Annotated in this window: 61 protein-coding genes and 1 tRNA gene (1 of these 62 cut by a window edge); 30 read left to right on the plus strand and 32 right to left on the minus strand. The window is 72.1% G+C overall.

Translation table 11 applies throughout. The features are described 5' to 3' along the window. Window positions 1-75 precede the first annotated feature (75 nt). Window positions 76-471 (minus strand): hypothetical protein, encoded by a 396-nt coding sequence (locus BIU91_RS14170; RefSeq protein WP_071405987.1) that lies wholly within the window; start codon window positions 469-471, stop codon window positions 76-78. Window positions 472-748: 277 nt separating this feature from the next. On the opposite strand from BIU91_RS14170, the gene BIU91_RS14175 reads away from it, so the two are divergent. Further along, window positions 749-1,429, plus strand: a complete 681-nt coding sequence (locus BIU91_RS14175; protein WP_071405988.1) for a hypothetical protein — start codon at window positions 749-751, stop codon at window positions 1,427-1,429. A 123-nt stretch (window positions 1,430-1,552) separates the two neighbouring features. Further along, window positions 1,553-3,976 carry an excinuclease ABC subunit UvrA gene (locus tag BIU91_RS14180; protein WP_071405989.1) on the plus strand — a complete coding sequence of 808 codons (2,424 nt, stop codon included), beginning with the start codon at window positions 1,553-1,555 and terminating at the stop codon, window positions 3,974-3,976. A 54-nt stretch (window positions 3,977-4,030) separates the two neighbouring features. Here BIU91_RS14180 and BIU91_RS18985 read toward each other — a convergent pair whose 3' ends face one another. Then, window positions 4,031-4,186 (minus strand): hypothetical protein, encoded by a 156-nt coding sequence (locus tag BIU91_RS18985; RefSeq protein ID WP_155896774.1) that lies wholly within the window; start codon window positions 4,184-4,186, stop codon window positions 4,031-4,033. Window positions 4,187-4,371: 185 nt separating this feature from the next. Here BIU91_RS18985 and BIU91_RS14185 point away from each other — a divergent pair, with 185 nt between their 5' ends. Both BIU91_RS14185 and BIU91_RS14190 read left to right on the plus strand, forming a co-directional pair. Continuing rightward, window positions 4,372-5,250 (plus strand): serine hydrolase domain-containing protein, encoded by an 879-nt coding sequence (locus BIU91_RS14185; protein WP_084741292.1) that lies wholly within the window; start codon window positions 4,372-4,374, stop codon window positions 5,248-5,250. Then, window positions 5,247-5,552, plus strand: a complete 306-nt coding sequence (locus BIU91_RS14190; protein ID WP_139196528.1) for a hypothetical protein — start codon at window positions 5,247-5,249, stop codon at window positions 5,550-5,552. Before BIU91_RS14185 ends, BIU91_RS14190 begins: the two co-directional genes overlap by 4 nt. A gap of 18 nt (window positions 5,553-5,570) precedes the next feature. On the opposite strand, the gene mtnN is transcribed toward BIU91_RS14190, so the two are convergent. Both mtnN and BIU91_RS14200 read right to left on the minus strand, forming a co-directional pair. Then, window positions 5,571-6,278, minus strand: coding sequence for a 5'-methylthioadenosine/S-adenosylhomocysteine nucleosidase (gene mtnN / locus BIU91_RS14195; protein ID WP_084741295.1), 708 nt, complete (start codon window positions 6,276-6,278; stop codon window positions 5,571-5,573). Window positions 6,279-6,335: 57 nt separating this feature from the next. Next, window positions 6,336-7,298, minus strand: a complete 963-nt coding sequence (locus BIU91_RS14200; RefSeq protein WP_071405992.1) for a serine hydrolase domain-containing protein — start codon at window positions 7,296-7,298, stop codon at window positions 6,336-6,338. 66 nt (window positions 7,299-7,364) lie between these two features. On the opposite strand from BIU91_RS14200, the gene BIU91_RS14205 reads away from it, so the two are divergent. Beyond that, on the plus strand, window positions 7,365-7,697 hold the full coding sequence (locus BIU91_RS14205; RefSeq protein WP_139196527.1) for a hypothetical protein: 333 nt from the start codon (window positions 7,365-7,367) through the stop codon (window positions 7,695-7,697). A gap of 29 nt (window positions 7,698-7,726) precedes the next feature. Here BIU91_RS14205 and BIU91_RS14210 read toward each other — a convergent pair whose 3' ends face one another. Both BIU91_RS14210 and BIU91_RS14215 read right to left on the minus strand, forming a co-directional pair. After that, the gene (locus tag BIU91_RS14210) at window positions 7,727-8,020 is read right to left on the minus strand and encodes a hypothetical protein (protein WP_071405994.1); all 294 of its coding nucleotides are present in this window, start codon (window positions 8,018-8,020) and stop codon (window positions 7,727-7,729) included. Between the two features lie 155 nt (window positions 8,021-8,175). After that, window positions 8,176-8,778 carry a TetR/AcrR family transcriptional regulator gene (locus BIU91_RS14215; RefSeq protein WP_071405995.1) on the minus strand — a complete coding sequence of 201 codons (603 nt, stop codon included), beginning with the start codon at window positions 8,776-8,778 and terminating at the stop codon, window positions 8,176-8,178. Window positions 8,779-8,931: 153 nt separating this feature from the next. On the opposite strand from BIU91_RS14215, the gene BIU91_RS14220 reads away from it, so the two are divergent. From BIU91_RS14220 to BIU91_RS14235, 4 genes are all read left to right on the plus strand, one after another. Then, window positions 8,932-9,894, plus strand: coding sequence for a chlorophyllase (locus BIU91_RS14220; RefSeq protein WP_084741300.1), 963 nt, complete (start codon window positions 8,932-8,934; stop codon window positions 9,892-9,894). Next, on the plus strand, window positions 9,891-10,868 hold the full coding sequence (locus BIU91_RS14225) for an SDR family NAD(P)-dependent oxidoreductase (protein ID WP_071405997.1): 978 nt from the start codon (window positions 9,891-9,893) through the stop codon (window positions 10,866-10,868). Before BIU91_RS14220 ends, BIU91_RS14225 begins: the two co-directional genes overlap by 4 nt. A gap of 61 nt (window positions 10,869-10,929) precedes the next feature. Next, the gene (locus tag BIU91_RS14230) at window positions 10,930-11,385 is read left to right on the plus strand and encodes a GNAT family N-acetyltransferase (protein WP_111100045.1); all 456 of its coding nucleotides are present in this window, start codon (window positions 10,930-10,932) and stop codon (window positions 11,383-11,385) included. Window positions 11,386-11,415: 30 nt separating this feature from the next. Next, complete coding sequence (locus BIU91_RS14235; RefSeq protein WP_071405998.1) at window positions 11,416-12,882, plus strand: SDR family oxidoreductase; 1,467 nt, start codon at window positions 11,416-11,418, stop codon at window positions 12,880-12,882. Window positions 12,883-12,894: 12 nt separating this feature from the next. Here BIU91_RS14235 and BIU91_RS14240 read toward each other — a convergent pair whose 3' ends face one another. Both BIU91_RS14240 and BIU91_RS14245 read right to left on the minus strand, forming a co-directional pair. Beyond that, complete coding sequence (locus tag BIU91_RS14240) at window positions 12,895-13,170, minus strand: hypothetical protein (protein ID WP_139196867.1); 276 nt, start codon at window positions 13,168-13,170, stop codon at window positions 12,895-12,897. 84 nt (window positions 13,171-13,254) lie between these two features. Next, window positions 13,255-13,326: transfer RNA gene (locus tag BIU91_RS14245), tRNA-Gln, on the minus strand. Between the two features lie 79 nt (window positions 13,327-13,405). Here BIU91_RS14245 and BIU91_RS14250 point away from each other — a divergent pair. Both BIU91_RS14250 and BIU91_RS14255 read left to right on the plus strand, forming a co-directional pair. Continuing rightward, window positions 13,406-13,900, plus strand: coding sequence for a MarR family transcriptional regulator (locus tag BIU91_RS14250; RefSeq protein ID WP_071406000.1), 495 nt, complete (start codon window positions 13,406-13,408; stop codon window positions 13,898-13,900). 47 nt (window positions 13,901-13,947) lie between these two features. Beyond that, complete coding sequence (locus tag BIU91_RS14255) at window positions 13,948-14,424, plus strand: VOC family protein (RefSeq protein WP_071406001.1); 477 nt, start codon at window positions 13,948-13,950, stop codon at window positions 14,422-14,424. Window positions 14,425-14,430: 6 nt separating this feature from the next. On the opposite strand, the gene BIU91_RS14260 is transcribed toward BIU91_RS14255, so the two are convergent. The 7 genes from BIU91_RS14260 to glp all read right to left on the minus strand — a co-directional run bounded on the left by BIU91_RS14260 (window position 14,431) and on the right by glp (window position 20,213). Then, window positions 14,431-16,278 (minus strand): ABC-F family ATP-binding cassette domain-containing protein, encoded by a 1,848-nt coding sequence (locus BIU91_RS14260; RefSeq protein ID WP_071248222.1) that lies wholly within the window; start codon window positions 16,276-16,278, stop codon window positions 14,431-14,433. A 202-nt stretch (window positions 16,279-16,480) separates the two neighbouring features. Next, complete coding sequence (locus BIU91_RS14265) at window positions 16,481-16,879, minus strand: PLDc N-terminal domain-containing protein (RefSeq protein ID WP_071406002.1); 399 nt, start codon at window positions 16,877-16,879, stop codon at window positions 16,481-16,483. Further along, on the minus strand, window positions 16,876-17,517 hold the full coding sequence (locus tag BIU91_RS14270; protein WP_071406003.1) for a hypothetical protein: 642 nt from the start codon (window positions 17,515-17,517) through the stop codon (window positions 16,876-16,878). Before BIU91_RS14270 ends, BIU91_RS14265 begins: the two co-directional genes overlap by 4 nt. Window positions 17,518-17,549: 32 nt before the next feature. Continuing rightward, on the minus strand, window positions 17,550-17,990 hold the full coding sequence (locus tag BIU91_RS14275; protein WP_071406004.1) for a molybdenum cofactor biosynthesis protein MoaE: 441 nt from the start codon (window positions 17,988-17,990) through the stop codon (window positions 17,550-17,552). Then, on the minus strand, window positions 17,987-18,499 hold the full coding sequence (locus BIU91_RS14280) for a molybdopterin-binding protein (protein WP_071406005.1): 513 nt from the start codon (window positions 18,497-18,499) through the stop codon (window positions 17,987-17,989). Before BIU91_RS14280 ends, BIU91_RS14275 begins: the two co-directional genes overlap by 4 nt. After that, the gene (moaC, locus tag BIU91_RS14285; RefSeq protein WP_071406006.1) at window positions 18,496-18,984 is read right to left on the minus strand and encodes a cyclic pyranopterin monophosphate synthase MoaC; all 489 of its coding nucleotides are present in this window, start codon (window positions 18,982-18,984) and stop codon (window positions 18,496-18,498) included. The genes BIU91_RS14280 and moaC overlap by 4 nt, the downstream gene beginning before the upstream one ends. Continuing rightward, window positions 18,981-20,213, minus strand: a complete 1,233-nt coding sequence (glp, locus tag BIU91_RS14290; protein WP_071406007.1) for a gephyrin-like molybdotransferase Glp — start codon at window positions 20,211-20,213, stop codon at window positions 18,981-18,983. Before glp ends, moaC begins: the two co-directional genes overlap by 4 nt. A 107-nt stretch (window positions 20,214-20,320) precedes the next feature. On the opposite strand from glp, the gene BIU91_RS14295 reads away from it, so the two are divergent. From BIU91_RS14295 to BIU91_RS14330, 8 genes are all read left to right on the plus strand, one after another. After that, window positions 20,321-21,247 (plus strand): MTAP family purine nucleoside phosphorylase, encoded by a 927-nt coding sequence (locus BIU91_RS14295; RefSeq protein WP_071406008.1) that lies wholly within the window; start codon window positions 20,321-20,323, stop codon window positions 21,245-21,247. Then, entirely contained in the window at window positions 21,244-22,314 is a 1,071-nt protein-coding gene (locus BIU91_RS14300) for an NAD-dependent epimerase/dehydratase family protein (RefSeq protein ID WP_071406009.1), read from the plus strand. Before BIU91_RS14295 ends, BIU91_RS14300 begins: the two co-directional genes overlap by 4 nt. A gap of 384 nt (window positions 22,315-22,698) precedes the next feature. Continuing rightward, entirely contained in the window at window positions 22,699-23,448 is a 750-nt protein-coding gene (locus BIU91_RS14305) for a glycosyltransferase family 2 protein (RefSeq protein ID WP_071406010.1), read from the plus strand. Then, complete coding sequence (locus BIU91_RS14310; RefSeq protein WP_071406011.1) at window positions 23,445-24,110, plus strand: DUF2064 domain-containing protein; 666 nt, start codon at window positions 23,445-23,447, stop codon at window positions 24,108-24,110. Before BIU91_RS14305 ends, BIU91_RS14310 begins: the two co-directional genes overlap by 4 nt. Beyond that, the gene (locus tag BIU91_RS14315) at window positions 24,107-24,769 is read left to right on the plus strand and encodes a class I SAM-dependent methyltransferase (protein WP_071406012.1); all 663 of its coding nucleotides are present in this window, start codon (window positions 24,107-24,109) and stop codon (window positions 24,767-24,769) included. Before BIU91_RS14310 ends, BIU91_RS14315 begins: the two co-directional genes overlap by 4 nt. A gap of 125 nt (window positions 24,770-24,894) precedes the next feature. Further along, window positions 24,895-25,140, plus strand: a complete 246-nt coding sequence (locus tag BIU91_RS14320; RefSeq protein WP_071406013.1) for a hypothetical protein — start codon at window positions 24,895-24,897, stop codon at window positions 25,138-25,140. Window positions 25,141-25,285: 145 nt separating this feature from the next. Then, window positions 25,286-26,905 (plus strand): phosphoglucomutase (alpha-D-glucose-1,6-bisphosphate-dependent), encoded by a 1,620-nt coding sequence (gene pgm / locus BIU91_RS14325; protein WP_071406014.1) that lies wholly within the window; start codon window positions 25,286-25,288, stop codon window positions 26,903-26,905. A gap of 223 nt (window positions 26,906-27,128) precedes the next feature. Continuing rightward, entirely contained in the window at window positions 27,129-29,588 is a 2,460-nt protein-coding gene (locus BIU91_RS14330) for an MDR family MFS transporter (RefSeq protein WP_071406015.1), read from the plus strand. Between the two features lie 210 nt (window positions 29,589-29,798). On the opposite strand, the gene BIU91_RS14335 is transcribed toward BIU91_RS14330, so the two are convergent. Next, a complete protein-coding gene (locus BIU91_RS14335) occupies window positions 29,799-30,671 on the minus strand; it encodes a site-specific DNA-methyltransferase (protein WP_139196526.1) in 873 nt (290 codons plus the stop codon). Window positions 30,672-30,790: 119 nt separating this feature from the next. Between BIU91_RS14335 and BIU91_RS14340 the strand changes: the two genes are divergently transcribed. After that, the gene (locus BIU91_RS14340) at window positions 30,791-31,081 is read left to right on the plus strand and encodes a GNAT family N-acetyltransferase (RefSeq protein WP_027465074.1); all 291 of its coding nucleotides are present in this window, start codon (window positions 30,791-30,793) and stop codon (window positions 31,079-31,081) included. Between the two features lie 37 nt (window positions 31,082-31,118). Here BIU91_RS14340 and BIU91_RS14345 read toward each other — a convergent pair whose 3' ends face one another. The 3 genes from BIU91_RS14345 to BIU91_RS14355 form a co-directional block, all read right to left on the minus strand. After that, window positions 31,119-31,448 carry a hypothetical protein gene (locus tag BIU91_RS14345; RefSeq protein ID WP_071406016.1) on the minus strand — a complete coding sequence of 110 codons (330 nt, stop codon included), beginning with the start codon at window positions 31,446-31,448 and terminating at the stop codon, window positions 31,119-31,121. Between the two features lie 165 nt (window positions 31,449-31,613). Further along, window positions 31,614-32,663 (minus strand): biotin/lipoate A/B protein ligase family protein, encoded by a 1,050-nt coding sequence (locus BIU91_RS14350; RefSeq protein WP_027465073.1) that lies wholly within the window; start codon window positions 32,661-32,663, stop codon window positions 31,614-31,616. A 133-nt stretch (window positions 32,664-32,796) separates the two neighbouring features. Then, the gene (locus tag BIU91_RS14355; RefSeq protein ID WP_071406017.1) at window positions 32,797-33,666 is read right to left on the minus strand and encodes an alpha/beta hydrolase; all 870 of its coding nucleotides are present in this window, start codon (window positions 33,664-33,666) and stop codon (window positions 32,797-32,799) included. A gap of 87 nt (window positions 33,667-33,753) precedes the next feature. Between BIU91_RS14355 and BIU91_RS14360 the strand changes: the two genes are divergently transcribed. The 3 genes from BIU91_RS14360 (at window position 33,754) to BIU91_RS14370 (ending at window position 36,291) form a co-directional block, all read left to right on the plus strand. After that, window positions 33,754-34,911, plus strand: coding sequence for an inorganic phosphate transporter (locus BIU91_RS14360; RefSeq protein ID WP_071406018.1), 1,158 nt, complete (start codon window positions 33,754-33,756; stop codon window positions 34,909-34,911). A gap of 11 nt (window positions 34,912-34,922) precedes the next feature. Continuing rightward, complete coding sequence (locus BIU91_RS14365) at window positions 34,923-35,192, plus strand: hypothetical protein (RefSeq protein ID WP_071406019.1); 270 nt, start codon at window positions 34,923-34,925, stop codon at window positions 35,190-35,192. A gap of 157 nt (window positions 35,193-35,349) precedes the next feature. Further along, window positions 35,350-36,291 carry an acetamidase/formamidase family protein gene (locus BIU91_RS14370; RefSeq protein ID WP_071406020.1) on the plus strand — a complete coding sequence of 314 codons (942 nt, stop codon included), beginning with the start codon at window positions 35,350-35,352 and terminating at the stop codon, window positions 36,289-36,291. Between the two features lie 180 nt (window positions 36,292-36,471). Here BIU91_RS14370 and BIU91_RS14375 read toward each other — a convergent pair whose 3' ends face one another. Further along, entirely contained in the window at window positions 36,472-37,224 is a 753-nt protein-coding gene (locus tag BIU91_RS14375) for a glucose 1-dehydrogenase (protein ID WP_071406021.1), read from the minus strand. A gap of 95 nt (window positions 37,225-37,319) precedes the next feature. Between BIU91_RS14375 and BIU91_RS14380 the strand changes: the two genes are divergently transcribed. Continuing rightward, a complete protein-coding gene (locus tag BIU91_RS14380; protein WP_071406022.1) occupies window positions 37,320-37,730 on the plus strand; it encodes a MarR family transcriptional regulator in 411 nt (136 codons plus the stop codon). A gap of 5 nt (window positions 37,731-37,735) precedes the next feature. Continuing rightward, window positions 37,736-39,064 (plus strand): MFS transporter, encoded by a 1,329-nt coding sequence (locus tag BIU91_RS14385; RefSeq protein ID WP_071406040.1) that lies wholly within the window; start codon window positions 37,736-37,738, stop codon window positions 39,062-39,064. 175 nt (window positions 39,065-39,239) lie between these two features. Here BIU91_RS14385 and BIU91_RS14390 read toward each other — a convergent pair whose 3' ends face one another. After that, window positions 39,240-40,133, minus strand: a complete 894-nt coding sequence (locus BIU91_RS14390) for an alpha-E domain-containing protein (RefSeq protein ID WP_071406023.1) — start codon at window positions 40,131-40,133, stop codon at window positions 39,240-39,242. 131 nt (window positions 40,134-40,264) lie between these two features. Between BIU91_RS14390 and BIU91_RS14395 the strand changes: the two genes are divergently transcribed. Together BIU91_RS14395 and BIU91_RS14400 are read left to right on the plus strand one after the other, a co-directional pair. Further along, window positions 40,265-40,783, plus strand: coding sequence for a MarR family transcriptional regulator (locus tag BIU91_RS14395; protein ID WP_071406024.1), 519 nt, complete (start codon window positions 40,265-40,267; stop codon window positions 40,781-40,783). A gap of 10 nt (window positions 40,784-40,793) precedes the next feature. After that, window positions 40,794-40,997: a hypothetical protein gene (locus BIU91_RS14400; RefSeq protein WP_027465064.1), complete on the plus strand. Its 204-nt coding sequence runs from the start codon at window positions 40,794-40,796 to the stop codon at window positions 40,995-40,997. 50 nt (window positions 40,998-41,047) lie between these two features. Here BIU91_RS14400 and BIU91_RS14405 read toward each other — a convergent pair whose 3' ends face one another. The 6 genes from BIU91_RS14405 to BIU91_RS14430 all read right to left on the minus strand — a co-directional run bounded on the left by BIU91_RS14405 (window position 41,048) and on the right by BIU91_RS14430 (window position 47,238). Further along, window positions 41,048-41,896: an NAD(P)-dependent oxidoreductase gene (locus BIU91_RS14405; RefSeq protein ID WP_290439508.1), complete on the minus strand. Its 849-nt coding sequence runs from the start codon at window positions 41,894-41,896 to the stop codon at window positions 41,048-41,050. Between the two features lie 61 nt (window positions 41,897-41,957). After that, a complete protein-coding gene (locus BIU91_RS14410; protein WP_071406025.1) occupies window positions 41,958-42,668 on the minus strand; it encodes a M23 family metallopeptidase in 711 nt (236 codons plus the stop codon). Between the two features lie 229 nt (window positions 42,669-42,897). Beyond that, complete coding sequence (locus BIU91_RS14415) at window positions 42,898-43,242, minus strand: hypothetical protein (RefSeq protein ID WP_071406026.1); 345 nt, start codon at window positions 43,240-43,242, stop codon at window positions 42,898-42,900. A gap of 135 nt (window positions 43,243-43,377) precedes the next feature. Continuing rightward, window positions 43,378-44,124, minus strand: coding sequence for a lysophospholipid acyltransferase family protein (locus BIU91_RS14420; RefSeq protein ID WP_071406027.1), 747 nt, complete (start codon window positions 44,122-44,124; stop codon window positions 43,378-43,380). Window positions 44,125-44,211: 87 nt separating this feature from the next. Beyond that, on the minus strand, window positions 44,212-46,080 hold the full coding sequence (gene recQ / locus BIU91_RS14425; protein WP_071406028.1) for a DNA helicase RecQ: 1,869 nt from the start codon (window positions 46,078-46,080) through the stop codon (window positions 44,212-44,214). 9 nt (window positions 46,081-46,089) lie between these two features. Continuing rightward, window positions 46,090-47,238 carry a CPBP family intramembrane glutamic endopeptidase gene (locus BIU91_RS14430; protein ID WP_071406029.1) on the minus strand — a complete coding sequence of 383 codons (1,149 nt, stop codon included), beginning with the start codon at window positions 47,236-47,238 and terminating at the stop codon, window positions 46,090-46,092. Window positions 47,239-47,274: 36 nt separating this feature from the next. Here BIU91_RS14430 and BIU91_RS14435 point away from each other — a divergent pair, with 36 nt between their 5' ends. Continuing rightward, window positions 47,275-48,198, plus strand: coding sequence for an EamA family transporter (locus tag BIU91_RS14435; RefSeq protein WP_084741304.1), 924 nt, complete (start codon window positions 47,275-47,277; stop codon window positions 48,196-48,198). A gap of 135 nt (window positions 48,199-48,333) precedes the next feature. On the opposite strand, the gene BIU91_RS14440 is transcribed toward BIU91_RS14435, so the two are convergent. Further along, window positions 48,334-48,768 (minus strand): GNAT family acetyltransferase, encoded by a 435-nt coding sequence (locus BIU91_RS14440; RefSeq protein WP_071406031.1) that lies wholly within the window; start codon window positions 48,766-48,768, stop codon window positions 48,334-48,336. 94 nt (window positions 48,769-48,862) lie between these two features. Here BIU91_RS14440 and BIU91_RS14445 point away from each other — a divergent pair, with 94 nt between their 5' ends. Together BIU91_RS14445 and BIU91_RS18990 are read left to right on the plus strand one after the other, a co-directional pair. Beyond that, window positions 48,863-49,672, plus strand: coding sequence for a class E sortase (locus BIU91_RS14445; RefSeq protein ID WP_244993373.1), 810 nt, complete (start codon window positions 48,863-48,865; stop codon window positions 49,670-49,672). After that, window positions 49,669-49,845: a hypothetical protein gene (locus BIU91_RS18990; RefSeq protein ID WP_156463787.1), complete on the plus strand. Its 177-nt coding sequence runs from the start codon at window positions 49,669-49,671 to the stop codon at window positions 49,843-49,845. Before BIU91_RS14445 ends, BIU91_RS18990 begins: the two co-directional genes overlap by 4 nt. A 32-nt stretch (window positions 49,846-49,877) precedes the next feature. Here BIU91_RS18990 and BIU91_RS14450 read toward each other — a convergent pair whose 3' ends face one another. The 4 genes from BIU91_RS14450 to BIU91_RS14465 all read right to left on the minus strand — a co-directional run. Next, a complete protein-coding gene (locus tag BIU91_RS14450; RefSeq protein WP_071406032.1) occupies window positions 49,878-52,868 on the minus strand; it encodes an AAA family ATPase in 2,991 nt (996 codons plus the stop codon). Beyond that, window positions 52,868-54,031, minus strand: a complete 1,164-nt coding sequence (locus tag BIU91_RS14455; protein ID WP_071406033.1) for an exonuclease SbcCD subunit D — start codon at window positions 54,029-54,031, stop codon at window positions 52,868-52,870. Before BIU91_RS14455 ends, BIU91_RS14450 begins: the two co-directional genes overlap by 1 nt. A 62-nt stretch (window positions 54,032-54,093) precedes the next feature. Then, on the minus strand, window positions 54,094-55,290 hold the full coding sequence (locus BIU91_RS14460) for a S24/S26 family peptidase (RefSeq protein WP_071406034.1): 1,197 nt from the start codon (window positions 55,288-55,290) through the stop codon (window positions 54,094-54,096). 68 nt (window positions 55,291-55,358) lie between these two features. Then, a protein-coding gene (locus BIU91_RS14465; RefSeq protein ID WP_071406035.1) for a hypothetical protein crosses the window boundary here: on the minus strand, window positions 55,359-55,420 show its final stretch. Its footprint extends 538 nt past the window's final position; the window shows 62 of its 600 coding nt (coding positions 539-600); its start codon lies off the right edge, out of view — the gene reads right to left on this strand; the stop codon is at window positions 55,359-55,361.

Below are 55,420 nucleotides of genomic sequence, written 5' to 3' on the forward strand. Positions count from 1 at the left end.
GCCTCCCGTCCGTCGGGTGGTCGCGTTCAGCGACCGGTGTGCGTCACGCAAGAGCGCATCCGCACGCACGCCCGCTCAGTGGCGACGGAAGTACCCGTTCGCGCCGCCGACGTACATCAGGATCGTGGCGATGAGCACCGCGATGCCACCGATGAACCCGAAGGCGTTGCCACCCGAGGCCGCGCCGACGCCGACGCCGATGAGCTGCAGGACCGCGAGGACCGTCAGCACGATGCGGGCCCAGTTGCGGCCGTCGCGCATCTTGAAGACGATGATGAGCTCGATCACGGCGAGGATGAACGCGAAGATCGCGCCGCCGACGAGCGGGGCGGTGCCGACACTGTCAGCGACGTCGGCGGAGGAGCCCGACGTGAGGTTGATGATGCCCTGCAGGATGTTCGCCAGGACCACCACCAGCCAGATGACGAACGCGACGGTGACGGACGTGGGACGACTGGACGTCGATGCCATGGGGAGTGCCTTTCTCGATGGACCACGTTCAGCGGCCTCTCAGAGAACGTACTTGCGGGCGTGACCGCTGTCCGGATGTGCCCGAAGGTCACAGAGCGGTAACGACGGCAGATCGGTCCAAACCCTTCGCGGCAGGGTGCCGAATCACCTGCAACGACCGGGAAACACCCGGAGCGCTCACCAGCCGCACATCGCTGGTTCTCCACTCCACCAAGGGTGTGTTCGGCGCGCACACAGCAGCCGCGCCGAGCGCGACAACAGCAAAGGACTGATCACGATGCGTAAGAGCCTCAAGACCTCCATCACCCTCGCCACGACCGGCGCCCTCGTCCTCGGCGGTGCCGCGTTCGGGATCTCCTCCGCCCAGGCCGCGACCCCGAACGTGCACACGGTGTCCTCGTCGTCGTCGAAGATCCCCGCACCCGTCGCCTCGGTCCCCGAGGTCCTCGGTGGCTCCACCGCCGTGAAGCTCGACTCCGGCTTCACCGACGCCCTCACCGCCCTGAAGCTCACCCCCGGCGTCTCCGGCGATGCAACCCTTGCTGACGGGTCGGTGTCGTTCCCGATCACCGCCGGGTCGGTCACCTACTGGTCCCCGGATGGCAACTACCGCCCGTACGTGCAGGGCCTGCTGAACCACGACGACTCGGGGCTGACCCTGAAGGCCGGCGACACCACCGTCACGCTGGAGAACTTCGTCGTGAACCCGGGCTCGTCCAAGCTCTACGGCGACGTCCTCGTCAACGGCAAGGTCGCCGCGGCCAACGCGTTCCTGTTCGAGCTGCACGGCGGCTCCCTCAAGCCCCTCCAGCTCGAGGGCGACAACGCCATCCTCACCGGCACCACCGTCCACATCACCGAAGACGCCGCTGGCCTGCTGAACAAGACCTTCGGCACCGACGCCGTCAAGCGCGGCCTCCTCGTCGGCACCGCCACCATCACCGCACAGATCAAGTAACACCTGCCGCAACACCGCACGACGCGAAGAGTCGCTCCGCCGATCAGGGCGGAGCGGCTCTTCGTCGTTCGCGGTTCCGCACCGGTACTGCTTCTCCCAGTGGCCGAGCCTACGATCGAGCGAATGCCCGCTCCTCGCTCAACCCAGACCGACGACCGACCCGGGCCGGACGACTTCATCCGCGTCCGTGGTGCCCGCGAGAACAACCTGCGCGACGTCGACGTGGACATCCCCCGCGACCGGATCGTCGCGTTCACCGGCGTCTCCGGCTCCGGCAAGTCCTCGCTCGCCTTCGGCACCGTCTTCGCCGAGGCCCAGCGCCGGTTCCTCGAGTCCGTCGCCCCGTACGCGCGGCGGCTGATCGCGCAGGGTTCCACCCCGCACGTCGACTCGATCACCGGACTGCCGCCCGCCGTCGCCCTGCAGCAGCGTCGCGGCGCCCCGAGTTCCCGTTCCACCGTCGGCACCATGACCACGCTGTCGAACTCGATGCGCATGCTCTACTCGCGCGCCGGCACGTACCCGTCCGGTGCCGACCGGCTCGAGTCGGACTCCTTCTCGCCGAACACCGTCGCCGGCGCCTGCCCCCGGTGCCACGGCATCGGGACCGCGCACGAGGTCACCGAGACATCGGCCGTGCACGATCCGTCGCTGAGCATCCGCGACGGCGCGATCACCGCCTGGCCCGGTGCGTGGCAGGGCAAGAACCTGCGCGACGTCACCGCCGTGCTCGGCTACGACATCGACCGCCCGTGGCGTGAGCTGTCGCGCGAGGACCGTGACTGGCTGCTCTTCACCGAGGAACAGCCCGTCGTGCAGGTGCAGCCGAAGCGCGACCGCGTGGCCAAGCCCTACAAGGGCCGGTTCTGGAGCGCCCGCCAGTTCGTCCTGCACACCCTCGCCGACTCGCAGAGCGAGACCCAGCGCAAGAAGGTGCTGCAGTTCGTCGAGTCCGGCCCGTGCGGGCTCTGCGGAGGCACCGGCCTGACCCGAGCCGCCCTCGCCGTGACGATCGGCGGCCACTCGATCGCCGAGCTGAACGCGCTGCCGCTGACCGGCCTGGCCGACGTCCTGCGCCCGATCGCGGCGATCACGGATGCGGCAGCGGCGACGTCGCGGGCATCGTCCGGCGAGCACACCGAGGTCGCCGTGGCGATCTCCCGCGACCTGCTCACCCGTGTCGAGGTCCTGGTCGGCCTGGGTCTCGGGTACCTGGCGCTCGACCGCGCCACCCCGACGCTCTCCCCCGGCGAGAGCCAGCGGCTGCGGATCGCGACGCAGCTGCGCTCCGGCCTGTTCGGCGTCGTCTACGTGCTCGACGAACCGAGCGCCGGGCTGCACCCCGCCGATGCCGAGTCCCTCGTCGACGTCCTCGACGACCTGCGCGCCGGCGGCAACAGCGTCTTCGTCGTCGAACACGACATGAGCATCGTGCGCCGAGCCGACTGGATCGTCGACGTCGGCCCCCGCGCGGGCACCGGCGGCGGCACCGTCCTGTACAGCGGCCCCGTCGCCGGCCTGGCCGAGGTCGAGGCCTCGGTCACCCGGCGCTTCCTGGAGCCCCGGCAGCCGACCGCCGACCGTGCCGTCCGCGCCCCGATCGGCACGCTCGAGCTCCGCGACCTCACCCTGCACAACCTGCGGGGGCTCGACGTCGACCTGCCGCTCGGTGTCCTCACCGCGGTCACCGGGGTCAGCGGGTCCGGCAAGTCGTCGCTCGTCGGTGGCGTGCTGCCCGGCGTCGCGACGTCGCACCCGCTCATCGACCGCGTCGTGCAGGTCGACCAGAAGCCGATCGGCCGGACGCCCCGCTCGAACCTCGCCACCTACACCGGCCTGTTCGACGCGGTCCGGGCAGCCTTCGCCCAGACCGACGACGCCAAGGCCCGCGGTTGGACCGCCGGACGGTTCTCGTTCAACGTCGCCGGCGGCCGGTGCGAGGTCTGCCAGGGCGAGGGGTCGGTGTCCGTCGAACTCCTCTTCCTGCCGGGCAGCTGGGCACCGTGCCCCGAGTGCCACGGCTCCCGCTACACCGCCGAGACGCTCGAGGTCCGGTGGAACGGGGCGTCCATCGCCGACGTCCTCGGCATGACCGTCGACGAAGCGGCGCCGTTCCTGGCGTCCCTGCCCGCAGCCGGGCGAGGGCTCGAGACCCTCCGCGAGGTCGGTCTCGGCTACCTGCGGCTCGGCCAGCCCGCTCCGGAGCTGTCCGGCGGCGAGGCGCAGCGCATCAAGCTCGCCACGGAACTGCAGCGCGCGCGGACCGGTCACACCCTGTACCTGCTCGACGAGCCCACCACCGGCCTGCACCCGGCCGACGTCGAGCTGCTCACCGCCCAGCTCGCCCGACTGACCGACGCGGGCAACACCGTCGTCGTTGTCGAGCACGCCATGGACGTCGTCGCGAGCGCCGACCACGTCATCGACATGGGCCCGTCCGGCGGTGTCGAGGGTGGCCAGGTGGTCGCCTCCGGTACGCCCGTCGAGGTCGCCGCCTCGACGACCAGCCGGACCGCCCCGTACCTGCGGGACCAGCTCGGTCGCTGACGCAGAAGTGCCCGCCAGGATCGCTCCTGGCGGGCACTTCGTGGCTGCCGCTGGTTACCGCTGGACCGCTTCCGGCGCGTCGTCGCGGAAGAAGTCGCTGCCACTGTGCGTGTAGCCGACCTCACCCGTCCGACGCCACTGCTTGCGGACGCGCTTGAAGGTGGTGATGCGTGCAGGTTCGACGTTCTCGTCGCTCGTGTAGGCGCTCATGGCTGATCTCCCTGTGTGATTGGCCGTGGTTCCTTGACCCCCCGAAATGGAGGCTAGCGAGGGGCTCGGAGGCGAGTTCGCAATCCGTCCCGGAACGTCCGTGGAACGCAATTCCGGCCGTGCCGAAGGCCGGAACGCGCCCCTCCGGCACCTGGTGCTCGTCCACGCGGAACGAGGATCCCCGCATGACCGGCTGCGATCATGGTGGCTTCGACCAGATCAGGAGGACGAGCGTGGCCGCTGCGAACCGAGCCGTGATCATCGACGCAGGGGGCGACGTCACTGCCGACCTCGGCGATCGCTACGAAGCGGGCGCGCTGGTGGAGTGGGCGAGCGTCACGAAGACCGTGACCGCCGCCGCCGTGCTCGTTCTCCTCGCTGAACGGGACATCCCACGGGACACCCCCGCCCGGGACCTGTTGCCGGACGTCCCCGACGACGCCACCTACACGGTCGACGACTTGATCCGACACCGCTCGGGCCTGCCCCGTGTGCACCAGGGCGTGTCGGCCGGGATCGTCGGCGACCCGTACGCGGACGTGTCCGAGGCGGACGTCACCCGTGCGCTGCGCCAGACCCCGACGACACCGGGTGAGCGGGACTACTCCAACCTCGGCTACGCGGTGCTCGGTCGGCTGCTCGAGCACGTCGCGCAGGAGGCATGGTCCACGGTCGCCGAGCGGACGGTCCTGGCTCCGCTCGGCATCACCAGCGCCACCCTCGACCCGGCACCCGAACGACGAACCCTGCTCCGGTCGTGGCGGGGCCGTCCCCGTGAACCCTGGACCGTCGGATCAGGTCCCTACGCACCGGCCGCCGGGATCTGGTCGACCATGTCCGACCTCCTGCGCTTCGGCGTGGGGATCGGACGCATCGAGCCGGACTTCCTGGCGTGGGAGCACCGCGACGGGCTGATCTGGCACAGCGGGCAGACACGGGACGCCGGCGTCTGTCTGCTCCGTCACGGCGACGTCACGATCGCGTCGCACGCCCTCGGCGCAGCGCCCGGAGCTGCTGACCGGCTCGCCGTCCGACGCCTCCGTGCCGTGGGAGTCGTCGCGTGAGCGCCGGCACGCGGGCTGGAGATGTCCTGCAAGTGGCCCTGGAGGACTCCCGGCAGCGCTCGTTCAAGCGTCTGGCCCGGACGACGGCGGCATTGGCCCTGGCCGCGATGGGCGGTGCCGGTGAGGACTTCCTGCCGAGCTTCGACCTGGTCGTCCGCCGTCGTGACGACGGCGCGGAGGTCCTCCGGACGCGAGCCGGAGACGCGGATCAGGCCGAACGGCTCCTCGAGACCGTGGAACGAGACCTGGACGAGAAGGACGTCACGACGTTCGTCAGCGAGTGGCGCGTCATCGAGCGCTGAGGGAGCGCGCGGGCGGGCTCAGGAACGCAGGCCGAGCACCAGGTCGTGGACCACGCGCGCTGCGCGTGCCGCGGCGTCGTCCAGGTGCTCACGGAACTCGGCGCCGTCCGGCGCGCAGAGGTCGCTGATGCACCGGACCGACACGAACGGCATGTCGTGCACGTGGGCGAACTGCGCGATCGCGGCCGACTCCATGTCGACCGCGGCCACCTCGGGGAACGCGACCCGGAGCGCGCGGGCACGGCCCTCGGTCACGAAGACCTCACTCGAGCCGATGGTCGCCGACCGCAGCGGCCACGCGATCTCGGCGCCCATCGCGAGCTCGACGAGCCGGGCGTCCGGCGCGTAGCCGGTCGGCATGCCGGGGACCTGGCCCAGGGCGTAGCCGAACGCGGTGGCGTCGGCGTTGAGGTTGACGTACCGGTCGCCGACCACGACGTCACCGATGGCGACACCGTGCATGAGCCCGCCGGCGGTCCCGACGCTGATCACCGGGATGCCCGGGCCGAAGTCGTGGAAGCCGTGGGCGACCGCGGCCGTGGCGTTCGTGAAGCCGATGCCGCTGCGGCGCACGACGACCGTGGCGCCGCCGATGTCGAGCAGCTGGTGCGGGTCGTGGCCACCGACGGGGCCGTCGAGGACGGGGACGCCGCCGAAGAGGTCGGCGAAGGCCGAGACCTCTTCGCTCATGGCCGCGATGATGATCGCGACGGGTTGCTGCTGCACTGATCGATCGTCCCACGCCTGGCGCGCGCGGACGTGCAGGTCGGATGGTCGCGGTCGCTACCGGCGGGGGTCCTGGCGGGCCAGCTCGTCGGCGACGAAGGCGGCGAGCGCGTCGGCGCCGAAGTGGTCGTCGGCGGTGATGGTGACGACGGTGCCCGGGTCGTTGCTCGCCTCGGTCTCGTCGAACAGCAGCATCTGACCGTACGCACCGTGCAGCCGCCAGAGTCGGCCGGGACCACCCCATCCGGCCATCGCGTACCGCTCGTAGCCGGGCCCGGTCCCCTCGCGCTCGACCCAGTCGGTGTGCATCGCGTCGCACCACCGCGCGCTGACGATCCGCTGTCCGTCGACGACCCCGCGGTCGCGGATCAGGCGTCCGATGCGGGCGAGCTCCTCGGTGCGGAGCGACAGTCCCTCGCCCGCTGCGACGAACCCGTTCGGGCAGCGTTGCCACTCGACGTCCTGGATGCCCAGCGGCGCGAACAGTCGCTCGGTGACGAACGCGCCGACGTCGCCGACCCGGGTCTCGAGCACGCGCATCGCCGTGTAGGTGCTGGCGTTCGCGTACTGGAACACCCGGCCGCGGGACGGTCGCCGCAGGAACTCGGCCGCCAGGTCCGGCCAGTCCGTCAGCTCGGTCGCCGACCAGGGCATGTCGATCCCGCTCGTCATGGTGAGCAGATGTCGGAGGGTGACCCGGTCGACGCCGTCGCCGAGCGCGAGCCCGGTCTCCGTACCGAGGCCGGTGCCGGTGCCGACCAGGGAGGTCGCGATCGGTTCGTCGAGGTCGACCAGGCCGTCGTCGGCGGCGATGCCGGTGGCCAGGACGCAGACTCCCTTCGCGGCGGAGTGGATCTCGCGTTGGACGTCGGGGGTCCAGTGGTGCTCGGCGACGTCGTCGGCGGTGCTCTCGGCGCCCAGAGCCGCAGTCCGCGTGCGCACGTGGATGCCGTGTGCGGCGAACCCGGTGGTGTCGATGTGCCGGACGACGGCGTCGAGGATGGTCGCGGCGGTGTGCACAACCCCATCCTCTCGTGGCCGAGCAGCTGCGGGCACGGGCAGGGGCCGTCGCGTACCGTCCGGCTCGTGTCCGACGAACAGCCCCGCCGCCCCGATCCCACCCGCGTCGGCGACCAGCCCGCGCTCCGGACGGCGTCGGGCTCGAACTGGCTCGTGTGGGGAGCCGTCACGGCCGTGATCGTCGCCGCGGTGATGGTGCTCATGGCGCTCCGGGCGCCGGCGATCGGCTGGCCAGCGCTCGTGCTCGTCGTCGTGTTGTTCGTGACGATGGTCGTGGTGCGCGCCGCCGTCCGGCCGCAGCGCACCCGACTCGTCACCCTGGCCCTGCTCGACCTCGGCATCGTGGTCGTCGGGCTGGTGGCGACCCTGGCGGTCCTGTACTCGACGCCGGCAGGCTGACCGCCTGACCGCCTGACCGCTCCAGCACCTCAGCGGCGGACGAGCACCCCGGCGACGAGTCGGAGCAGCAGGGCGACCACGCCGACCACGGCGATGCCGACCGACACGACCGTCGCCATCAGCAGTCGAAGGCCGTCCGGCACGGCCGTCTCGTCGGACGTGGGGAGGAACGCCGTCGTGACGAACACGCAGCCCGCGGCGATCAGGAACAACACCCCGATGATCGTCACGGCCCGCAGCGCGGCCGGCACCGGTTCGTGGTCACCCGGTCGAGCCGGACGAGCCCTGGCCCCCTCGGTCTCCCAGTCCGCCAGTTCCGTCATGGTGGTCCCCCTTCGTCGGGACGATCGTAGGGCCCGGACCGGCCCCGACGGCGCTGGTGCGGCCCGAGACGGTCGCGACGCCGGACGGGAGGCCCGTGACGGGCCCGCACCGCGCCTCCAGTCCGGTGCCGGTCGCGACCAGTGCACGTGGCCGGCTACGCGCTGTCGGCCACCGTCGGCTGCGCCTGCCGCAGCCCGGTGACCAGGAGGGTCACGATCGTCCGGACGTCGTAGTCGGGGTCCTGGGGGCTCCACGCCACCAGGTCGCCGACGGCCCGGAGCAGCTGGTACGGCGGGGTCGGCGCGGCCACCTCGCCGGATGCCCGCGCGGCGTCGAGCAGCCGGCCGAGCACGGGCACGAGCTCGTCGACGAACAGGGTGTGCAGCGCCGTGAAGCCGTCGGCGTCGCCCTCCCAGACGCGCGCCAGACCGTGCTTGGTGCCGAGGAAGTCGACGAACTGGTGCACCCAGCGCAGCAGGGCGGCGAACGGCGTCGGCTCCGAGCCGAGCAGCGCCGGCCCCGCGTCGACCAGGGCCTCGATCTGGTGCCGGTAGACGGCGACGACCAGGTCCGAACGGGTCGGGAAGTGCCGGTAGAGCGTGCCGACCCCGACCCCCGCGGCGGTGGCGACCTCGCGCACCGGTGCGCCGACGCCCGAGGCGGCGAAGACCGCGGCAGCGGCGTCGAGGATCGTGCGCTCGTTGCGCTCGACGTCGCGACGGCGACGCGGCGCGGGGTCGGGCGACGGGGTGCTCATGCCTCGATCATCGCACGACACCGACGCGATGCGGAACAGTGCTCCGCTTCCTCTTGCAATCCGGATCGTTGTTCCGTATCGTTCCGGAACGTCGCTCCGTTTCGGACGACGATCGCTCCGACACGGGCGACACCGCATCCCGGAAAGGCCCACATGGCACCCACAGCACCTCGACCGCAGGTCATCAGCGTGCGCCCCGTCACGCTTCCCGCACCCTCGCGCGGTCAGGACCTCGAGGTCCGGATCACCGCACCGACGACCGGCACCGACCTGCCCGTCATCGTCTTCGCCCACGGCTTCGGCCAGTCCATGACCGGCGGCGACCCCCTGGTCGACCACTGGACCGCGAACGGCTTCGTCGTCGTCCAGCCGACGTTCCTCGACGCGAAGACCTACGGGCTGACGCTCGACGACCCGCGCTACCCGACCATCTGGCGGACGCGCGTCGACGACCTCGAGCGGGTGCTCGACGACCTCGACCAGATCATCGACGCGGTCCCCGGTCTGAGCGGGCGCGTCGACACCGCGCGCATCGCCGCGGTCGGACACTCGTGGGGCGGACAGTCCGTGGGGATGCTGCTCGGGGCCCGCGTCCTGGACGCCGACGGGCGGCCGGGCGAGGACCGCACCGACCACCGCGTGCGCGCGGGGGTCCTGCTGTCCACCACCGGGATCGCGCGCGGCGACCTCGTGCCGTTCGCGCAGGAGCACTTCGCGTTCATGAGCCCCGACTTCAGCCAGCTGCACACCCCGTCACTGGTCGTCGCCGGCGACCACGACCAGTCCCAGCTCTCGACGCGAGGCCCGGACTGGTTCACCGACGTCTACCACCTGAGCCCCGGCGCCCGGCACCTGGTGACCGTCCACGGCGGGGAGCACCTGCTCGGCGGGATCCAGGACTACGAGTCGACCGCCACCACGGACGAGAGCCCCGAGCGTGTGGACCTCGTCCGCCACACCACGACGGCGTTCCTCCGGACCGAGCTCGGCCTCGACCCCGACGCGTGGTCGGCGGTCGCCGACGCCGTCGGCCCTGCTGCCGCCGTCGGCCCTGCTGCCGCCGTCGGCCCTGCTGCCGCCGTCGGCCACATCGAATCGAAGGAATACCACTCGTGATCACCCACCAGCACCCCCTGCCCACTCCGTTCACCGCCGCGTCCACAGCCGCCGACGTCCTGGACGGCGTCGACCTGACCGGCCGGAACGTCGTCGTGACCGGCGGACACAGCCGCCTCGGCCGCGAGACCAGCCGCGCCCTCGCGGCGGCCGGCGCCGACGTCACGGTCGCCTCCCGCGACGTCGAACGGGCATCCGCAGCCGTCGCCGACATCCCGGGCATCCACGTCGAGGCCCTCGACCTCACCGACCCGTCGTCGGTCGACGCCTTCGCCGCGCGCTGGTCGGCCTCCGGCCGCCCGCTGCACATGCTCGTGAACAGTGCCGCGATGCTCTTCACCCCGGACCGTCGGCTCGACGGCCGCGGCAACGAACTGGCTTTCTCGACGACGCACCTGGGGCACTTCCAGCTCACGCGGGCGCTCCTCCCCGCCCTCCTGGAGGCCCGTGGTGCGCGGGTCCTGACCGTCACCTCCGGTGCGGCGCGGTTCGGGCAGATCCGGTGGGACGACCTGACGTTCGCCCACGGGTACGACCCGGTCACCGCGTACGGGCAGTCGAAGCGGGCGAACGTCCTGTTCACGGTGGAACTCGACCGCCGGTACGCCGACCAGGGCATCCGCGCCTTCGCCGCGCACCCGGGCGTCATCATCGGCCCTGGCCCGCACGACGCTTCTCGGATCGCCTCCTACCGCGAGCAGGGACTGGTCGACGACCACGGGGTGACCGTCGTCGACCCCGAGGTCGGCAAGAAGACCGTCGAGCAGGGCGCAGCGACACTCGTGTTCGGTGCCGCGAGCCCGCTGCTCGACGGCGTCGGCGGGGTCTACCTGAAGGACAGCGACGTCGCCGTCATCGACGACCGGGTCCTGCCCCTGACCGCGGACCGCATCCCGTCGGACGCGAACTCGGCGATGCTCGACGCAGACGACGCCCGGCGGCTGTGGGAGGTCAGCGAGGGGCTCCTGGCCTGATCGCCGTCGGCCGGGGGCCTCGTCTGCTCACTCTTCTCGTCGTCCTCGCTACTGTGTGACGGTGCTGACCGTGCGGATCGAGAGCCCCCGGCAGGACGACGTCCTGCACCTGCTGCAGCAGGGTGACGACTACGGACTGAGCCTCTACCCGGCCGAGAACTACCACGCGCTCGACGTCGACGACCTGGACCAGCCCGACGTCACGTTCCTGGTGGCGCGCGAGGACGGCACCGCCCTCGGCACGGTGGCGCTCGTCGACGCCGGCGACGGCACCGGCGAGGTCAAGCGGATGTTCGTGAGCGACGCCGCGCGTGGGCTCGGCGTGGGGACGCGGTTGCTCGACGCCCTGCACGACCGGGCCCGCGCGGTCGGTATCGGGACCGTCCGGCTCGAGACCGGCCTGCCGCAGGCCGCGGCCATCGCGCTGTACCGGAAGGCCGGGTACGCGGACATCCCCCGGTTCGGCCCGTACGTCGACGACCCGACGAGCGTGTGCATGGAGCAGCAGCTCGTCTGACCGGTGTTCGGTCCCGACGTAGGATCGCGTGTGAGCTCCGAGCACCCCGAACCCAGCGGCATCGACCCTGACGACCTGACCGTCGCGCTCCGGGTGCTCGAGCAGCTGCCGTCGATCGACGAGACGCACCCGGACTTCATCCGGGTCCGCCAGGCCACCGCGAAGATGTTCAAGGCCGTCAAGCGTGCGCACCGCCTCGAGAAGCGCGGCGTCATCGCCGAGGCCGATCGCCGGGTGATCGCCGCCACCGCCACCGGGGCCGCCGATCGGATCGACGACGAGACCCGCGGCGTCCTGATCAGCGCCTCGACCGCATCGACGACCGCCGGCACGCTGCTGAAGTCACGGCCCTGCTACATGTGCAAGCAGCACTACACGGTCGTCGACGCGTTCTACCACCAGCTCTGCCCGGCGTGCGCTCGTCTGAGCCACGCGAAGCGCGAGGCTCGGACGGACCTGACCGGCAAGCGGGCGCTGCTCACCGGCGGCCGCGCGAAGATCGGCATGTACATCGCCCTCCGGCTGCTGCGCGACGGGGCCCACACCACCATCACCACGCGGTTCCCCCGCGACGCGGTGCGCCGGTTCGCGAGCCTGCCCGACTCGGCCGACTGGATGGACCGGTTGAAGGTCGTCGGCATCGACCTGCGCGACCCCGCCCAGGTGATCGGGCTCGCCGAGGACGTCGCAGCGTCCGGCCCCCTCGACATCCTGATCAACAACGCCACCCAGACCGTGCGCCGGTCGACCGGGGCCTACCAGCCGCTGGTCGACGCGGAACTCGCGCCGCTGCCCGACGGACCGCTGCCCGAACTCGTGACCTTCGGGCACACGAACGACCAGCACCCGCTGGCGCTCGCCCGCTCGGTGGCCGCGCACCCGATCCTCGCTGCCGCCGCAGCTCGGGCCGACGAACTGACCGAACAGGCGATGGCGCCGGGATCGAGCTCGCTCGAACGACTCGCCCTGGGCACCGCCATCGACGCCGGCGGCCTGGTCCCCGACCTGCACGACGAGAACTCGTGGACCCAGCAGGTCGACGAGGTCGACCCCCTCGAGATGCTCGAGGTCCAGCTGGCCAACACCACGGCGCCGTTCATCCTCATCTCGAAGCTCCGCCCCGCGATGGCCGCGAGCACAGGACGCCGCACCTACGTGGTGAACGTCAGCGCCATGGAAGGGGTGTTCGGCCGCGCCTACAAGGGGCCGGGTCACCCGCACACGAACATGGCGAAGGCCGCCGTGAACATGCTCACCCGCACGAGCGCGCAGGAGATGTTCGAGACCGACAACATCCTGATGACGAGCGTCGACACCGGGTGGATCACCGACGAACGGCCGCACCCCACGAAGGTCCGGCTCGCCGAAGAGGGCTTCCACGCGCCGCTCGACCTGGTCGACGGCGCAGCCCGTGTCTACGACCCGATCGTCCGGGGCGAAGCGGGCGAGGACGTGTTCGGTGTCTTCCTGAAGGACTACGCGCCGAGTTCGTGGTGACCGGCCGTCTCCTCAGACCTGGAGCCGCCGCCCCGCGACCCTCGATGCGCCACTGACGAACCGCTCGAAGACTGCACGGGCCGACAGGTCTGCGCCGATGTCGAGGTGCGTCGGGACGATTCCCCGTTCGTCGGACACCATGAGCTCGGCGTCGCCCGAATCCCAGACGAGCAAGTCGTAGGCGATCAGATCGGACTCCACCAACAGGTGCGTGCTCCGGTTGTCCCGGTCCTCGGGCGAGCGCCGCAACTCGGTGTTCACGGCGTCGGCCTCGAGCTGCGCGATCAAGAGCGAGCCCCAGCGGTGGAAGTCATCCGAGATGGTCACTGCGCACACCCGCTCTCGCTCCCGCCGCGACGGACGACCCGCCCGCTCCGCCTCCAGGATTCGAACCCGGACCTAACGGCACCAAAGGCCGTCGTGCTGCCATTACACCAAGGCGGAACGCACCCGCAGGTGCTCCTCCATCCTCCCACGACCGACGAGGCTGGCTGTCCGCTCCGGGTTCGGCCAAGATGGAGGGATGCCGCACGAGGACGAGGTCGATCGCATCGTCGCGGCGTGGGGTCGTGAGCGCGCCGACCTCGACTTCGGCCCGCTCGAGGTGCTGTCCCGCGTGGACCGGCTCGCCCGACACCTGGACCGTGCCCGGCGGACGGCGTTCGACGCGAGCGACATGGAGCCGTGGGAGTTCGACGTCCTGTCGGCCCTGCGCCGCGCGGGTGAGCCGTACGAGCTGAGCCCGAAGACCCTGCTGCAGCAGACCCTGGTGTCGAGCGGCACGATGACGAACCGGGTGGACCGCCTGGCGGCCCGCGGCTTCGTGGGGCGTCGGACCGACCCGAAGGACGGCCGCGGCATCCTCGTCTCGCTGACGAGCAAGGGCCGGGTGGCGGTGGACGCGGCGATCGCGGACCTGCTGGCCGCCGAGCGGGACATCCTGTCCGGGGTCTCCGCCGACGAGCAGGGTCAGTTGGCCGGGCTGCTCCGCCGGCTCATCCTGGGCCTCGGGGACTGAGCGAAAGCGTGGCACGGGCCGAGCGGCCCCGGCGTAGCGTGCGGCGCATGCACGCCATCACCCTCGCCGTCGCCGACGTCGCTCGATCGGCTGAGTTCTACCGCGCCCTGCTCGGTATCGAGGGCAGCGGCGTCATCGGCACCGAGTACCCCGCCACCGAGACGCAGGCCGGCGGCACCACGGCGATGTTCACCCTCGACGACGGCCTGATCGTCAGCGTCTACGGCCGAGACGACATGGCGAAGGACTCCGGCGTGCAACTGGCCACGGCACCGAGCAGCGCGATCGGGCACTTCACGAGCAGTCAGGCAGAGGCCGAGGCGTTCCTCGAGCGAGCACAGGCAGCGGGAGCCACGATGCGCGAACCTCCGTACACGCGCCCGTGGGGCATGTGGTCCGGCTTCTTCCAGGACCCGGACGGCCACCTGTGGGAGGTCGTGGCGAACCCCGGCGGTGGGGCCCCCGAGGACGCCACACCGACGGACAGCGGCCAGGACGCGGTCGACCCCGCGTCCGTCGAGTAGACCGGCTCAGACCCCGAGCAGCTCCGCGACCTCGAGCCAGCGCTCCTCGAGCTGCTCGACCTCGGCCTCGAGCGCACCGAGCTTCGCCTGCAGTTCGCCGAGTCCGGCGTAGTCGGACTGGTCGTGCGTCGCGAACTGGTCGAGCAGCTTCTTGCGGTCCGCGCCGACCTTCGCGATCTTCCGGTCGAGCGCCGACATCTCCTTCTCGGCCGTCCGCCGGTCCGCTCCCGACAGGGCGGACGCACCGGCGGCCTTGGACCCGGCCACGGCACCGGCCGAGCCGGTCCCGCCGACGGTGTCGGGCCTCCCGGCAGACGCGGCGGCAGCCGCAGAGGCGGTCCCGCCACCGGTTCCGGCCTCGCGCAGACGCATGTACTCGTCGACGCCGCCGGGCAGGTGGCGCAGGTGCCCGCCGAGCACGGCGTACTGCTGGTCGGTGACGCGCTCGAGCAGGTACCGGTCGTGGCTGACGACCAGCAGGGTGCCGGGCCAGGTGTCGAGCAGGTCCTCCATGGCGGCGAGCATGTCGGTGTCGAGGTCGTTGGTGGGCTCGTCGAGGATGAGCACGTTCGGCTCGTCGAGCAGGATGAGCATGAGCTGCAGGCGCCGCTTCTGCCCACCGGACAGGTCCTTGACGGGCGTGGAGAGTTGCTCCGAGGTGAAGCCGAGCCGCTCGAGCAGCTGCGACGGCGTCATCTCCTTGCCGTCGGCGACGTAGCTCGTCTTCTTGCGGGCCACCACCTCGCGCACGCGGTCGTCGGCGAACTGCTGCAGGTCGGCGAGCTGCTGGTCGAGCACCGCGACCTGCACCGTCTTGCCGGTCTTCACCCGCCCGCTCGTCGGCTGCAGTCGCCCGGAGACCAGGTTGAGCAGCGTGGACTTGCCGGCGCCGTTCGGGCCGAGGATGCCGGTTCGCTCCCCCGGTGCGATGCGCCACTCGATGCGGTCGAGGATCTGCGTGCCGTCGAACGAGACGCTCACGTCGAGCAGGTCGACGACGTCCTTGCCGAGGCGCGCGGTCGCCGTCCGGGACAGCGCGACGGTGTCGCGGATCGGCGGGACGTCGTCGATCAGGGCGTTCGCCGCGTCGATGCGGAACTTCGGCTTGCTCGTGCGGGCCGGGGCGCCGCGGCGGAGCCACGCGAGCTCCTTGCGGGCCAGGTTCTGCCGGCGCTGCTCGATCGTGGCGGCCTGCCGGTCACGCTCGACGCGCTGCAGGATGTACGCGGCGTAGCCACCTTCGAAGGGGTCGACGACGCCGTCGTGGACCTCCCACGTGTCGGTCGACACGGCGTCCAGGAACCACCGGTCGTGCGTCACGACGACCATGCCGCCCTGGTTCGACGACCAGCGGCGGTTGATGTGCCCGGCGAGCCACTCGATGCCCTCGACGTCCAGGTGGTTGGTCGGCTCGTCCAGGAACAGGACGTCCCAGTCGCCGACCAGCAGCCGCGCGAGGGCCACACGACGACGCTGCCCACCGGACAGCTCGTCGACGCTGACGTCCCACGGGATGTCCGAGACCAGACCGCCGATGATGTCGCGGATCTTCGGGTCACCGGCCCACTCGTGCTCCTCGAGGTCACCGACGACGGTGCTGCCGACGGTCGCGCCCTCGGGCAGGATGTCGCGCTGGTCCAGGTAGCCGATGGTCAGCCCGCGGCGGTGCGTGACGCGGCCGCCGTCCGGCTCGAGGCGCTGGGACAGCAGGGCGAGGAGGGTCGACTTGCCATCGCCGTTCCGGCCGACGACGCCGATCCGGTCGCCCTCGTCGATGCCGAGGGTGACGTTGTCGAAGACGACCTTGGTGGGGAACTCGAGATGCAGGTTCTCGGCGCCGAGGAGATGTGCCACGCGTCAAGGGTAGGTGGCGCGGCGGGGTGGTGGGTGCGGGCGGCGGTTGGACCGGTTGGCCGGTCGGTTCTGGTCGCACGGTGCGCGCTTTTTCGAGTGGTGCGAGGTTGCCCGCTCGGTGCGAGCCTGTAGCGGCACACGGAGCGCGCAACCTCGCACCAATCGACAGACCGCGCACGGTGCGTCGGTCTGGAGGCCCGGGTCAGCTCGCGGGAGCGGTGTCGCCCTCGCCCGCGGCTTCCTTCGCGCGCTTCAGGCGGGCCTGCGCCTCCCAGTACTCGATCTCGCGCTCGAGCTCGGCGAGCTCCTGCTCGGTACCGGTGACGCGCTTGGCGCCGTGGGCACTGCGGGCGTCGCCGAGGGTGGCGTACCGGTCCTCGTGGCGGGTCGGCTCGATGTAGCGACCGTGGTTCCGTTCGCCCGGAGCCCAGTCGTGGCCGATGGCGAACCAGACGATGCTGCCGACGACGGGGACCAGGATCACGAGGATCACCCACGCGATCTTCGGCAGGCCGCGGATCTGGTCATCCGTCTTCGACAGGATGTCGATCAGGGCGAAGACCAGCAGGATGACGGTGATCCCGGGCAGCAAGACGCTCATGTTCGCGATTCTATGGATCCGCTTGGAGTCTCACCATGCCCCGAACGAGCGTCCCGGTTGCGAAGGTGCACAGGGTGGGCGTCGAGGTACCGGCGGGCGAGCACCGCGGACCGTGCAGTCCATGCGAACTGCCCCGCGGCGGCGATGCCACCCGCCAGGTAGACGGGCCAGAGCGTGACGCCGGAGAACGCGACGGCCGCCCACACGACCACGAGGCCCGCGGTCAGCTGGATCCCGGTGCCGTCGGTGAGTTCGACGGCCCGAGCCCGCACGATCGCCAGCCGGTCGGTGGGGGCAGCGCGCCGCCCGGTCGCGGCCGCGGTCACCGCCCGCTGCTCGCGTTGCTGCAACGGCGCGAGCACCGCCACCGGCCGAGCAGCCACGCCGTTCCGTCTCCGGCGGATGCTGACCTGGACGGCTTCACTGAGACCGGCCACGAAGCCCAGTCCAGCGACCACGGCCGAGAGCGTGAAACGAGCGTCGGAGCCGGCGGGCAGGACGATCGCCCCGACGCCGAGCACCACCAACACCAGCACGATCGCCAGGACGAACCAACGCACCTGCAGGACAGCACCCGGGGGCTGCGCCGAGACGGCGCGAGCACGTTCCTCGGACTCGGCCCACCGGCGTTCCACCACCGTCGGTTCGATATTCGACCGTCCGGCAGACGTCACAGCGCCGCGACCCACTCGTCCGTCCCGTCGGTGAACAGCTGGTGCTTCCAGATCGGCACGCGCTCCTTCACGAGGTCGACCAGGGCACCGCACGCGACGAACGCCTGCGCCCGGTGCGACGACGACACCGCTGCGGCGAGCGCGACGTCCCCGATGCCGAGCGCCCCGACGCGGTGCAGCACGGCGATCCGGACGTCGGGGTGGTCCTCGGCGATGGCCCGGGCGACCTCGGTGATGACGTCGCCGGCACTGGGATGCCGCTCGTAGTCGAGCGCGGTGACGCCCTTGCCACCGTCGTGGTCTCGGACGATGCCGGCGAAGGTCACCACGGCGCCGTCCTGTTCGGTGGCCACCACGGCTGCGACTTCGTCGACGCTGATGTCGCGGTCGACGACGTCGGCCAGCACGACCCGTGCGGCGGCCTCGGTGGTGCTCACGAGGCGCTCCGCGGGGCGTGGCCCTCGCCGTGCACCTGTGCGACCACGTGGTCGAGTACTCCGTCGAGCACGGCGAGCCCGTCGGACACCCCACCGCGCGACCCGGGCAGGGTGACGAGCAGACAGCCGGCGTTCGTGACCCCGGCGACGCCGCGGGTGAGCAGGGCGGTCGGGCCGGCACCCGCGAGTCCGCGTCGACGGATCTCCTCGGTGATGCCGGGCAGTTCGAGGTCGATCAGCCCCGCCACCGCCTCGGGGGTCCGGTCGGTCGGGGTGACCCCGGTGCCGCCGGTGGTGATGACGACCCGGGCGTCGGCCAGGAGTTCCGCGGTGACGGTCTCGGTGATCGCGCCGCCGTCGGGGACGATGATCGGGTCGCTCGTGGTGAACCCGTGGTCGCGCAGCCAGTCGGCGATGACGGGTCCGGTGCGGTCGAGTGCGGGGTCGGCGGCGGCCTGCGTGGACACCACGACGACGGCGGCTCGGCCCCTGGTCGGCTCGGCGGTCATCGGTTGCTCCAGTCCCCGGAGCGTCCGCCGTGCTTCTCGAGCACGCGGACGTCCGTGATCACGGCCGCTCGGTCGACGGCCTTCACCATGTCGTACACCGTCAGGGCGGCGACGCTCGCCCCGGTCAGGGCTTCCATCTCGACGCCGGTGCGCGAGGTCGTGCGGACCGACACCTCGATCAGCACGCGGTCGTCGGCGCCGGTGATGTCGACCTGCACGCCGGCGATCGGCAGCGGGTGGCACAGCGGGATCAGGTCAGAGGTCTTCTTCACCGCCATGATCGCGGCGATGCGGGCGGTGCCGACGACCTCGCCCTTGGGCAGCGAGCCGTCGAGGATGCGTGCGACGACGTCGGGACGGGTCACGACGGTGGCGGTGGCGGTGGCCGACCGGTCGGTGACGTCCTTCGCGGAGACGTCGACCATGTGCGCGCTGCCGTCAGCGCGGACGTGCGACAGCTGGTCGGAGGCGGACGAGTCGGTCATCGGAGGCTCCAGACGGTCAGGGGGTCGCCGACTTCGACGGTGTCGACCCCCACGGGGACGTGCACCAGGTGGGTGGCGGCGGCGTAGTGGACGAGCAGGTGCGAACTCGGCCCACCGACGAAGTGCACGGCCCCGTCCTGCACCCGGCCGCGACGGACCTGGTGCTTGGCGACGGGTGAGCCGGCAGCGGACGCCGCCGGCAGGACCTGCGTGGGGCGGTCCGGCGTGAGTCCGACGGCGGCGGCGAGCAGGGGGCGCAGGAACACCTCGAACGAGACGAGCGCCGACACCGGGTTGCCGGGGAAGGACACGACCGGCACGGCGCGACCGTCTCCGAACAGGACGCTGCCGAACGCTTGCGGCCCACCCGGTTGCATCGCGACCGGCGTCACCGCGAGCCCCCGGGGTTCGAGCGCCTGTCGCACGACCTCGTACGCCCCGGCGCTGATGCCCCCGGTGGTCAGCACGAGGTCGGCCCAGTCCCCCACGGCTGCATCGAGCGCCCGGTCGAAGGCAGCGACGTCGTCGGGCACCCGGACGGCTCGCGAGTCCGCACCGACCTGGGCAAGGGCTGCCCGCAGCGCGATGCCGTTCGCGTCGCCGATGGTCGCCGCATCCGTGTCGGCACCCTGCAGCTCGGACCCGGTCGACACGACGAGGACCCGCAGTGGTCGGCGCACCGACACGGTCGTCACCCCCGCAGCAGCCAGCGCGCCGAGCAGCGCCGGCGTGACGGCGGAACCGGCCGGAGCGAGCTCGGCACCGGCGGGCAGGTCGCTGCCGGTCACCCGCACGAAGGTGCCGGCGGTCAGGTCGGCGGGCACCGTCACCCGGGGCAGCTCGAGCGCCGCCGGGAACGCACCGGGCTCGGTCGCCTCGACCGGGAACACCGCGTCGGCACCGGCTGGGATCCGTGCACCGGTCATGATCGGCGCGGCCGTGCCGGGCTCGAGCGGCTCGGGCACCACGCCGGCCGGGATGGGTGCGACGACCCGGACGGCCTGCCCCGCGTCCGCGGCCTGCACGGCGAACCCGTCCATCTGACTGTTGTCGAACGGCGGCAGCGGAACGGGCGACAGGACGGCCGCCGCGAGCACGCGGTGAGCGAACCCAGCACCGGCACCGGCACCGGCGAGTTCGTCGAGCGGCAGTTCTTCTGCTCCGAGGCCCGCCACCACCGGCGCGAGCAACGCCGCCAGGTCGTCGCGGTGCTGACCGATCGTTCGCACAGGTGCCTCCGAACAGGGGGTTGGTGGCGCCGCTCCCGGTTCGCCCGGTGGCGCCGTCAGTAGCGTATCCAGCGCGCAGCCCGCGCCGACGACCAACCGGAGGACCTGTGGAGAACGACGAAGCCGTGACGATCGGTGTCATCGGAGGCTCCGGCCTCTACCAGCTGTTCGAGGAGGGCACCGCCGACGAGCTCGACGTCCCGACCCCGTTCGGCCCGACGTCGAGCCCGATCAGCATCGGCACGATGGCCGGACGACGGGTCGCGTTCCTGACCCGCCACGGCCGTGAGCACTCCGTCGCCCCGCACCGCATCAACCACCGTGCGAACCTCTGGGCGCTCCGTTCGCTCGGCGTCCGCGCGATCGTGTCCTCGAGCGCCGTGGGCGGCCTGCACCCCGACTACGCCCCGGGCACCTTCGTCGTGACCGACCAGCTCATCGACCGCACCTGGGGCCGCGCCGACACGTTCTTCGAGGACGACGTGCAGCACCTGTCCTTCGCCGACCCGTTCGATCCGACGCTCCGCCGCGCGGCGATCGACGCCGTCGCCGGCCTCGACGTGCCGTTCCGTCCGACCGGCACGTGCGTCGTCATCCAGGGTCCCCGGTTCTCCACCCGCGCCGAGTCCGTCTGGCTCCGTCAGGCCGGCGGCCACACGATCAACATGACGATGACGCCCGAGGTGCCGCTCGCCGCCGAACTCGGCATCGCCACGGTGAACCTGTCGTTCGTCACCGACGCCGACGCCGGACTGGCCCCGACCGAGGACGAGGCCGCCGCAGCAGCCGCAGCCAGCGGCCCCGACGTCGACGACGCCGGAGCCGTCGTCACCCACGCGCTCGTCATGGAACGCCTCGCCCGTGCCAACGAGGTCATCGTCCGCGCCATCGGCCAGATCGTCGCCGCGATCCCCGCCGACTTCACCCCGCGCGAACTCGTCCCGACCAGCGCGAGCGCAAGCATCATGCAGGCCCAACCCACGGCAACGAAGGCCCAGCCCGCCGCCACCGCCACCACGGGCGCCACCGCATGAGCCGCCTCCTCGTCACCGGCGGCGCCGGCTTCATCGGCTCCGCGATCGTCCGCCGCGCCCTGGCCGACGGCCACGAGGTCCGCGTCCTCGACTCCCTGCGCGACGACGTGCACGGCGACCCCGCCGAGGTCATCCGCGCCCACCAGCAGCAGGGCATCGCGTTCGTGCACGGCGACGTCCGCGACCGGGTCGCCCTCGACGCCGCCCTCGACGGCATCGACGTCGTGTGCCACCAAGCCGCCAAGGTCGGCCTCGGCGTGGACTTCCAGGACGCCCCCGACTACGTCTCGTCGAACGACGCCGGCACCGCCCACGTCCTCGCCGGCATGGACCGGCACGACATCGGCCGGCTCGTCGTCGCCAGCTCGATGGTCGTCTACGGCGAGGGTGCGTACACCACCGCCTCCGGCGAACCCACCCGTCCGCCGGCCCGCCGCCGTGAGGACCTCGACGCCGGCCGCTTCGACCCGATCGGTCCCGACGGTCAGCCCCTGCTGCCCGGCCTGATCGACGAGTCCGCCGCGCTCGACCCCCGCAACGTGTACGCGCAGACGAAGGTCGCGCAGGAGCACCTCGCCTCCAGTTGGGCCCGTGCCACGGGGGGCCGCGCGATCGCGCTCCGGTACCACAACGTCTACGGACCAGGCATGCCCGCGAACACCCCCTACGCCGGTGTCGCGTCCCTGTTCCGCTCGGCGCTGGCCCGCGGCGAGGCTCCCCGGGTCTTCGAGGACGGCGCCCAGCGACGCGACTTCGTGCACGTCGACGACGTCGCCGGCGCGAACGCCGCCTCGATCGCGGCGACCGCCGACCTGCCGTCGGACACGTTCCGCGCGTACAACGTCGGCTCCGGCACCGTGCACACCATCGGGGACATGGCCGCCGCGCTCGCCGGACCCGACGGCCCGCAGCCGGTCGTCACCGGCGAGTACCGCCTGGGCGACGTCCGCCACGTCACCGCGAGTTCGGCGCGCATCGCCGCCGAGCTCGGCTGGCACGCCGAGGTCGACTTCGAGGCCGGCATGCGCGAGTTCGCGACGGCACCGCTCCGCAGCGCCGTCCGCTAGCCGGAACGCGTGCGCGAGCGGCGCACCGCTGGCCGTGCCTGAGAGCGCGACCAGCCACCTGACGGGAGGCCCGTGACGGCCCCGCCCCGCGCCTCCCGTCCGCAGTCCCCGCCCCCAGGGGCACGCGAGACGCCGTCGTGTCGGCACCACGCCCCCGGGTGCGCGAGACGCCGCCGCATTCGGCGGCGTCTCGACGACACGACGGCGTCTTGCGCAACCACTCGCGGACCCACACACGCACCCTGTCCCCCGTTCTGGGGACCGTCCGCGAATCAGACGCGCTGAACGACCAGGACCCGGCAGTTTCCTGTACCCCGCAGCGCGTCGTCGTGTTGTGTCGAGTGCATGCCAGGACAGACCCGTCGATCCGACCGACCGCACCGAATGACGGACATGACTGTCGACGTGATCCTGCCGTGCCTCGACGAGGCGGACGCCCTGCCGAAGGTCATCGCGCGGCTCCCCCCGGGCTACCGGGCCATCGTCGTCGACAACGGATCGACCGACGGATCGGCCGACGTCGCCCGCGCCCACGGTGCCCTGGTGGTGACGGAGCCCGTCAAAGGCTTCGGTTCGGCCTGTGCCGCCGGGGTCGCCGCGGCGACCGCCGACTTCGTCGCGTTCTGCGACGCCGACGCCTCGATGGACCCCGCCGAGCTCCCGCCCCTGGTCGACCGCGTGGCCAGTGGCCGCGTCGACCTGGCACTCGGCCGTCGCGTCCCGACGGGCCGCGGTGCGTGGGCCCCGCACGCGCGCTTCGCGAACCGCGTCCTCGCCGTCCTCATGCACCGCGCGACCGGCTACCGTCTGCGCGACCTCGGCCCGATGCGCGTGATGCGCCGCGAGGACCTCGTCTCCCTCGACCTGCGCGACCGCCGCAGCGGCTACCCGCTCGAGATGGTCCTGGCCGCGCACGCCGCCGGCTGGCGCGTCGACGAGTCCGACATCGGGTACGCGCAGCGCATCGGCGACAGCAAGGTCACCGGCACGCTCCGCGGCACGATCAACGCGGTGCGGGACATGTCCCGTCTGCTCCGTGCGTACCGCCGGGAGGCCCGTGTCCGGGTCGTCGCGCCGGGACCGCTCCGCCAGGCGGCCGAGTCCACCCCCGTGGTCGAGGAGGCCCGCTCGTGACCGCCGACCCGACCCCCGTCAGCGACGCTGCGCGCACCGACGTCACTGTCGCGGTCGTGGCGAAGGAGTGCCTGCCCGGCAAGGTGAAGACCCGGCTGACGCCGGCGCTCTCCCCCGAGGGCGCCGCTCGCGTCGCGTCCGCGAGCCTCGCCGACACCCTGGCGACCGTCCGCGCACTCCCCGCCGCTCGCAGGGTCCTGTTCTTCGACGGCGACGTCGTGCCCGCCGCGGCCGACGGGTTCGAGGTGCTGCACCAGCCCGGTGGCGGCCTGGACGAGCGCCTCGGGTTCCTGTTCGACGCCGTCGACGGTCCGCTGCTGCTCGTCGGCATGGACACCCCGCAGGTGTCCACCGCGGACCTCGCACCGGTGTTCGACGACGCCGCCCGCGACGCCTGGTTCGGCCCGGCCGAGGACGGCGGCTTCTGGTCGCTGTACCTGCGCGAGCCCACCGGCGACCTGCTGCGCGGCGTCCCGATGTCGCGCGACGACACCGGAGCCGTGCAGCTCGCACGCCTGACCGACGCCGGACTCGACGTGGGCGTGCTCGGCGAGCTGCTCGACGTCGACACCATGCCGGACGCCGAGCGGGTCGCCGACCTCGCACCCGACTCCGACTTCACCCGGGCACTCCGTGCCGAGACCGTGGGGAGCACCCGATGACCATGCACGCACCCGTCTCGTTCGGTGCCGGCGGCGGCGAGCCGTACGCCCGTGCGCTCCGCACCGACGGCCACCTGCGCCTGACCGACGCCGACCGTCCCGACGCCGTCACCACGATGGACGTCGGCCGCTGGAGCGCCGCCGCCGACCGTGTCGACCGCTCGCTGCTCGACGACGTCGACGGCGGGGTCATCGACATCGGCTGCGGCCCCGGCCGGATGCTCGTCGCCGCACGCTCCCGGGGCATCCCGGCGCTCGGCGTGGACGTCTCCGCCGAGGCCGTCGCCATCGCGCAGCGTTCCGGCGGCACCGCCCTGCAGGGTTCCGTGTTCGACGCCGTGCCCGACGAGGGCCACTGGGACACCGCGCTCGTGATCGACGGCAACATCGGCATCGGCGGCGACCCCACCGCCCTGCTCGCCCGTTGCCGCGAGATCGTACGAGCCGGCGGCCGGGTCATCGTGGAGACGAACCCCGAGGTCACGGCCGACCGCGTGTACACCGCCCGGGTGGTCGACGCCGACGGCAACGAGAGCGCCGGGTTCCCCTGGGCCGAGGTCGGCCTCGACGCCCTGCACCGGCACGCGGCGGAAGCCGGACTGGTCGCGCGGCAGAGCTGGACGGCCGAGGGCCGGAACTTCTGCGAGTTGCTCGCCTGAGTCTCCGACACGCGCTTGTTTTGCATGATGCAAGACAAGTGCGTAGAGTGGTGGTCATCAGCCGACGGCGTCGCGGTCGCCGGCTCGGTGACCCGCGGACCTCGGCACGACGACGAGGAGCACCCATGCAGAACCGTCAGAACCCCCTGGGCGGCGCCTACGTGACCGGCCTCGAGTCCCGCGCCGAGCTCGGCGCCTTCACCGGCGACGCGACCCGCAGCCCGATCGGCAGCTACACCGGCACCGGCACCGGCCGCGCACTCGGCCGCTTCGTCGACACGCAGTTCCGCCGTCCCGGCACCGCGACGTCCTCGACGCGCACCGTGACCGGCTCGTTCCGCACGGCGACGGGTTCGTTCCGCACCGCCTGAGGCACCTGCCTCCACAGACCGCGAGCGGTCGTCCACCCCGGGGGTCCCCCCTCAACCCGGGTGGGGCGGCCGCTCGCTCGCGTTCCCCCGACCTCCGGTGCACTTCCCCCGAACGCGCCAGGGCGGCCGATGCCAGGATGGACGCATGAACGACCGCGCCGGCACCCCAGCGACCGCAGACGACCTCGTCGACCTCGACGAGCTCCTCGCCGCCTACCACGACCGAGTGCCCGACGTCTCGGTCCCCGAGCAGAAGGTCGTGTTCGGCACGTCCGGACACCGGGGGTCGTCGCTCGACACCGCCTTCAACGACACCCACATCGCCGCCATCACGCAGGCGATCGTGGAGTACCGCCGCGACCAGGGCACCGACGGGCCGCTCTTCATCGGCCGCGACACCCACGCGCTCTCCGCCCCCGCGGAGCAGACCGCCCTGCAGGTCCTCGCCGCCAACGGCGTGCGCGTGCTCGCCGACAGCGAGGACGGCTTCGTGCCGACGCCCGCACTGAGCCACGCGATCATCCGTTACAACCGCGCCGGCAACCCGGACACGGCCGACGGCATCGTCATCACGCCGAGCCACAACCCGCCCCGCGACGGCGGCTTCAAGTACAACCCGCCGCACGGCGGTCCCGCCGACAGCGACGCCACGAGCTGGATCGCGAACCGGGCGAACGCGATCATCGAGGGCGGCAACGCCGAGGTGCAGCGCACCGAAGACGCCGAGCCCGAGCGCTACGACTTCCTGAACACGTACGTCGCCGACCTCGAGAACATCATCGACATCGCCGCGATCAAGCGTGCCGGCGTGAAGATCGGCGCCGACCCGCTCGGTGGCGCCTCGCTGCCGTACTGGAACGCCATCCGCGACCACTACGGCCTCGACCTGACCGTCGTGAACCCCGAGGTCGACCCCACGTGGGCGTTCATGACGCTCGACTGGGACGGCAAGATCCGGATGGACCCGTCGAGCCCCTCGGCGATGGCCTCGGTGCTCGCCCGCAAGGACGACTTCGACGTCCTGACCGGCAACGACGCCGACTCCGACAGGCACGGCATCGTCACGCCCGACGGCGGGCTGATGAACCCGAACCACTACCTCGCGGTCGCGATCGAGTACCTCTACGCACACCGGCCCGAGTGGCGCGACGACGCCGCGATCGGCAAGACCCTGGTGTCGTCGAGCATCATCGACCGCGTCGCCGAGTCCCTGGGCCGTCGCCTGTGGGAGGTCCCGGTCGGCTTCAAGTGGTTCGTCCCCGGCCTGATCGACGGTTCCGTGGCCTTCGGCGGCGAGGAGTCCGCGGGAGCGTCGTTCCTGCGCACCGACGGCACCGCGTGGACCACCGACAAGGACGGCATCATCCTGGCGCTCCTGGCGTCCGAGATCGTCGCCGTCACCGGCAAGACCCCGTCGCAGCTCTACGCCGAGCTGACCGAGCGCTTCGGCGCGCCGGTCTACCAGCGCGTCGACGCCGCGGCCTCGAAGGAGCAGAAGGCGCGCCTCGGCAAGCTCGACGGCGACGCCATCACCGCGGACACCCTGGCCGGTGACCCGATCACCGCGAAGCTGTCGAAGGCCCCGGGCAACGACGCAGCCGTCGGCGGCGTGAAGGTCGTGACCGACAAGGCGTGGTTCGCCGCGCGACCGTCGGGCACCGAGGACGTCTACAAGATCTACGCGGAGAGCTTCGTCGGGCAGGAGCACCTCGAGCAGGTGCAGCGCGAGGCCAAGGAGATCGTCGACGCAGCACTGGGCGCGTAGCGCCCTCGTCGGACGGGCTGCGGGTCTCGGACACCGCAGCCCGTCCGCCGGAACTGAGCCGGGCCTCCAGGCCGTGTGCCACCGGGGCCAACTGGGCGTACCGTGACTGCCGATCCACTCAGGAAGCCGTCTCGGTGCGACCGAGCACTTGCGGCAGTTGTAACTTTGCAGGCAGCGCAAAAATCGTTCTGCCAGCGCATCGGTACCCCGGGAGACCCTGCTCATGACCCAGACGGCGACCGCACCCGCGGCCCCCACCACGGCGTCCAACGTCGTGATGAACCACCGACAGATCCTGTTGGTGATCTACGGCCTGATGGCCGGCATGTTCCTCGGTGCCCTCGACCAGACGATCGTCGGCACCGCGATCCGCACCATCGGTGACGACCTGCACGGGCTCGACCAGCAGGCCTGGGTCACCACCGGGTACCTCATCGCGTCGACGGTGACGACCCCGATCTACGGCAAGCTCTCCGACATCTTCGGTCGCCGGCCGCTCTTCATCACCGCGATCGGCATCTTCATCGTCGGTTCGTTCGCGGCGTCGTTCTCCGACTCGATGCTCATGCTCGCCGGGTTCCGCGCACTGCAGGGCCTGGGTGCCGGTGGTCTGATGTCCCTGCCGCTGGCGATCATGGGCGACATGCTCGCCCCACGCGAGCGGGCGAAGTACCAGGGCTACTTCCTGGCGGTCTTCGGCATCTCGTCCGTCATCGGGCCGCTCGTCGGTGGCGTCTTCGCCGGCGCGGACCAGCTGCTGTTCATCGCCGGCTGGCGCTGGGTGTTCCTGATCAACGTGCCGATCGGCATCATCGCCCTGTTCATGGTGCTGACGTTCCTGCACCTGCCGAAGTTCGGCGACCGGGGCAAGCCCCGCATCGACTGGTGGGGCGCGACGCTCGTCATCGTCACGCTCGTGCCGCTGCTGCTCATCGCCGAGCAGGGCCGTGAGTGGGGCTGGGACTCCCCCGCCGCCTTCGCCTGCTACGCCATCGGTGCCCTCGGCCTGATCGCGTTCATCATCGTCGAGCGAGCCATGGGCGACGACGCGATCCTGCCGATGAAGCTGTTCGGGTCACGGGTGTTCTCGATGTCCGCGATCCTGTCCGTGCTGGTCGGCTTCGGCATGTTCGGCGCGATGCTGACGATCCCGCTGTACCTGCAGATCGTCAAGGGCGTGACCCCGACCGAGTCCGGCTTCGCCATGCTGCCGATGGTGCTCGGCCTGATGATCTCGTCGATCGCCTCCGGCCAGATCATCTCCCGCACCGGCAACTACCAGGTCTTCCCGATCACCGGGACGGCGTTCACGGCGATCGGCTTCACGGTCCTGACGTTCCTGACCGCCGACCGGCCCCTGTGGTTCCTGATGCTCGGCATGTTCGGCATCGGGCTCGGACTCGGGCAGCTCATGCAGACGCTGACCCTGGCCGCGCAGAACTCGGTCTCGCCGCGGGACATCGGTGTCGCCACGAGCGCCGCGACGTTCTTCCGCCAGATCGGCGGCACGATGGGCACCGCTGTCCTGCTCTCCGTGCTGTTCACCCTGATGCCGACGAACATCAGCGCCGCGATGCAGAACGAGTCCGACCTGAAGAGCGCGCTCAACGCCGCGATGACGCCCTCGGTCGCGAACGCGTCGAAGAACCAGGGCGTGATGGACGAGATCTGGACGAAGATCGTCGACCCGGTGCAGAAGAACGTGCAGGACGGTCTCGACCAGGGCACCGCGCAGGCGAAGCAGGCCGCAGATGCCGCTGTGACCAAGCAGGTGACCGCAGCCGTGCAGCGGCAGGTCGCCGCGGGCACGGTCCCCGCCGCCGCCGCGGACACGATCATCGCCCAGCAGGTCGACGACGCGAAGCCCGCAGCCGAGCAACAGGCGCTCGAGACGGCGGCCACGAAGGCGAACGCCTCGGTCGTCGACGGCAAGTTGCAGATCGACTACTCGGACAAGGCGCAGCGGGAGAACGTCGTCGACCAGGTCGCCCCGACGCTCATCAAGCAGCTCAAGAGCGGTGACTCGGCCGCGAGCTCGTCCACCGACTCGGCGACGAGCGACACGTCGTTCCTGAACGGGGCGGACCCCCGGCTGAGCCGTCCGTTCCTGGTCGGGTTCAGCGACTCGGCCGTCCGCGTCTACTACGTCGGCCTCGCGGTGATCCTGCTCGCGTTCGTGCTGACGTGGTTCTTCCGGGTGCCGCCGCTCCGCAAGACCTCGGCGCTGCAGGAGCAGGCCGATGCCGCACGCACCGCTGCCGGTGCGGGGTCGGACGGGAGCGCCGCTGCAGCCGCTGCCGCCGCGGCACCCGGGGCTGGTCCGGTGCCGACGCGGTCGTCCTCCGCCGACGTACCGACCTCGCCGGACGTGCCGACGTCGCCGGACGTGCAGCCGCGGTCTGCCCGCGCCGCCGGGGCGTCGGACGTCTCGGTGCTGCCGCACGGGGTCGACGACACCCGTGCGCCGCTGCCGAACGCCACGACGCACGGTGCACACTCGGCGGCTGCGCCGGTCGACGAGCCCCCGACGACGACCGGTGCCATCCGGACCCGGGCTGCCCACGCTGCCCCGGTCGTGGAGCCGGATGCCCCCGGGGCCGGAGCCGACGCGGCGGAGGCGAGCCGGGCCTCCCGGCCGGACGCTGACGACGCCCACGCGCACGGGCGGCACTCCGCGGAGTAGTCGGTGCGGGCGCTCGCTCACTGATGCCGAACGACGAGGTCGCTGTCGTACGACAGCGACCTCGTCGCATCTGCGCGTCTGCAACTGTTGCAGCCGCGCGGGAGCGACACCGTCGACGTCGTGCGACGTCGACATCGTCGCTCGTTGCGTATGCATGTTCCGACGATCCACGCGTCGAACGACTCGTGGATCGTCGCAGACCCCGCCGCCTCAGACGGCCGACCCCGCCCCGGCCTCAGCCACCTCGAACGACGCCCCCGGCAACCGCTTCCGCATCACGTCGATCGCTGCCGGGTTGTCGTCCACCAGCACGTATCGCCGCCCCAACGCCTGCGCCACCGCGCCCGTGGTCCCGCTGCCCGCGAAGAAGTCGAGCACCCAGTCCCCCTCGCGTGAGGACGCCTGCACGATCCGCCGCAGCACCCCCTCGGGCTTCTGCGTGGGGTAGCCGGTCTTCTCGCGGCCGGTCGGCGACACGATCGTGTGCCACCAGACGTCGGTGGGCAGCTTGCCGCGCTCGCGCTTCTCGGGTGTGACGAGCCCCGGCGCCATGTACGGCTCGCGGTCGACGGCCTCGGAGTCGAACCAGTACCGCGACGGGTCCTTCACGTAGACCAGGATCGTGTCGTGCTTGGTGGGCCAGCGCGTCTTGGACTTGGCGCCGAAGTCGTAGGCCCACACGATCTCGTTCAGGAACGACTCGCGGCCGAACAGCGCGTCGAGCAGCACCTTGGCGTAGTGCGACTCGCGGTAGTCGAGGTGCAGGTACAGCGTGCCGTCAGTGGCGAGCAGTCGCCAGGCCTCGATGAGTCGGGGTTCGAGGAACGACCAGTAGTCCTCGAACCGGTCGTCGAAGCGCATCAGGTCACCGCGCACCCGCTCGTAGGTCCGGCCGTGGAACCCCATCACCGGACCGTCGGCCTTCGGCACGGCGGACGTCGCGTGCCGACGCTGGTACCGGCCGGTGTTGAACGGCGGGTCCAGGTACACCAGCGTGAAGGAGCCGTCCGGGTACGCGGGGACCACGTCGAGGGCGTCGCCGAGGACGACGCGGTCCGGGCCTCGGTCGTCTCCCCTGCGCACGGACCCATTGTCGCGCACCGAGCGAGCACGCTCGACGCGCACCGCACCGCGCAGTGCAGTGCACGGAGCCAGCGTGCAGCACAGAGCGCGCGCCCAGGCCCCGGCGTACGGTCGATTGCATGGCAGCAGCACCCGAGGTCCGCAACGACACCGACAAGCAGCAGTACTCCCTGATCGAGGACGGCGAGGTCATCGGCCTCGCGGCGTACGAGATCGACGGCGACGAGATCCGCTTCGTGCACACCGAGGTCGATCCCGAGCACCGCGGTGGTGGGCACGCGTCGATCCTGGTGCAGCACGCCCTCGACGACGTGCGTGCGAGTTCGTCACGCCGGGTCGTCGCGCAGTGCAGCTACGTGCACGCGTGGATCGAGCGGCACCCGGACTACCAGGAGCTCACGACGCGCTGAAGCGAGCGACGCACACACGAGCGCGGCGCCCGTCAGCTCAGTACGACCGGTCGTGCGTCCCCGCGCGGGCCTCGTGCCGCCCGGCGCTCCGCACCGTCGGCACCTGGATGAGCACGCTGCCGCTGAGCAGGTCGTGGTCGTGGTCCGCCGGTGACGGGGCCTGTTTCGGCAGGCGCGCCTGCCGTTCGTACTCGGCTTGCGTCTCGTGCCGGGTCGGTGCGAACACCTCGTCCAGCATCCCGCCCATGCCTCCGGATCCGCCGCTGCGCTGGGACTTGTTCGACAGGTCGATCCACCCCATGCGATCGGCGATCCACACCACGACGGCCACGGCGGCCACCGCCCCCAGGAAGATCAACCAGTTCACGGCAGCGACGCTACGTGGGCTGCGCGGCGAGCGGATCAGCCGCGCGGGGGATTCTCATCATCCACACGTCTGGTTCATGAGGTCGAGGCGCACACTCGAACCAGCGGCGGCCGGGACGTCCCCCCTCAGCTCCGGTCGTCGCGCCAACCGTCGACCGAGCAGGGCTCACGGCACCCGCTCGAGCCACTCCTTCGTCGCGAACTTCGTCCGCACCAGCTCCTGCGCCCGCTCGCGCTCGGCCTCGGTCACGTGCCCCTCGGTCGCCCCGTAGAGGCGGGTGAAGGTGCCGATCAGCCGCTCGATGATCTCGGCGCGGGACAGCCCCGTCTGCGAGCGGAGCGGGTCGACGCGCTTCGCAGCGCTGGTGGTGCCCTTGTCGCTCATCTTCTCGCGCCCGATGCGCAGCACCTGGACCATCTTCTCGCCGTCCATGTCGTAGCTCATGGTGGCGTGGTGCAGCAGCGAACCGGTGCCGAGGCGCTTCTGCGCGGCCCCGCCGATCTTGCCCTTGGTCGAGGTGATGTCGTTGAGGGGCTGGTAGTACGCCTCGATGCCGAGCGACTTGAGCGCTTCGATCACCCATTCGTCGAGGAACGCGTACGAGTCGGCGAACGTCATGCCCTGCACCAGGTCGGACGGCACGTAGAGCGAGTACGAGATCACGGCGCCGGCGTCCATGAACATCGCGCCGCCGCCGGAGATGCGTCGGACCACCTGCACGCCGTACTTCTCGGCGCCGGCCGGGTCGACCTCGTTCTTGAGCGACTGGAACGAGCCGATCACGACGGCCGGCTGGTCCCACTCCCAGATGCGCAGCGTGGGACCGCGACGGCCGGCACCGACCTCTTCGGTCAGCACCTGGTCGAGCGCGAGGTGCTCGTTCGGGCTGATCGGCCCCTCGTGCACGATCTGCCAGTCGTGGTCGCGCCAGGTCGAGGCCCGCGACAGCGCACGGCGCACCGCGACGCCGACGGACTCGGGCGTGAAGCCGAGCAGCACCGCATCGGTCGGCAGAGCCGCCCGCACGGCTGCGGCGATGCCCGCGGCGTCGGTGGTGGCGGGGAGCCCGTTCACGGCCGCGTCGATGAGCGGCAGCGCGTCGTCGGGTTCCAGGAAGAAGTCACCCGCCAGGCGGAACTGCTGGATCGTGCCGTCGACGACCTCGAGGTCGACGACGACCAGCTTGCCTCCGGGGACCTTGTACTCACCGTGCATGCCGCAACCCTATTCCGGACGGCCGACGGCCCGGCAGTGAGCCGGCCTGGTGACGCGGCCTGGAGGCGCGTGGCGGCGCCGCCACGGGCCTCCAGGCCGCCGCCGGTCGCGTCGCAGGACGCGGCGAGCGCCGTCAGCGCTCCGTCACCCGGTCGAGCCACGCGACCAGGTCGCCGATGACCTCGGCGCGGTTGGTCTCGTTGTAGACCTCGTGCCGCGCGCCCTCGTACACCTGCACGGTCACGTCGGACAGTCGTCCGCGTCGGCGGTACGCCTGCGCCAGACGCTCGATCGAGCGCGGACCCCCGAGGCTGTCGTCGGAGCCGACCTGCAGCAGCATCGGGAGGTCGTGCGGGATGCCCCGTCGCGGGACCCCGAGCAGCCGGAGCGTGTCGGCGAGCCCGAACAGCCCGATGACGTCGGCCTCGACCGCCAGGGGGTCGACCGTCATCGCGTCGATGATCTTCCGGTCGCGGGTGAGCCACTCGTACTTGGTGGGCCCCGACCCCGCGTGCCGGGCGTTGAGGTCGCCGCTGTTCATCCAGCCGGGCAGCCGGTAGGCACTCGCGGACAGGACGACGCCGTCGTAGCGGTCCGACGAGGTGTTCACGATCCGCTGCGCCATGAGCGACCCCCACGAGTGCCCGAGCAGCACGAGCGGCAACCCGGGTTCGTCGGCCCGCGCGACCGCGCTCATCTGCTCCACCGCGGCGATCGCCGCGCGCAGGCCGCCGGGGCCGAGCCGACCGAGCTTGGTGTGGTCGCCGTCCCACTGGGTCAGGCCGGTGCGTCCGTGCCCGCGGTGGTCGTTCGCGTGCACGGTGTAGCCGGCGCGCACCAGGTCCTGCGCGAGCGGTTCGTACCGGAGCCCGTGCTCCCCGACCCCGTGCGCGATCTGCACGACACCCTTCGGCCGCGCCGCACGCCAGGTCGAGTAGACGATCTCGACGCCGTGGGCGTCGGTGAACGAGGCGTCGCCGCGAGCGGCGGAGAAGGTGGGCACGTGAGCATCCTCGCAGACGCGCTCCATCCCGGACCTGTTCACCCGGCGTTCACGCAGCGGGTTCCAGGCGGGCCTAGCGTCCTGCGCATGGACGTCATCGTCATCGTCACGCTGGTGATCGTCGTGGCCCTCGTGTTCGACTTTACGAACGGCTTCCACGACACCGCGAACGCCATGGCCACGTCGGTCGCCACGGGAGCGCTCAAGCCCCGGACCGCCGTGCTCATCTCCGCCGTGCTCAACGTGGTCGGCGCGTTCCTGTCCACCGAGGTCGCAAAGACCGTCTCGCAGGGCATCATCCGCGAGGGGCAGGACGGCATCCACATCTCCCCCACGATGATCTTCGCGGGGCTCGTCGGCGCGGTGCTCTGGAACCTGGCGACCTGGTACCTCGGGCTGCCGTCCTCGTCCACCCATGCGCTGTTCGGCGGGCTCATCGGCGCCTCGATCATCGGCGCGGGGCTGAACTCGATCAGCTGGGCGACGGTGGTGTCGAAGGTCGTGCTGCCGGCGCTGCTCTCCCCGGTCATCGCCGGGGTGATCGCCCTGGTCGCGACGTACCTGGCGTACGTGCTCACGAAGAACGCGACGACGCACGGTGCGGCGACCGGGTTCCGGCACGGGCAGACGATCTCGGCGTCGCTGGTGTCGCTCGCGCACGGCACGAACGACGCGCAGAAGACGATGGGCGTCATCACGCTGACCCTCATCGCCGCGAACTACCAGGCCGCCGGCACCGGTCCGGCGCTCTGGGTGATCCTGGCCTGCGGGCTCGCGATAGGCCTCGGCACGTACATGGGCGGCTGGCGGATCATGCAGACCGTCGGCAAGAAGATCTCCGACGTGCAGTCGCCGCAGGGCTTCGCCGCCGAGACGAGCTCCGCCGCGACGATCCTCATCTCGTCGCACCTGGGCTTCGCGCTCTCGACGACCCACGTGACGAGCGGCGCGGTCGTCGGCTCGGGCCTCGGCAAGAAGCTCGCCGACGTGCACTGGTCGGTCGTCGGCCGCATCGTCATCGCATGGGTCATCACGTTGCCGGCCGCTGCGGTGGTCGGGGCGCTCGCCACCTGGCTCGCGTCGACCTCGGCCTTCGGGCTGGTGCTCGTCGCGGTCCTCGCACTGGCCGGCGGGCTCACCTTCTACGTGCTCGCCAAGCGCAAGCCGATCTCGCACGAGGACATCACGACCGAGTCCGGGCCGGCCGAGCAGGCCGAGCCGCAGCCGACCGGCGCGACGAACTGAGGGGAACGACGATGGACATCGACTTCACCGCGATCGGCACGGTCGCCGGCGTCGGCTTCGTGGCCGCCGTGGGCCTGGTGCTCGTGTACACGCTCGGCCTGCGGCTGCTCGGCACGGGGCAGCCGGACGACGCGGGCGGCGAGCACACGCAGTACTCCGACGAGACCCCGCGCTCCGGGCACACCCCGCCGGCGGCACTGGCGGGAGCCGTGCTGTGCTTCGCGCTGTGCATCGCCGCGGTGCTGGCGGGCATCTGGTTGACGATCCCCCAGTTCCACTGAGGACGTTCCTTCCCAGAACACCCGCGATGGCTGGTGGAATCGGGCGTACCTGGTCAGAACCTCCGACCACGTACGCCCGATTCGACCAGGTACGCCTGATCCGACCAGGTACGACCGGAACCGCCCCCGCACCCGCCCCGCCTGGGATGATCGAACGGTGACCACCCACCACCTCGACGCCACGGTCGACTCCGCCGTCGACGTCTTCACCGCCGAACGCCAGCCGGTCCTGACCGTCGAACCGGGCGACACGGTGACCGTCCGCACCCTGAGCGCCGCGGGCTACACGGAACGCCAGCCGGGCCCGGGCCTGGACGCCCCGACCCTGATCGACCCGCGCCGGGGCCACTGCCTGGTCGGGCCGATCGCCGTCGCGGGAGCACGTCCGGGGATGGTCCTGGCGGTGCACTTCGACGACCTCGTGCCCGACGACTGGGGCTACACGGCCTTGGGCGGGGTCGACTCCCCGGTGAACCGCGCACTCGGCCTGACCGACCCGGCGTCGCGCGGCCCGCTGCTCTGGGACATCGACGTGGCTGCCGGAGTCGCCGTGAACCAGCTCGGCCTCGGGGTACGGACCGCACCGTTCCTCGGCGTCGTCGGCGTCCCACCCGAGCCCACCGGCGAACACTCGACGATCCCGCCCCGCACGGTCGGCGGCGGCAACGTCGACTGCCGTGAGCTCGTCGCCGGCTCCACCCTGTACCTGCCCGTGACGGTGCCGGACGCCCTGCTCCACGTCGGCGACGGGCACGCGGCCCAGGGCGACGGCGAGGTCTCCGGCACGGCGGTCGAGTGCGGCATGACGACGACGATGACCCTGACGCTCCTCGATGCGGCCCCCGTCGAGGGCGTGCACGCCGACACCCCCGCCGGACGCATCACCTTCGGCTTCGACGCCGACCTCAACGTCGCGACGGCCACGGCGCTCGACCGGATGGTCGACTGGATCGCGGGGCTGCACGGCATCGGCCGCGCCGAGGCCCTCGCGATGGCGAGCGTGGCGGTGAGCATGCGCATCACGCAGGTCGCGAACCGCACGTGGGGCGTGCACGCCCTGCTCCCGCACGACGCGATCCTGACGGACGCGCGGCTCTGAAGGCCGGGAGGCCCGCCCAGCGCGAGCCGACCGGCGCACGCTGGGCGGGCCTCCCGTCCGACGTTCCTTCCCATCGCACCCGCGCTGGAAAGCGGAAACGGGCGTACCTGGTCGGAAGAACCGACCAGGTACGCCCGTTTCGACCAGGTACGCCCGGAACGACCAGGTGCACCCGACCCGTCAGTGGGCGGAGTAGCCGCCGTCCACCAGGTGGTAGCTGCCCGTGATGAACGAGGCCTTGTCGCTCAGCAGGAACAGCACGAGCGCGGCGACCTCGGCGTCGGTGCCGAGCCGCTTCGAGGCGTGCTCGTCCTCGAGCGCCGCGATGGCCTCGGGCGAGAGCGACTTGCGGAGCAGCGGGGTGTCGATGAACCCGGGGCCCACGGCGTTCGTGCGGACGCCCTGCGACGAGTACTCGAGCGCCGCGACCTTGGTCAGCCCGGCGAGCGCGTGCTTCGAGGCGACGTAGGCCGCGTTCTGGGCCATGCCGACCGTGCCGAGCACCGAAGCCATGTTCACGATCGCACCACCACCGGCGGCCACCATCGCGGGGATCTCGTAGCGCAGCCCGTAGAAGACGCCGTCCAGGTCGACTGCACGGACGCGGTCCCAGGCGGCGATGTCGTACTCGCCGATCGGCTGCGGTGCTGCGCCGATGCCGGCGTTGTTCACGGCCAGGTGCAGCGCGCCGAACGTGTCGACCGCGAACTGCACCATGCGCTCGTTGTCCGCGGCGACCGCGGAGTTGGCCTCGAACGCGCGGGCGGTGCCACCGGCCTCCACGATCGACGCGGCGACGCGCTCGGCGCCCGCCAGGTTGATGTCGGCGACGACCACCGTGGCGCCCGCCGCGGCGAGCTCCTTCGCGACCGACTCACCGATGCCGCTGCCACCACCGGTAACGACGGCGACCTTGCCCTCGAACTCGGACATGTTCTCCTTCTCTCTCGGCAACACGTGTTGTCTACAACCACGGTACACCCGAAATGAAGTTCGTTCGCTGAACTAATGAGATAGGCTAACGACCGATGACCGACGCCACCGACCTCCGCATCGCGGTGAACCGGCTGTCCCGCACCCTCCGTGCCCAGAAGGCCGACTCGAGTGTCACGGACGCACAGTTCTCCGCCCTCGCTCGACTGCACCGCGACGGCGCCATGACCCTGGCCGACCTGAGTCGGCAGGACGGCGTCACCCCGCCGTCGATGACGAAGACCATCGCGGTGCTGGTCGAGCGGGGCCTGGTGTCGAAGTGCGGACACGGCGACGACCGCCGCAAGGTGCTGCTCGGTGCGACGCCAGCCGGAGCCGCCTTCGTCGAGGAGACCCGACGCCGCCGTGACGGCTGGCTCTCCCCGCGACTCGCAGCACTCACCGCCGACGAGCGGAGCACCCTCGCCGACGCCACCGAGATCATGAGGAGGCTGGCCCAGCAGTGACCGCCATGTTCCGCTCCCTCGCCGGACGCAACTACCGCATCTGGTTCGCCGGAGCCCTGGTGTCGAACGTCGGCACCTGGATGCAGCGCACCGCCCAGGACTGGATCGTGCTGACCCAGCTCTCGGACAACAACGCCGTCGCGGTGGGCATCACGATGGCCCTGCAGTTCGGCCCCCAGCTGCTGCTCCTGCCGCTCACCGGGCTCGCCGCCGACCGGTTCGACCGCCGGAAGATGCTCATGCTCACCCAGGGCCTGATGGGGCTGCTCGGGCTGGGACTCGGCGTCATGGTCCTCACGCACACCGCCACCCTGCTCGCGCTGTACGGCTTCGCCCTGACACTCGGCATCGTCGCCGCGTTCGACGCCCCGATCCGGCAGGCCTTCGTCTCCGACGTCGTGCAGGGCGAGGACGTCTCGAACGCCGTCGCCCTGAACTCCGCGTCGTTCAACGCCGCACGCCTGATCGGCCCCGCGGTCGCCGGTGTGCTCATCGCGGCGATCGGCTCCGGATGGGTGTTCGTCATCAACGCCGGGTCGTTCCTGGCCGTCCTGCTCGCACTCCGGTTCGTCGACCCCGCGCAGCTCGCCGAACGGGTCCGGGCGGGCCGCGGCAAGGGGCAGATCGTCGCCGGCTTCCGGTACGTGCGCACCCGACCGGACATCGTCGTCGTGCTCTGCATGATCTTCGTCGTCGGCACGTTCGGCGTGAACTTCCCGATCTTCACCTCGACGATGGCGCGGGTCGAGTTCCACCAGGGCGCCGGCGAATTCGGACTGCTCAACTCGGTGATGGCCATCGGCTCGGTGCTCGGTGCGCTGCTCTCCGCACGCCGGGACAAGCCGCGGATGCGCACCCTCGTGCTCGCCGCCGGCGGGTTCGGGCTCGCGTGCACCGCCGCTGCCCTCGCCCCGACGTACTGGACCTTCGCGATCGTGCTGGTGTTCGTCGGGCTCGCGTCCCTGACCTTCATGACCACCGCGAACGCCCTGGTGCAGACCACGACGAAACCCGCGATGCGCGGACGCGTCATGGCGCTCTACATGGCGATCTTCGCGGGCGGCACCCCCATCGGCGCCCCGCTCGTCGGTGCCGTCGCCGACGCCTTCGGCCCACGCTGGGCGATCGTCGTCGGCGCGGCCTCGGGCTTCGTGGCGCTCGGGATCGCGCTCGTCTGGCTCGTCCGGTACCAGCGGGTCCGGCTGCGCTACGACGCCGACTCGCGGCTGCACCTGGCGATCACGCACGCCGTGCCGGTGGTCGGCTCGCGCGCGGCGCTCCGCCGCGAGCTGGAACGCGACGAGACGCTCGCCGACCGCTCCAGCGCCGTCTGACGGACCGGCGGGTCGCCCTGCCCGTCGGCCGACGGCCCGTGACGCACCGACCGTCGGACGGGAGGCCCGCACCGGCGTCGCCACGGGCCTCCCGTCCGGCGCCACCCGGGCACACGGCCGCGGTCACGACGCGCGGACCAGCCGCCTTCCCCCACACGCGCCGGGTCGGGTCGGCTCAGAGGACGGGTGCGGACGACGCGAAGACGCGCTCGTCGAGGGCCGCGGCGACGCGGTCGGCAGCCACCGCCAGCCGCTGCCCGACGTCACCCGCCACCGCGAGCGCCGACTCTTCCGGGATGCCGTCGAGCAGGGCGCGGACCTCGTCGAACCCGGCAACCTCGTCCGCGACGCAGGACGGGGCGACGTCGGCCAGGCACTCGGCCGCACGGTGCACCGTGAAGCGCAAGGACCGCGGGCTGTGCGCGTCGAGGAGCAGGAAGGCGGCGGCGTCGGACGGCACCGGGGCGTGGTCACGGCCGCGCAGGAAGGCCTCGCCCGCGCCGCATGCCCGGAGCGCCGCCGTCCACGAGGTGACCGCGTCCGGCTCGAGCAGCCGCGACGCCAGCAGCCGTGCGGTGGAGGCGCAGCGGGTGAGCGAGCGCCCGAGGGTGAAGAACTCCCACACCTCGTCACGGCTGGCGTCCCCCTCGACCACACCGATGGCGAGGGCACTGCGCTCCCGCACCCAGCCGAGGAACTCGTGCGCCCGGTCCGGGGCGATCTTCCGGGGCATCCGCGACCGCGTGACGTCGAGGCAGTCCCAGAGCTCGCTCGAGACGACCTCGCGGGCACGGCGTGCGTGGTCGCGGGCGACGGCGACCGCGGCGGCGATGGACGCGGGTTCGTGCCGGTCGAGCGCGAGGGCGTCGACGGTGGCGGCGCGGTCCGGGTCGTTCGCGGGGCCGGTGGTCCCGATGACGCTGCGGAGCTCGGTGGACACGAGCCGGTCGTCGTCGAGGGTGCCTGGTTCGCGGCGGGCGACGTAGACGTCGAGCAACCGTGCGACGACGTCGGTGCGCTCCACCGCGCTCCCCACGTGGAAGACGTTCCCCGCGAGGCGGCTCAGCACGGCTGCTCCTGCATGTCCAGAACCTAACGAGCCGGCGTTGCCGGGGTGTTACAGAACCGCGTCACGGGTGTTGCAGGTGTCCCGTCTCCGCGCTCGCTAGACAATCTAACTAGAGCGTCTAGCATTGGGGCATGACGTCCGAGGTGATGACCAGCACCGCGGGGTACTGGTACGAGGACTCCGCGGTCTCCGCCGTGGACGTCCTCAACGCCCTGCGGCGGTACCGAACGGCCGAGAGCGCCGCCCAGCGCCGAGCGCGCGAGGCACTGGGGATCGGCGAGAACGCCCTGCTGTCGCTCCGGTTCCTGATCGACGCCGAGCACGACGGCCGCACCGTCAACGCGAAGGACCTCGCCGAGCGGCTCGAGATCACCGCGGCGTCGACGTCGGCGCTCGTCGACCGGCTCGTCCGCAGCGGTCACGTCGAACGGCACGCCGATCCGAACGACCGCCGTGGCGTGATCCTCACCGCCACCGGCACCTCGATGCGCCACGCGCTCCGGGTCATCGAGGAGCTCGACGCCCGCGCGCTCGAGGTCACGGAGCACCTGCCGAGCAACGAGATGGCCGTCGTCGTGGACTTCCTGGACGAGATGGTCCGCGTCGTGGACGAGCTCGACGCCGGGTCGGACCACCTCCGTCGCGCGTAGCCTGGACCGCATGGACCCTCGCGGCGAGCACCACCCCGAGGACGACATGCCGTTCGCCGAGCTCGACTCGCGGGCCCGTGCCGACGCCGCACTCCGGCGCATCCAGGCCGGGTCCGATCCCGCTCGTGAGGCGTTCGACCTCGCCAACACCATGAACGACGAGGCCGTGGGGCGGCTCACGAAGCGCCTGCGGCGGCTGTTCCGTCGGGGCTGATCGCTCGGCCGACCCGTGCAGGTGCGCGTGCGCGTGCGTTCGCCCGTGCGTCAGAACGCGGTGCCGACCGCGGCGATGTCGTCGCCCCCGTGCCCGGCTGCGCTGGCATCGGCGTAGACGCGCCCGAGTGCCTCGAGCAGCGTGGTGGACACCCCCGCGGTCCGGGCGGCATCGGTGATGAGCCCGATGTCCTTCCGCAGCCCGTCGAGTGCGAACTGGGCGGGGAACTCGCGGGCGATCATCGCGGCGCCCTTGGTGTGGGCGTAAGCGGAGTCGCTCGCGCTGCCCTCGATGGCCTGCAGGAACAGCGCGGGGTCGAGCCCGAGCGCCGCTGCGAGGGCCAGGGACTGCCCGGTCGCCGCGGTGATCGAGGCGATCCAGGCGTTCGCGGCGAGCTTGAGTGCGGTGCCGTCGCCGACGTGGTCGCCGGCGCGGACGGTCTTCGCGCCGATCGCGTCGAGCACGGGGTCGACACGGTCGAGCAGGTCCGCCGGTCCGGCCGCGAGCATCGTGAGCTTGCCCTGTTCGGCGGGGGCCTTCGTGCCGAGCATCATCGCCTCGACGAGGGTGATGCCGTACTTCTCGGCCAGCTGCACGATCGTCGCGGTGCCGTCGACCCCGATCGTCGAGGCCTGCACCCACACGCCGTCGGTCGGGGCGTCGCCGGCAGCCTGCTCGAGGACGTCGACGACCGCATCGGTGTCGAACAGGGTGAGCAGGACGACCTCGGCGTGCTCGACGGCAGTGCCCGGGTCGCTCGTCACCGTCGCGCCGCGGTCACCCAGGGGCGAGGCCTTGTCGGCACTGCGGTTCCAGACCGTCACCTCGTGGCCGTCGCGGAGCAGTGATCCCGCCACGCCGGCACCCATCGCACCCGTCCCCAACACCGTCACTCGCACGTGCGTCTCCGTCCTGGCGCGGCTCCGTGCCGCGACCGCTCCGACGCTACGCCCGACGCCGTCAGAGGAGCCCGCGAGCCTGCAGCCAGGCGGCCGGGTCGATCGGGGTGCCGGCCACGATGACCTCGAAGTGCAGGTGGGCGCCGGTCGAGACGCCCGTGTTGCCGACGGCCCCGAGCCGCTCCCCCGCGCCGAGGACCTGGCCGGGGCGGACGTCGATCACCGACAGGTGCCCGTACCGGGTCGCGGTGCCGTCGGCGTGCTGCAGGAGGACCTGGTTGCCGTACCCACCGAGGACACCCGCCGAGACGACCCGGCCGGGCAGCGCGGCGACGACCGGGGTCCCGATGGCCGCGGCGAAGTCGACCCCCTGGTGGTTCGACGAGCAGGCCGCACAGCCAACGACCCAGCGGGAGCCGAAGCCACCGGCGTCGGGGATCGCACCGACCGTGGGGCGGACGGCTCCACCGGTCGGGCCCGAGCCACCGGGGACCCGGAGGGCTGCGGCAGCACGGCCGACCGAGAAGTCGTCGCGGCCGGCGGTCGGCCCGGTGGAACCGTCGGCGACGAAGTGCTGCATGCCGGCCGATGCCGACGTGGCTTCCGGAGTTGTCGGAGCGGCGACGGCGGTCTGCGGGGAGCCGACCGCGACGAACAGGCACGTGACGGCAGTGACCGCCGCGGCGGGGAGGGTCCGCCGGGCGGGGATCCGGAAGGACGCGGGGCGGCGGCGCGCGGGAGCGGCGGGATGCTCGGGTGCGGCGGGCTGCACGGGAGCGGCAGGCTGCGTGCGCCGGATGCGTCGTGTGGGTTGGGTGGAAGCCGGGGTGGCGGGAGGGGGCACCGCCACCCCGGCGGCTCGGAGCGGCCCCGGCTGTGCAGCGTGCCGTGCACGGCGCGGCCGGGGCGCGGTCGGTCGGTCGGCGGCGCGGCGCTCGGCACCGCGTGGGCGCCGGGGCAGGCCGTCGTCGGGGGTCGTCATCGTGCGGCGCCCGGCCCGGTCAGACGCGGACGACGCCGTCACGGGCGATCCGGTCCAGCTCGCACACGACGGCGTCGACGACCGCGCGGGTGATCGCGTCGGCGACGGTCTCGACCAGGACGAGGTGCTCGGGGCGGATCGCGACCTCGGTCACCAGGGCCGATGCCACCCGCACCGGGATCTCGTCGATCGCGGCGACGAGGGCGGCCGGCACCAGCGTGGAGTCACCCGGGCGGACGGGCGCGGACATCGGCGAGGTCGGCACCGGGGTCACGACGGCGAGCGCCGGTGCGGGAGTGGAGTGCGGAGCGTCGGCCTGATCGCGACGCTGGGCGATGGAGTCGAAGAGCGGGGTGGAGGACATGCTGCGGACGGTCCGATCTGGAAGTCGTGGCTGGTCGTTCTCGGGCGACCGGCGATGGCGGCGTGCCGAGCGGCACGTCCGCCATTCAACCATCGATATTTCAGATGTGCAATAGTGACCGGACAGTCGTGGGGATCAGTCGGGGTCGACGGCGGCAGCGGTCGGGTCGTCCGGCTGCAGTGCACGACGGACCCGTTCCACGATCGTCGCGGGCGGGTTGTTGTAGGCGTTCGCCGGCTCCTGGCCGCTGAGCTCCTGGATCGCCGACATCACCGCATCGGTCGCGTGGCGCCGAGCACGACCGGACGACGCCTCACCGAAGGACGACAGGTCGATCGGCTGCCCGAACTCGATCGTCACGCGGGCGAGCTTCGGCAGCCGGGACCCGACCGGCTGGACGTCCTCGGTGCCGGTGAGCGCGACGGGCACCACGGGGGCGCCGCTCGTCAGCGCCAGCCACGCCACACCCGTGCGGCCCTTGTAGATCCGGCCGTCGAGCGAGCGTGTGCCCTCCGGGTAGATCGCGAACGCCTCGCCCTCCTGAAGGCGTGCCAGCCCGAGGTCGAGGGCCTGCTGCGCCGCCGCACCCGCGCCGCGCTCGACCCCGATGGCGCCGATGCCGCCGAAGAACGCCCGCGAGACGGCTCCCTTGAGACCCGAACCCGTGAAGTACTCCTGCTTCGCCAGGAACGACACCTTGCGCGGTGCCATGAGCGTGATCGCGGGCGAGTCGATGAACGAGCGGTGGTTGCTCGCGAGGATCACCGCACCACGCTTCGGGACGTTCCGACGACCGATGATCTTCGGGCGCCACAGCAACCGGGCGAGCGGGGTCACCACCGCGCGACTGAGCACGGTGGCGAACTTCGTCGAACCGGACACCGGACCTCCTCGTGATGACGAGCTACCGAGTGTAATGAGGCGCGCGGAGGCCACATGCCCGGAACGGCATGCAGTGCTGGTCGAGGGTCAGTCGGCCGCGGCGACGACGTCGAGGACCGCGCGCCCGTACCGCTCGAGCTTCGCCGCGCCGACGCCGGAGATCTCGCCGAGCTGGTCGACGTCGGCGGGTCGGACGGCGGAGATCCCCCGGAGCGTCGCGTCGTTGAAGACCACGTACGCGGGGACGCCCTGCTCGCGGGCTTCGGCAGCACGCCAGGCACGCAGGGCCTCGAACAGGCCGACGGCTTCCTGCGGCATGTCGGTGACGACCGTCCGTCGACTGCTGCGTCCGGCCCGCGGAGCCTTGACCGGGTCGCGACGCATCCGCACCTCCACCTTGCCGGTCAGGACCTCGGCGCTCGTGGGACTGAGGACGACCGTGCCGAAGCCGTCGCCCGACACCGCCGCGTAGCCCTGGGCCAGCACCTGTCGCGCGACCGCGCGCCACTCGCCCTCGGACAGGTCGGCGCCGATGCCGAAGGTCGCCAGGGTGTCGTGTTGGAGTTCCTGCACGCGGGGGGACCGCTTGCCGATCAGGATGTCGACGAGGTGCGAGACGCCGTACCGCTGGCGGCGCTCGCGCTCGAGCCGCACGACGGTGGACAGCAGCTTCTGCGCGGGGACCGTGCCGTCCCACGACTCCGGCGGCGCGATGCAGGTGTCGCAGTTGCCGCACGCCGTGCTCTCCTGTCCGAAGTACGCGAGCAGCCGCACCCGGCGGCACTCGATCGTCTCGCACAGGCTGAGCATGGCGTCGAGGTGGGCGCTGAGCTGCCGACGGTGTGCGGCGTCACCCTCGGACTGGTCGATCATCCGCCGCTGCTGCACGACGTCGTTCAGGCCGTACGCGAGCCAGGCGGTGGCCGGCAGCCCGTCACGACCCGCACGGCCGGTCTCCTGGTAGTAGCCCTCGACCGACTTCGGCAGGTCGAGGTGCGCCACGAACCGGACGTCGGGCTTGTCGATGCCCATGCCGAACGCGATGGTCGCCACCATGACGACGCCGTCCTCGCGCAGGAACGTCGACTGGTTGCGGGCACGAACCCGGGCGTCGAGGCCCGCGTGGTACGGCAGGGCGTTGATCCCCTGCTCGGCCAGGGCGGTCGCGGTGCGCTCGACGGAGTTGCGGGACAGGCAGTACACGATGCCCGCGTCGCCGCTGTGCTCCGTGCGGATGAAGGTGAGCAGCTGCTGCAGCGCACCGGTCTTCGGTTCGATGCGGTACTGGATGTTCGGCCGGTCGAAGTCGGCGACGAAGTGCGCGGCGTCGTCGAGGCCGAGCCGGGCGGAGATCTCGCGGTGGGTCTGCGGCGTCGCGGTGGCGGTGAGGGCGATGCGCGGCACCGTCGGCCACCGCTCGTGCAGGACGCTCAGCTCGAGGTAGTCCGGGCGGAAGTCGTGGCCCCACTGGGCGACGCAGTGTGCCTCGTCGATGGCGAACAGCGAGACACGTGCCCGGTCGAGGAGCGCTCGGGTGGACTCGAGCCGGAGCCGCTCGGGCGCGAGGTAGAGCATGTCGACCTCGCCCTGCACCACGGCACGCTCGACCCGGGACCGTTCGTCGGGGCCCTGCGTCGAGTTGAGGAACGCGGCGCGCACGCCGTTCGCGGCCAGGGCGTCGACCTGGTCCTGCATGAGGGCGATGAGCGGCGACACCACGACCCCGACGCCGTCGCGGACGAGCGATGGCACCTGGTAGCAGAGGGACTTGCCGCCACCGGTCGGCATGAGCACCAGGGCGTCACCACCGGCCACCACCTGGTCGATGATGGCCGCCTGCTCGCCGCGGAAGTCGTCGTAGCCCCACACGCGGTGCAGCACGTCGAGCGCAGCGGCACGGGGTGCGGACACGGCAGCGGGAGCAGACACGGCAGCGGACGCGGGCGTGGTGCTCATGCCACGAGCCTACGGGCGACCGGCGACACCCACCGCACTGTCCACAGCACCATCCGTGTCGGAGCCGGCACGGTGGTCGGAGCCGGCCACGTCCTCGGCGCGGGCCGGCGTGGTCGCCCAGCCCGTGCCTCCCGGCCGGGTCCAGCGGACGCCGCCCGCCCAGGCCGGGGTCACACCGCGGAACCGGGGCGCCTCGTGGCCGGCGAACCGGCGGTCCAGCCCCCGCCACCACGCCAGGAACTCGACCATGCCCCAGAACGCGAGCGACGTGACGAGGGTGACGAGCGTCCCCTGCCACGTGCCGTTCGCGTCCGACGAGGTGAGGTCGATCCCGGACCAGCCGGGCGCCTGCAGCACGAAGATCATGATGTTGTTGAACGCGTGCTGCAGGACCGTGGCCTCGAGCCCGCCGGTCCGGAGGACGATGATCGCCGCGATCAGACCGAACGAGCCGACGTCCAGGATGCCCCAGACGTTGTAGCCGTTCGGGATGTGCAGCACCGCGAAGACGACCGTCGAGACCGCCACGGCGATGATCGTGCCGACGCGACGCGGGATCCACGACGCGACGGTCTGCATGAGGAAGCCGCGGAAGATGTACTCCTCGGCGGCGCCCTGGAACGGGACGAGCAGGACGACGAGGACGATCGTCAGGGTGAGGGTGCCGAGCGAGACCGTCGACTGGCCGATCGCGTCGTGGTTCCAGGCGAAGCCGCCGTCGGTCGTGATCATCCCGCCGCCGCTGAACAGGCCGGTCTGCCAGACGAACATGAACGCCGCGATGACGAGCGTCGGCAGCAGGCACCAGGCAGTCCAGGCCCACCGGACCCGGAACCGCGTCGACGACAGGATGCCGGCCGGTCCGATCCGCGCGATCTTGACGGCGAGCAGGATACCCGGCAGCAGGACCACGAGCGAGACGAGCGACATCGAGAGCACGACCGGGTCGGTGGGGTCGAGCGCACCGCTCGCCAGGTCGTTCTGCAACTGGATCAGGCCGTCGGCGCCCTGTGCGCGGAGGATCGGCACGAAGTACGCGACCGCGATGACGATCTGCGACACGAGGTACCACCCCGCCAGGAACGCGAGGGCGACGAGCGGCCGCCACCACCTCCACCGTCCGTCGATCCGGGGCAGGCGCTGGTAGGGAACACTCACGCACCGCAGGGTACCGGGCCGGGCAGGATGGGAGCCGTGCTCACCGCCCTGTTCGGCCTGTCCGGCGCGATCGTCTACGGGTTCGCCGACTTCCTGGGCGGGCTCGCCTCGCGCCGGGTCCGACCGGTCGTCGTCACGGCGGTGGCCGCCGCGATCGGGATCGTGCCGTTGCTCGTCGGACTGGTGGTCCTGGGTGGCGTGTTCTCGTGGCCGGCTGCGGTCTGGGGTGCGGTCGCCGGCCTCTCCGGCGGCGTCGGGGTCCTGCTGCTCTACGCGGCGCTCGCGATCGGGCCGATGAGCGTGCTCTCCCCCGTCACCGCCGTCTTCGCGGCCGTCGTGCCGGTGCTCGTCGCGGTGTTCCGCGGCACGGTGCTGTCACCCGTGGCGACCGGCGCGCTCGTGGTCGCGGTCGTCGCGGTGGTCCTGGTCGCGGTGGTCCGGGACGCCTCGGGCGCGCGGCTCACCGCCCGGGGCGTGGTCGCCGCCGCCGTCGCCGGGTGCGGCTTCGGCGGGATCGTGCTGGCCTACGACATGACGCCGTCCGACTCGGGCATCGCGCCCCTCGTGGTCGCGCGGGTGCTGCAGGCGGTGCTGCTGGGTGCGGCGGCGATCGTCGTCGTGCTCCGGACGGGAGGCCCGGTGTCCGCCCCGACGTCGGCCCGCCCCGACGGGGCTGCCGCCGTCCGCGAGCCTGGGTCGACTCGCGCATGGGGTCCGCGGCTGCTGGTCGTCGTCGCCGTGTGCGGCGTCTTCGACGCGATGGCGAACGTGTTCATCCAGGCGGGGCTGCACAGCAGCGACGATCCGGCGACCCTGCCCGTCGTGAGTGTGCTCAACGCGCTCTACCCGATCGGCACGGTGGTGCTGGCCGGGGTGGTGCTGCGGGAGCGGTTGACCGCGCAGCAGTGGATCGGCATCGTGCTGGCGTTCGTGGCGTCGGTGGCGCTGGCGTTGGCGTAGCGCGCGGGCCGGGCACGGTGCCGAGTCGTTCGAACCGTGCGAGGTTGACCGCCCGGTGCGGACTTGCAGCACCGCACCGAGCCGCCAACGCCACACCGGATGAGCGAACCAGCACGGTGCGACGGGCGGGCGCGGTCAGGCGTCGGGGATGAGGCGCTTGCCGAGCGAGACCGTGCGGTCGTCGGTGTAGCCGAGGGACGCGTAGAACCCGAGCACCTGCTCGTTGCCCGCACGCACCTGCAGGTTGAGCTTCGGGCAGCCGAGGTCGGTCAGGAGCCGCTCGAACTCGGCCATCAGGGTGCGACCGAGGCCGGAGCCCTGCAGGTCGGGGCGCACGGCGAGGTAGTTCACCCAGCCGCGGTGCCCGTCGAAGCCGGCCATGCCCGCGGCGACCACCCCGATGTCGGCGGCCTGCGGCTCGGCGACCAGGAAGAGCTCGGGCTGGACGGTCAGCTTGCGGGCGATGTCACGTCGGGGGTCGTTCCAGGGTCGGACGAGGCCGCACGTTTCCCACAGGGCGACGACCGCGTCGGTGTCCTCGGTGCGGAAGGGGCGGATCCGGTACTCCATGCCCCCACGTTAACGGGGGTGGGGAGAACGTCGTCACCGGCCTGTCGCCGTGATCTGATAGACCTGTCCGACCACCCAGCCGATCAGGAGCCCCGTGACCGCACACGACACCCTCCCGTCGCGCCGCAGCGCACGGGACGACGAAGCCGGTTCGCGGTCCCGGCGTTCCCCGCGCAGACGCCAGACGGTCGGCGGCGCGATCGTGTCGCTCATCGCCGAGTTGCTCATCATCGCGGGCGCCGGCACCGGCCTGTACGTCGTGTGGACGGCGTGGTGGACCGATGTGGTCGCCGTGAACGAGCAGACGAAGCTCGTGCAGGGCCTCGACCAGGTCAAGACCCCGAAGGTCGAGGGCACCGAGCACCGCGGCACCGCACCCGTGCTGGACGAACCGCCGGGGTTGTCGGACGTGTTCGGCACGATGCAGATCCCCCGGTTCGGCAAGGACTACAACCGGCCGATCGGCGAGGGCACGGATCGTGAGAAGGTCCTCAACACCATCGGGCTCGGCCACTACCAGGACACCGCGATGCCCGGCGCACCCGGCAACTTCGCCGTCGCCGGACACCGGGTCACCTACGGCAAGCCCCTCAACCAGATCGCGGAGCTCAAGAAGGGCGACTCGGTCGTGGTCCGGGTCACCGACGCGAAGACGAAGTTCGACGTCTGGTACGTCTACAAGGTCACCGACAGCCAGATCGTGACGCCCGACAAGATCGAGACGATCGCGCCGGTGCCGAACAAGCCCGGTGTGGAACCGACCCCCCAGGACCGCTGGCTCACGCTGACTGCCTGCCACCCGATGTGGTCCGCGGCGGAGCGGTTCGTGACGCACGCGAAGCTCGACTACTGGATGCCCGCGTCCGAGGGCACCCCGAAGGAACTCTCGGAGACCGCCAAGTGATCTTCCCCCTGGTCTGGCGGCTGCTGCCCGGCCCCACCGCCCTGAAGGTGCTCGAGCTGCTCGTGCTCCTCGTCGCCATCGTGTTCGTGCTGTTCCAGTGGGTGTTCCCGTGGATCGCGGCGGACATCCTGCCGCCGCCGGACGGCACGGTGGAGTCGACGCCGACCCCGTAGCGTCAGGTCGGGTCGGGTCGGGTCGGGTCTGGTCAGACCGTGGTCGTCACCTGCGACCCACCGGCCGGGGTGCGTCGCACCGCGATCCGCTCCGGGATCCGCTGCTTGAGTTCCTCGACGTGGCTGACGATCCCGACCTGTCGCCCGCCCGCGGTCAGTCGCGACAGCTGCCCGATGACGTCGTCGAGGGTCTCGGGGTCGAGCGTGCCGAACCCCTCGTCGACGAACAGGGTGCCGAGCGAGACCCCGCCGGCCTCGGCCTGCACGACGTCGGCCAGGCCGAGCGCCAGGCACAGCGACACGGTGAACGTCTCGCCGCCGGACAGGCTGCGGGGATCGCGGACGCTGTCGGTCGTGTGGTCGTGCACGACGAGGGCGAGCCCCGTCCGTCGCGCCCGTGACCCGGATTCCCGTTCGTCGGAGGTCTCGAGGGTGAACCGCCCGGCGAGCATGCCGCGCAACCGGTCGTTCGCCGCCGCCACGACGTCCTCGAAGCGCCGCATGAGCACGAAGGTGCCGAGCGTGATGCCGGTCGGGTTGACCGATGCCACCCCGTTCGCGACGTCGGCGAGCCGGACGACCGCGCGGCTGCGGGCCGAGGTCTCCTGTCGCGCACGGACGGTGCGGTCGACCTCGGTCGCACACTGCTCGACGGCTTCGGCACGGTGGGCAGCGGTGACCGCGAGCCGGGTGGCCTCGTCGAGTTCGGCCGTTGCGCGGACCCGTTCGGCCTGGGCCGCCGGTACGTCGAGCTGCCCCGGATCGTCGTCGGCGGCCTGCACCACCGCGGGGTCGTCGAGCCCTGCCCGCACGACGGCGCGTTCGGCCTCGGCTCCGCTGATGCTGCTGCGGAACCGTGTGACGGTGTCGGGGTCGAGCAGGCCGGCTCGTGCGGCGTCGACGTCGGGGAACCCCTGCTCGTCGAGGACCCGGGCGACCTCGGCGCTGCGCTCGTCGCGGGCGCGGGCTGCGACAGCCGCGCGGTCGTCGGCCTCGGCGACGGCGCGGAGCACCGTCAGCCGTCCGTCGAGCCCGTCGACCACGGCGTGGAGCGTCACCGGCGAGCTGTCGCTGTCGCTGTCGAGCAGTGCTGCGAGCCGGTCGATCGCCTCGTGCACGGATCGCAGGTCGGCCTCGAGCCGCTCTGCGTCGGAGGCCGCGGTCGACGCGAGCACCGTGCGCCGGGCGTCGAGGTCGTTCCGCTCACGCTCGAGCGCCCGCGTCGCGGTGTCGTGCGCCGTCCGCTCGCGCTCGTGCTCCAGCACCAGCGCCGCGGCGTCGTGCGCCGCTCGGACCCGCTCGTCGGCGGCCACCGCCATGGTGTCGAGGGCGACCGTGTCGACGGCGCCGACGACTTCGGTCAGTCGGAGGTGCTTGGCGCGCTCGACGGCCAGGTCGGCCGCGGCGTCGGCGAGCTGCTGGTCGGCCAGACGCGTGGCGTCGCCCGCGGACTCCACCGCCTGGATCGTCGGGTGGTCGTCCTGTGGCGCGGCCACCGACGGGTGCGCCGTCGATCCGCACACCGGGCAGGGGTCGCCGGGGGTCAGCGCAGCACCGAGCTCTCCGGCGAGTCCGGCGATCCGCCGCTCGCGCAGGGAGCGTTCGGCGTCGAGCGCCGCGGTGGCCCGACGGCGGGCATCGGCCACGATGCGTTCGGCATCGGCGACCCGCTGTTCGGCGCGGTCGCGGGCGGCCAGGTCGGCGCGGAGCGACTGCACCCGGGCGACCTCGTGCGCGGCGGCGTCGGCGTCGGCAGCGGTCGTCGAGGCGGTCCGCGCGGCCTCGACGATCCGGGCTCGTTCCGTCGGCCGGGCCTCGAGCGCGGTGTCGAGGGTGGCGAGGTCGTCGGTGAGGCGCGATGCGGTCGCGGTGGCCTCGGCGATGGCGGTGCGCCTGGTGTCTGCCTCGGCCTCGACCGCGACGAGGTGCCGGACGTCGGACAGGGCGTCGGTCAGCGAGTCGCGGCGCCGGGCGACCTGCTGTGCGTCGACGGCGCCGAGTGCGTGCTGCTCGCGCAACCGGGCGGCTGCCGCGGCGGTGTCGTCCGCCCGGACGGTCGCGGCGTCGAGGCCGTCGGCCACCGCGGCGACCCGGGCGGCGCGCTCGGCCGTCGCGACCGCGGCCCGTGCCTGCTCGATCGCCGGGGCGTCGTCGTCGAGGAGCGCCTGCCGCCGCAGCAGCGCCGCTCGTCGCTCGAGGGCGGCCGCACGGGCCGTCACCGATCGTTCGTGTTCGGTCGCCGCCGTCGCAGCGGCAGCCGCAGCCGTCCGGGCCGCCCCGGCCGCGTCGGCCGTCGTGCGGAGGGACGCCACCGCGCCGGGGACGACGGACTCGTCGGCGTCGGCGAGATCGGCCGCCTGCGCGAACCGGGCCAGGGCCTCGCGGACGCGGTCGTCGGCCCCCTCGACCTCGGCCTGCACGGCCCGGCGGCGAGCGGCGAGCTCGTCGGCGGTGCGGTCGTAGACCTGGGTGCCGAACAGCGACTGCAGGAGCTTCCGGCGGTCTTCCCCCGGGGAGCGGAGGAACCGTGCGAACTCGCCCTGCGGCAGCACCACGGTCTGCAGGAACTGCGCGCGGTCGAGCCCGACGATCCGGGCGATCTCGACCCCGACCTCGGGGATGCGGGACGACATGGGTTCGCCGGCGACGTCGGTCGGCGCGGCGAGCCGGAACAGCTGCACCGACGCCTGCTGCTTCACGGTGCCGGTCCCCCGCTGCTTCGGGCGGTCGTACTGCGGGGTGCGCCGGACCCGGTACGTGCCCGCACCGGTCTCGAACACGAGCTCGACGAACGGCTCGACCGCGGGGTCGGCGTGCTGGCTGTGCAGCCGGTCGGAGCTGGCGTCGGATCCGGCGAGTCCGCCGTACAGGGCGAACACGACGGCGTCGATGATCGTCGACTTGCCGGAACCGGTCGGCCCCTCGAGCAGGAAGACCCCGGACGCGGCCAGCGCCGCGAAGTCGATCGTCACGAGGTCGGGGTAGGGCCCGATGGCGCGCAGTTCGAGTCGGTGCAGGTACATCAGCGGTCCCCCTCACGCTGCAGAGCGAGCACCGCGGCCTCGTACGCCTCGGTCAGCACCGCCCGTTCGTCGTCGTCGGGCAGCCCGCCGGTGGCGAAGGCCACGAAGTCGCCGGCGACCTCGACCGGGTCGGACGTCGCGGTGACGGCCCGCGCGGCGGTGGCGGCCGGCCGATCCGCCGGTTTGTGCGTGATCGCCAGGGCGTGCGGGAAGTGGTCCTTCACGCGGGCGTACATGCGTTCCGGGTGCACGGTGTCGGTCACCGCGACGCGGACCCAGGCGTCGGCATCGGCCCGGAACTCCCCGGACTCGATCGCGTCGATGCTGCCCCGCACGTCGACGAGCCGCCGCGGCACCGGGGTCGGTACGAGCTCGACGGTGACGGCACCCGCCGCGTCGAGGTCGGCGATGGTCACGGACTTCCGCTGGTGCCGCTCGCCGAACGAGAACGCCAGCGGCGACCCGGCGTACCGGATCCGGCCGTCGTCGCCGACGCGCTGCGGGCCGTGCAGGTGCCCGAGGGCGACGTAGTCGAACCCGTCGAACACCGACTCGGCCACGCGGTCGACCCCGCCGACGCGGATGTCCTGCTCGCTGTCGCTCGGGTCGGCACCGCCGACGAAGGCGTGCGCGACGACGACGCTGCGGGTGTCGGCCCGCGTCGCGAGGTCGGCGCGGATCCGTTCGGTGGCGGCGTGCACGACGGCGTGGTGTGAGCGAGCGAGGGGTTCGTCGGGGACCGCGGCCAGGGCGTACCGCGTGAGGTCGGGGTGCAGGTACGGGATGCCGTACACGGCCACCGGGCCGTCGTCGTCGGGCACGAGCACCGGATCGGCCACGTGGGCGGGCTCGGCGAGGATGCGGACGCGCTGCCCCATCACGCCGGCACCGAAGCCGAGCCGCGCGGCGGAGTCGTGGTTGCCCGGGGTGAGCACCACCGTCGTGGTCTCGGCGAGGCGCTCCAGCACGCGGGAGAGCATGCGGACGGCGTCCACCGGCGGGATCGCACGGTCGTAGACGTCGCCGGCGATGACGACGAGGTCGACCGCGCGCTCGCGGGCGAGGTCGACGAGCCAGTCGGTGAACGCGGCCTGGTGCTCGAGCAGGTCGGCACCCAGCAGTGTGCGGCCGAGGTGCCAGTCGCCGGTGTGCAGGATGCGCATGCGGCCACGGTAACGCCGGCCGGGGACATCCACCGGGCACCTCGCGGTGCCCTGTGGAGGACTCAGGGGGTCACGCAGCTCGCGGACGCCAGGCCCAGGACCGAGACGACCTTGACCTTGACGGTCGGTGTGCTCGTCGCGGTCCAGTTGCTGCCGAGGTTCGTGCGGAGGTGCAGCGTGTACGTGGTGCCGAGGTTCAGGAGTCCGGCGCCCCCGTAGACTATCGAGCGGGCCCCGGCGGTCGTCGTGCTGGCCACCTGCGTCGTCCCGTTCATCAGGTCGAACGACACCGGCACGGTCGCGCCGTTGTCGTAGGTCCAGGCGATCGTCACCGTGTTCGACCCGGCTGGAGCGCAGGTCAGGGTGGGGACACCGGTCGCCGTGCCCGCCGTGAAGGCCGCGGTCGGTGCGACGGTGGTCCCGGACCACGGGGCCGCGTCCGCCGCTCCGGGCAGCAGGACGCCGGTGGCTGCCGCGAGCGCGAGCACCGCGGCGCCCCCAGCGACGCGGCGGAGCCGCCGCACGCGACGTGCTCGTCTGCGCAGCGCGCGACGGGTGAGGACGCTGGGCGCAGCGGTCGGGAGGCCCGTGGCGGCGCCGCCCCGCGCCTCCAGGCCGTCGTCCGTACCGTCCACCGGACCGGTGGCGTCGTCCGGACCGGCCGCGTCGTCCGGACCACCGGCGGCGCCGCCGGTGTCGTCGGCCTCGACGAGTCGCCGGAGCGACCCGTCGATCGTGCAGAGCGCGAGCACCGCGGTCAGACCGAGCGCGAGCATCGCGACCAGGCCCCACTCCCCCGCGCTGATCCAGCGGATCGGTGTCCCGATGAACGGGATGCGCAGGAAGGCGATGCCGTGTACGGCGGAGCGCTCGATCGGTGTGGAGTCCTGCTGGGGGTTGGCGTCGCCCTTCGTGACCATGGTGCCGCCGGGGCCGTCCTCGACGTACCGGTGCATGCGCAGGTGGTCCGCCTGGTCCGGGTCGTCGGCGAGCAGGACCTTGCCCGTCGCGATCTCGCCCGAGCCGACCGGACGCGAGACGACCACGTCGCCGGGGACGATCCGCGGCTCCATCGAACCGGTCATCACGGTGGTCGGCTGCCAGCCGATGAGCGCCGGCGCGGCCGCCCAGAGTGCGAGTCCGAGCAGCGTCGCGACCACGCCCCGGGCGAGGGTGGCGACGACGACGCGCCCCCAGTCGACGGCGTCACGGACCGCTGCGTGCGGTGCGGGACCACCGTGCACTGCGATGCTGCTCATGACTGCCTTCGACCGGGGGCGCGTTGCGGGGAGGGAACGGACGGGGCTGGTTCGGCCCCGGTCCCGGCTCAGCTGTTCTGGGCCTCCCAGGTGAAGCCGAGGGCTGCGGTGCCGCCCTGCGCGGTGTTCG

The sequence above is a fragment of the Curtobacterium sp. MMLR14_002 genome (assembly GCF_001864975.1).
GTDB classification, from domain to species: Bacteria; Actinomycetota; Actinomycetes; order Actinomycetales; family Microbacteriaceae; genus Curtobacterium; species Curtobacterium flaccumfaciens.

Coding starts and splice junctions, on each gene's coding strand:
- BIU91_RS14170 (WP_071405987.1), bottom strand. CDS start 471: ATGGCATCGACGTCCAGTCGTCCCACGTCCGTCACCGTCGCGTTCGTC.
- BIU91_RS14175 (WP_071405988.1), top strand. CDS start 749: ATGCGTAAGAGCCTCAAGACCTCCATCACCCTCGCCACGACCGGCGCC.
- BIU91_RS14180 (WP_071405989.1), top strand. CDS start 1,553: ATGCCCGCTCCTCGCTCAACCCAGACCGACGACCGACCCGGGCCGGAC.
- BIU91_RS18985 (WP_155896774.1), bottom strand. CDS start 4,186: ATGAGCGCCTACACGAGCGACGAGAACGTCGAACCTGCACGCATCACC.
- BIU91_RS14185 (WP_084741292.1), top strand. CDS start 4,372: ATGACCGGCTGCGATCATGGTGGCTTCGACCAGATCAGGAGGACGAGC.
- BIU91_RS14210 (WP_071405994.1), bottom strand. CDS start 8,020: ATGACGGAACTGGCGGACTGGGAGACCGAGGGGGCCAGGGCTCGTCCG.
- BIU91_RS14215 (WP_071405995.1), bottom strand. CDS start 8,778: ATGAGCACCCCGTCGCCCGACCCCGCGCCGCGTCGCCGTCGCGACGTC.
- BIU91_RS14220 (WP_084741300.1), top strand. CDS start 8,932: ATGGCACCCACAGCACCTCGACCGCAGGTCATCAGCGTGCGCCCCGTC.
- BIU91_RS14250 (WP_071406000.1), top strand. CDS start 13,406: ATGCCGCACGAGGACGAGGTCGATCGCATCGTCGCGGCGTGGGGTCGT.
- BIU91_RS14255 (WP_071406001.1), top strand. CDS start 13,948: ATGCACGCCATCACCCTCGCCGTCGCCGACGTCGCTCGATCGGCTGAG.
- BIU91_RS14265 (WP_071406002.1), bottom strand. CDS start 16,879: ATGAGCGTCTTGCTGCCCGGGATCACCGTCATCCTGCTGGTCTTCGCC.
- BIU91_RS14280 (WP_071406005.1), bottom strand. CDS start 18,499: ATGACCGCCGAGCCGACCAGGGGCCGAGCCGCCGTCGTCGTGGTGTCC.
- moaC (WP_071406006.1), bottom strand. CDS start 18,984: ATGACCGACTCGTCCGCCTCCGACCAGCTGTCGCACGTCCGCGCTGAC.
- BIU91_RS14300 (WP_071406009.1), top strand. CDS start 21,244: ATGAGCCGCCTCCTCGTCACCGGCGGCGCCGGCTTCATCGGCTCCGCG.
- BIU91_RS14305 (WP_071406010.1), top strand. CDS start 22,699: ATGACGGACATGACTGTCGACGTGATCCTGCCGTGCCTCGACGAGGCG.
- BIU91_RS14315 (WP_071406012.1), top strand. CDS start 24,107: ATGACCATGCACGCACCCGTCTCGTTCGGTGCCGGCGGCGGCGAGCCG.
- BIU91_RS14320 (WP_071406013.1), top strand. CDS start 24,895: ATGCAGAACCGTCAGAACCCCCTGGGCGGCGCCTACGTGACCGGCCTC.
- pgm (WP_071406014.1), top strand. CDS start 25,286: ATGAACGACCGCGCCGGCACCCCAGCGACCGCAGACGACCTCGTCGAC.
- BIU91_RS14330 (WP_071406015.1), top strand. CDS start 27,129: ATGACCCAGACGGCGACCGCACCCGCGGCCCCCACCACGGCGTCCAAC.
- BIU91_RS14340 (WP_027465074.1), top strand. CDS start 30,791: ATGGCAGCAGCACCCGAGGTCCGCAACGACACCGACAAGCAGCAGTAC.
- BIU91_RS14350 (WP_027465073.1), bottom strand. CDS start 32,663: ATGCACGGTGAGTACAAGGTCCCCGGAGGCAAGCTGGTCGTCGTCGAC.
- BIU91_RS14360 (WP_071406018.1), top strand. CDS start 33,754: ATGGACGTCATCGTCATCGTCACGCTGGTGATCGTCGTGGCCCTCGTG.
- BIU91_RS14365 (WP_071406019.1), top strand. CDS start 34,923: ATGGACATCGACTTCACCGCGATCGGCACGGTCGCCGGCGTCGGCTTC.
- BIU91_RS14375 (WP_071406021.1), bottom strand. CDS start 37,224: ATGTCCGAGTTCGAGGGCAAGGTCGCCGTCGTTACCGGTGGTGGCAGC.
- BIU91_RS14380 (WP_071406022.1), top strand. CDS start 37,320: ATGACCGACGCCACCGACCTCCGCATCGCGGTGAACCGGCTGTCCCGC.
- BIU91_RS14385 (WP_071406040.1), top strand. CDS start 37,736: ATGTTCCGCTCCCTCGCCGGACGCAACTACCGCATCTGGTTCGCCGGA.
- BIU91_RS14395 (WP_071406024.1), top strand. CDS start 40,265: ATGACGTCCGAGGTGATGACCAGCACCGCGGGGTACTGGTACGAGGAC.
- BIU91_RS14400 (WP_027465064.1), top strand. CDS start 40,794: ATGGACCCTCGCGGCGAGCACCACCCCGAGGACGACATGCCGTTCGCC.
- BIU91_RS14415 (WP_071406026.1), bottom strand. CDS start 43,242: ATGTCCTCCACCCCGCTCTTCGACTCCATCGCCCAGCGTCGCGATCAG.
- recQ (WP_071406028.1), bottom strand. CDS start 46,080: ATGAGCACCACGCCCGCGTCCGCTGCCGTGTCTGCTCCCGCTGCCGTG.
- BIU91_RS14440 (WP_071406031.1), bottom strand. CDS start 48,768: ATGGAGTACCGGATCCGCCCCTTCCGCACCGAGGACACCGACGCGGTC.
- BIU91_RS14450 (WP_071406032.1), bottom strand. CDS start 52,868: ATGTACCTGCACCGACTCGAACTGCGCGCCATCGGGCCCTACCCCGAC.
- BIU91_RS14455 (WP_071406033.1), bottom strand. CDS start 54,031: ATGCGCATCCTGCACACCGGCGACTGGCACCTCGGCCGCACACTGCTG.
- BIU91_RS14460 (WP_071406034.1), bottom strand. CDS start 55,290: ATGAGCAGCATCGCAGTGCACGGTGGTCCCGCACCGCACGCAGCGGTC.